This window comes from Mycobacterium seoulense (assembly GCF_010731595.1).
GTDB lineage: Bacteria > Actinomycetota > Actinomycetes > Mycobacteriales > Mycobacteriaceae > Mycobacterium > Mycobacterium seoulense.
The window spans coordinates 1,943,211-2,000,881 of record NZ_AP022582.1; the positions used below are offsets into that span (position 1 = coordinate 1,943,211).

Here is a 57,671-nt window from a genome sequence, read left to right on the forward strand (position 1 = left end):
CTCCGACCGGTTCGCGCAATCGCTTGCGGTGCTCGGTAAGCAGCTCGAGGGCCTGCCCGCGGTGGTACCCCAGGCCATTTCAAACATCAACACGCTCTCGTCGATCATCGCGATACGGCGAGACCAACTGGGCCAGCTGCTGCGCAGCACCGAACTGGTGACCAACATGCTGCGGCGCCAGCAGGCCGGCATCGGCACCCTCGTCGACCAGGGCCAAGACCTGCTAGGCCAATTCGTCGCGCGGCGCGCGGTTTTCCACGCGATGATGCAATCGCTGTCGAGCCTGGTCGACACCATGAGCCAGGTCGTGGTGAACGACCGCTCGGGCGTGGACGCGCTGATCAAGGACATCCGGGACTTCACCAACTTGATGTCTCAACACGACGACCTGCTGCACAGCATGCTGCAAACCAGCCCGATCTTCTTCCGCGAGGCGGCCAACCTCACGGGTGACGGCAACGCGATCAACTTCAACGCCCCCAACGTTCCGTTGATCGACTCGTGGATGTGCGCCATCAGCGGCCGCGCCAAGCAGTTCGGAATGATCCAGTATTTCAAGGACTGCAAGTGAAGGGCCGGGTGCTGACGATGGTGACCGCCGTCGCGGTCATCGCCGCGACGATCGGCATCGGCTGGTGGTACCTGGGTTCCGACGACGACACGATCACGTTGACTGCCCAATTCGACAGCGCCTCAGGTCTTTACGAGGGCAATGAGGTGGCGGTGCTGGGCATGCCGGTCGGCAAGATCACCAAAATCACCGCGAAGGGCGGCTATGTGGAAGTCGAATTCACCGTCGACCGCCACGTCAAAGTTCCCGCCACCGCCCAAGCCGTCACAGTGTCGACCTCCATCCTGACCGACCGGCAGATCGAACTCACGCCGCCCTATCACGGCGGACCGACCCTTCAGAACCACGACACCATCGGGTTGCCCCGGACCAAGACGCCAGTCGAATTCAGCAGCGTCCTCAACGTCCTGGACAAGGTGACCAAATCGCTCGCGGGCGACGGCCACGGCGGCGGCCCGATCGCCGATGTGCTGGGCGGGGGCACCGAAGTGGTCAAGGGCAACGGCGAACGGATCAAAGCGGCGCTGGGCGAGCTGTCCAAGGCGCTGCGGCTGTCCAGCGACGGCGGGGCGGCGACCCGCGAGCAGATCACCACGATCGTGAAAAACATCAGCACCCTGTTCGATGCCGTGTCGGCCAACGACGCCAAGTTGCGCGAATTCGCTTCCACCATCCACCAAGTCAGCCAGATCATGGCCGACGAGGACATCGGCAGCGGCAGCACGGGAAGGAAACTCGACCAGCTGATCCAGCGCGCCGGCGACCTGCTCGACGCCAACCGCGACAACATCAAGCAGGGCGTGCTGAACGGCAACGCCACCCTGAAGATGGTGACCGACCAGCGTCGCGACCTGGCCGAGCTCCTGGATCTGGCTCCGCTGGTGGCCGACAACGCCTACAACATGATCGACCGCGCGAACGGCAGCGTCCGCGCCCGCTTCCTCACCGATCGGTTGCTCTTCGACAGCCAGTACACCAAAGAGATCTGCAACCTGATGGGCCTGCGGCAACTGGGCTGCAGCACCGGAACCATCCAGGATTTCGGTCCCGATTTCGGGTTGACCTATGTGCTGGACGGAATGGCCGCCATGGGGCAGAAATGACGGCCGCGGGCACGCGGGGAATGCTGGCGGTGGCGGCCGCGGCGATGGTGACCGCGGGATGCGCCACGAACGGCCTTGCCAGCCTGCCCCTTCCGGCCCCGGGACTGGGTTCGGGAGGCTATTCGCTGAACGCGGTGTTCTCCAACGCGCTCAACCTGCCGATGAACGCCAAGGTGAAGCTGGCCGGCGCCGACGTCGGACAGCTCGAATCGATGGTCGCCCGCAACTACACCGCGGTCACCAGGCTGCGCATCAGGGACGGCGTACAACTGCCCCGCGGCAGCACCGCCGAATTGCGGACCGCGACACCATTGGGTGACGTGTTCGTCGCGCTGAAGCCGCCGGCCGCCGGGGAACCGGACGGACCGCTGTTGAAGGACGGCGACACCATCGGCCTGGAGTCGACGGCGGCGGCCGCGACAGTGGAGTCGGTGCTGAGCTCGGCGGCGATTTTGGTGAACGGTGGGGCGGTACGCAACTTCACCAACATCATCAACGGTTTCGGCAAGGCGACCGGTGACCAGGGCCAGGCCTTCGGTGACACGATCCGCAAGTCGAACCAGCTGCTCGGGACCCTGGATTCGCGGTCCGATCAGATCTCGACCGCGTTGACCCAATTGTCGCGGCTGGCCGATCAACTCGACGCCGAGGATCAGACGATCAGCGACCTGGTGGCGGCTGCCGGTCCCGCCACTTCGGCCCTGGCCGACAACACCACCCAGATTTCGGATCTGGCCGTCCAGGTGGGTGACACCTCCCGGTTGCTGGCCAGGTTCCCGTCGATCGGCGGGACCGACACCAGCGGCCGCAGCATCATCCGCGACCTGAACACCGTCGCCGGGGCCGCCAACGACGTTGCGGTGAGCCCGGATACCAGCTGGCTGGCGCTGAACCGGTTGATTCCCGCGTTGGTCAAATCGACGGCGGGCAACTCGATTTCGGTGCACGTGAGCGTGGATAAGATCATGCTCGGCTCGATCCCCGATATCGGATTCCCCGGTGACATCGGGCTGCACGGACCGCACCACTACAACGTGAACCTGCTCGTCGGGACCCTCAAGTACACCCTGTGGCGGCTGCAGGAACGCGTCGTCGGCCGGGGGCCCAACTCGCCTCAGGTTCCCGTCATACCGGACCCCAACATCCCGGGCCAGATCGACGTCGCACCGGGACCGCCGCCACCACCGCCACCACCGCCGGCGCCGGGACCGCAACCGTGAACCGCGCCGTCGGCGACTTCGCCAACCTCACCGTCCGGGCGGTGCGGGCCGGTCACCGGCGACAGGTCTGGCTGTCGGTGGCCGGATTGGTGCTCATCCTGGTCGTCGCGACCGCCTATCTGATGATCGGCGCACTGCGGGTGAAGCCGTTCGCCTCGTCCTATCGGGTCACCGTGCAGTTGCCGGAATCCGGTGGCCTGCTGCCCAATCAGGATGTCGCCCTGCGGGGCGTGCGCGTTGGCCGGGTCGAGTCGCTGCGGATCACCGACAACGGGGTGAACGCGATCGCCAGCATCACGTCGCAGGTGCGGATCCCGGCGAACAGCGTCGTGCACGTGTCGGCCCTCTCGCCGGCCGGCGAGCAGTACATCAACTTCGAGGCCGCATCCGACGCGGGGCCGTATCTGCACAACGGCAGCGTCATCACCTCCGACCACGCGGACGTCCCGGTCAGCCTGGCACAGTTGCTCGGCGACGCCGACGGGCTGCTGGCCCAGGTCGACCCCCACAAGATCGAGTCGATCAAAAAGGAATTGAGCCTGAGCAGGGAGGGACCGGCGAAGCTGACCGCCATCGTCGACGGCGGCACGTTCCTGCTTTCCACGCTCGATTCGGTGCTGCCCCAGACCACCAGCATCCTCAAGACCAGTCGCGTCGTACTCACCCTGGCAAGCGACAAGAACGCCGGGCTGGGCTCTGCCGCAACGGAACTCAACGGGACCCTGGCCGGCGTGGCCAGGATGCAGGCCGGCTATCGCCGTTTGACGGCGCAGACACCGCGCACGCTGTCGGCCGTCGACAATCTGTTCGCCGACAATTCCGACACGATGGTGCAACTGTTGGGCAGCATGGCCACCATGTCGCAGCTGCTCTACCTGCGGGTCCCGGCGCTCAACGCGCTGTTCCCCGACTACCGTGGGTCGGTGTTGGACGCCGTGACGAGCGCCTTTCACGACGGCGGTGTCTGGGCCACGGCCGACCTCTATCCCCGCTACGTGTGCGACTACGGGACGCCGTCGCACCCCTCTTCGGCCGCGGACTACTACGAGCCGTTCATGTACACCTACTGCCGCGACGACGACCCCGCGGTCTCGATCCGCGGCGCCAAGAACGCGCCGCGGCCGGGCGGCGACGACACCGCCGGCCCGCCGCCGGGGGCGAACCTGGGCCAACGTACGGATCCGACCCCGCGGGGTCGATACACCATTCCCACCCCCTACGGCGGCCCGCCGCTGCCGATCGAACCGCCGCATTAGAGCCGCAAACCAGCCGAGCCAATCGTTAGGAGCCGATCGTGATCGTGACCACCGTGAAGAACCCGAAAGCCAAGGCGCGCGCCGAAGCGCGACCGGATGCCGAAACACCGCACGGCGCAGCTGAAGACGCCGGTGACCCACGCGCCGACGAGCCCGTCGCCGTGGCCACCGGCGAGGCCGACGTAGCGGCCGACGGGGACCTAGCGGCCGGCGGGGACGACGAGGGCGAGGGTGCGCTGCTCAACCGCAAACGTCCCGAGGCCGAGCGCCGCAAGCGACCCTGGCGGCGGTATCTGCGTCGCAGCGCGCTGCCCGCCTTACTCGTTGCCGCACTTGCCATTTCGGGGTTTCTCGGCTGGCGGCAGTGGCAAGATCATCAGGTCAGGCTGGCCGGCGAACAGGCCCAACAGGCGGCCATCGGCTACGCGCAGGTGCTGACGAGCATCGATTCGAACAAGGTCGACGAGAACTTCAGGCAGGTTCTCGACGGCGCGACGGGCGAGTTCAAAGACATGTATACCCAGTCCAGCGTCAAGCTCCGGCAGCTGCTGATCGACAACAAGGCGACCGCGCACGGCGTGGTGGTGGACTCGGCGATCCAGTCCCAATCCACGAACAAGGTTGTCGTGCTCGTCTTCATCGACCAGACCGTCACCAACACCGCCGCGCCCGACCCGCGCATCGATCGCAGCCGGATCAAGATGACCATGGAAAAGGTCGACGGTCGCTGGCGGGCAAGCAAAGTCCAACTCCTCTGAGCCAGGCGGAGCCATCTCATGCTCAAGACATTGTTGGCGGCGGCCGTATTGGTCGCGGCCGCAACGATTCCCACCACCGCCCCGGCGCACGCGTCCGCCCCCTCGTTCTGTGGCGAGCTGGGCGGCGACTGGGATGGCCAGTACTGCCACACCTCGGTGACGTCGGAACGCAAGGCCGTACGCGACATCAAGGTCGCCGTGCCCGACGACCTGGTCGACAATCCGACCGCGGGGCCGGCGATCCGCGACTACCTGCGCACCCTGGTCAACAACTGGAAGACGGCCAACGGCAGCATGGCCGCCGACAGCTACGGCGAGGAGAACTTCGAGGTATTCCGGCACGGCAACCTGCTCAGCGCGGTCTTCCACGAGGACTACCATGCCGACGGCCCGAAGCCCAACAACGCCTACCGGACCTTCACGTTCGACCTGGCCGGCGGCCGGCGGGTGCAGCTCGCCGACTTGACGACGTCAAATCCGCTGACCGCCATTCCCCCACTGGCTCAGCCGTTCATCGAAACCGCGCTCAACCAAGCGCCGCCGCCACACGACCCGGGAACCTACCCCTTCACCGTCGACCGCTGGACGCCGGACAAGGTCTACTCGGGGGCGTACAAGGCGTGGGCGGTGACGCCCGACGAGCTGATCCTGTACATGCCCGACTATCCGGTGGCCCACGACGAGCCACTCAACTTCACGCCCGGAGTCATGCAGTGGTTCATGGACGGGGGCACCGTGCAGGCGCACATCCCGCTGTCGGCGTTGAGTTCGGTGCTGCGCCTCTAGCGCGCGCCTCTGGGGTTGTCTCAGTTGGCCCTTCGGCGCCGCAGGTCGATCGATATCACGTCGGCAACGTGCTCGCTGCGCATCACCTGAGCGTCGTCGCCCGCGGATGCGCTGCTGCTCCGGGTCGAGAAACGGACGCTTGTCGCCAGATCGCTGTAGTCCCAGGCTAAATCGCTGACTTCGCGTTTCGTGCGGTCGAGCGCGGTGCACAGCGCTGAAACGATGCGCCGGACATGCACGACCGTGACGTTGACGGCTTCCACGGCGATGTCGGCAACCCGGTTCAACTCTCGCTCCAGCATGAACGTCCCCTCCCCTGGTGCGAATTCAACCACGTTGGGCTCAGTCCTCGGGGTTGTAGCCGAGGTTCGGGGCGAGCCAGCGCTCGGCTTCCTGCAGCGTCCAGCCCTTGCGCTTCGCGTAGTCGGCGACCTGGTCCTGGGCCATCCGGCCGACCACGAAGTACTGCGACTGCGGGTGCGAGAAATACCAGCCGCTGACGGCAGCACCGGGCCACATCGCCATCGACTCGGTCAACTCGATGCCGGTCCGTTCCTTGACGTCCATCAACTTCCAGAGCGTCACCTTCTCGGTGTGCTCAGGGCACGCCGGGTAGCCGGGCGCAGGGCGGATTCCCACGTACTTCTCGTCGATGAGAGCCTCGTTGTCCAGCTGCTCGTCGGGCTGGAATCCCCAGAACTCCTTGCGGACCCGCTCGTGCAAACGTTCGGCGAACGCCTCCGCCAGCCGGTCGGCGAGCGACTCCAGCAGGATGGCGTTGTAGTCGTCGTGGTCCGCCTTGAACTCGGCGATCTTGTCCTGGCTGCCGAGTCCCGCGGTGACGGCGAATGCGCCGATGTAGTCGGCCAGACCGGTGTCCTTGGGCGCGATGTAGTCGCCCAGCGACCGGTTCGGGATGCCGTCCCGGTGCTCGCCCTGCTGGCGCAGGTTGTGCAACGTGGTCAGCACCTCGGTACGCGTGTCGTCGGTGTAGACCTCGATGTCTTCAATACCCGAGCCGACGGCGTTCGCCGGGAAGAACCCGATCACCCCGTTGGCGGTCAGCCACTTCTCCTTGATCAGGGTGTCGAGCATCTCCTGGGCGTCTTCGTACAGCTTGCGGGCCGCCTCGCCCGAGGCCGGGTTGTTGAGGATGTCGGGGAATCTGCCCTTCATCTCCCAGGCGTTGAAGAACGGCTGCCAGTCGATGTACTCGCGCAACTCGGCGAGGTCGTAGTCCTGAAATTCCCGTACTCCCGCACCGATAGCCGGCACCGGCGGCGTGTAGCCGTCCCACTCGATCGGCGTCCGGTTGGCGCGGGCCTTCTCCAGCGTCAGCATCGGCCGCTCGTTCTTCTGGGCGTGCCGTTCGCGCAGGGACGCGTAGTCGGCCTCGGTGGCCTCCAGCAGCGCCGGACGTTGCCGGTCGTCGAGAAGCGCCGCGGCGACCGGCACCGAGCGGGACGCGTCCTTGACCCAGACCACCGGACCGCTGCGGCGCGGCGCCACCTTCACGGCCGTGTGGGCGCGCGAGGTGGTCGCGCCGCCGATCAGCAGCGGGATCTGCAGCCCCTCGCGTTCCATCTCGGCGGCGAAGTTCACCATCTCGTCCAGGGACGGGGTGATCAGGCCGGACAGCCCGATGATGTCGGCGTCGTGCTCCTTCGCCGCGTCCAGGATCTTGCTCGCGGGCACCATCACGCCGAGGTCGATCACTTCAAAGTTGTTGCACTGCAGGACGACTCCGACGATGTTCTTGCCGATGTCGTGGACGTCGCCCTTGACCGTCGCCATGATGATCGTGCCGTTGGTGTCCTTCCCGGCGGCAGCGCCCGAGTCCTCCTTTTCCGCCTCGATGTAGGGCAGCAGGTACGCGACGGCCTTCTTCATCACGCGCGCCGACTTCACGACCTGGGGCAGGAACATCTTGCCCGAGCCGAAGAGGTCACCGACGACGTTCATGCCGTCCATCAGCGGGCCCTCGATCACCTCAATCGGGCGACCACCCGCTTCGGCGATCTCGGCCCGCAACTCCTCGGTGTCGGCATCGACGTGGGCGTCGATGCCCTTGACCAGGGCGTGCGTGATCCGCTCACGGACCGGCAGGCTGCGCCATTCGGCCGCCGCCTGGTCTTCGGACTTCTCCGAGCTGTTGAACCGTTCGGCGATCTCGAGGAGCCGTTCGGCCGCGTCCGCGCGACGGTTCAGGACGACGTCCTCGATGCGGTCCCGCAGCTCGGGGTCGATCGAGTCGTAGGGCACCAGCGCACCGGCGTTGACGATGCCCATGTCCAGGCCGGCCTTGATGGCGTGGAACAGGAACACCGCATGGATCGCCTCGCGGACGGGGTTGTTGCCCCGGAACGAGAACGACACGTTCGAGATGCCACCGGAGATGTGCACCCCGGGAAGGTTCTCCTTGATCCAGGCGCAGGCCTCGATGAAGTCGATCCCGTAGGTCGCGTGCTCCTCGATACCGGTCGCCAGCGCGAAGCAGTTCGGGTCGAAGATGATGTCTTCGGCCGGGAAGCCGACCTGTTCGGTCAGGATGCGGTAGGCGCGCCCGCAGATCTCCTTGCGGCGCTCGAGATTGTCGGCCTGCCCCTGTTCGTCGAAGGCCATCACGACGACGGCGGCGCCGTACTTGCGGCACAGCCGCGCCTCGCGGACGAACTTCTCCTCGCCCTCCTTCATGGAGATCGAGTTGACGATCGGCTTGCCCTGCACGTTCTTCAGGCCCGCCTCGATGACCTCCCACTTGGAGGAGTCGATCATCACCGGGACGCGGCTGATGTCCGGCTCGGCCGCGACCAGCTTGGTGAACCGGTCCATGGCGGCGACGCCGTCGATCATGCCCTCGTCCATGTTGATGTCGATGACCTGCGCACCGACCTCGACCTGCTGCAGGGCGACCGACAGCGCGGTGTCGTAGTCCTCGGCCTTGATCAGGTTGCGGAACCGGGCGGAGCCGGTGATGTTGGTGCGCTCACCGATGTTCACGAACAGTGAGTCGTCGGTGATGTTGAGCGGCTCCAGGCCGGCGAGCCGGGTCGCCACCGGGATCTGCGGCACCTCGCGCGGCGGCTTGCCCTCGACGACCTTGGCGATCTCGGCGATGTGCGGCGGCGCCGTCCCGCAGCACCCACCGACCAGGTTGACCAGACCGGCCTCGGCGAAGTCGGCGATGTAGCTCGCCTGGCGCTCGGGGGACTCGTCGTATTCACCGAATGCGTTGGGCAGTCCGGCGTTTGGGTAGCAGGAGACGAAAGTGTCCGCGATCCGCGACATCTCGGCGATGTAGGGCCTCATCTCCGGCGCGCCCAGCGCGCAGTTGAGGCCGACCGCGATCGGCTTCGCGTGCCTGATCGAGTTCCAGAACGCCTCGGTGACCTGACCGGACAACGTCCGTCCGGACGCATCGGTGATGGTGCCCGAGATGATCACCGGCCAGCGGCGTCCGCGCTCCTCGAACAACGTCTCGATGGCGAACACCGCCGCCTTGGCGTTCAGCGAGTCGAAGATCGTCTCGACGATGAGGAGGTCGACACCGCCGTCGACCAGGCCGTTGGCGGCTTCGAGGTAGGCGGCGACCAGCTGGTCGTAGGAGACGTTGCGGGCCCCGGGGTCGTTGACGTCGGGCGAGATCGACGCGGTCCGTGTCGTCGGCCCGATCGCGCCGGCGACGTAACGGGGCTTCTCCGGGGTGCTGTACTCGTCTGCGGCCGCCCGCGCCAGGGCGGCGCCGGCGTAGTTCAGCTCGTAGCTCAGGTCCGCCATGTCGTAGTCGGAGAGCGAGATCGCGTTCGCATTGAACGTGTTGGTCTCCAGGATGTCGGCGCCCGCGTCGAGATACTCGCGGTGGATCCCCTCGATGATCTGCGGCTGAGTCAAGTTGAGCAGGTCGTTGTTGCCCTGCAGAGCGGTCGGCCACTCCGTGAACCGATCGCCGCGGTAGCCGGCCTCGTCCGGCCGGTCGCGCTGGATCGCCGTACCCATCGCGCCGTCGATCACCATGATCCGCCGACGCAGAGCAGCCGTGAGCTCATCGGTGCAGTCTGGGCGGACGTTCGGCACGACGGTCTCTGAATCAGAGGAGTTCACGCGCGTTCCTTCCGTTACGGAAGGCGTCCTTGACTCTGCCGAGCGTGGCGGATACCGGCGGGGACCCGGTCCCCCCGATAACCGTTGCAACGCCTCTCGACCAGAAAAGTCTACGTCGTCACCCGACGTCTGGACGCCCAGCTCGACCCGACCCGCTCGGCGTTCGCGCTGCCCTTGCGCGCCGTCTCGCGGGATCTTGCCGGCAATGTTGTAGTTACCAAGGTTAACGGGTTTGCAGCCGAACGTACTCCGGGTCGTGGCGGTGTCCGTTTGGCGGCAGTCACCCATAAGGATAGTCGTCCTATGCAAAGCCCCCGGTCGAGCGGCGATCGCCCGGCGATCCATGGCCACCGCGCCCCGAACATCGGGCCGCGAGGCCGTACGCTGATTCTGTGACCCCGCCCGAGGGCCCCCCCAATAGTGGAGCCGCACTGCCCGAACTGCAGAACACCATCGTCGTGGCGGCGTTCGAGGGCTGGAACGACGCCGGCGACGCCGCCAGCGACGCGTTGGAGCACCTCGAGGCCATCTGGGAAGCCGACCCGATCCTGGAGATCGACGACGAGGCCTATTACGACTACCAGGTGAATCGCCCGGTCATCCGGCAGGTCGACGGTGTCACGCGGGAGCTGGTGTGGCCGGCGATGCGGATCTCGCACTGCCGGCCGCCGGGCAGCGACCGCGACGTCGTGTTGATGCATGGCGTGGAGCCCAACATGCGCTGGCGCACCTTCTGCGCCGAGCTGGTCGCCATCGCCGACAAACTGAACGTGGACACCGTGGTCATCCTGGGGGCTCTGCTGGCCGACACCCCCCACACCCGGCCGGTTCCCGTCTCGGGCGCGGCCTACAGCCCCGAGTCGGCGAAGCGCTTCGGGCTCGAGGAAAGCCGCTACGAGGGGCCGACCGGCATCGCCGGGGTGTTCCAGGACGCCTGTGTGGCCGCCGGGATCCCGGCGGTGACGTTCTGGGCGGCGGTGCCGCACTACGTGTCGCAGCCGCCCAACCCGAAGGCGACGGTGGCACTGCTGCGCCGCGTGGAGGACGTCCTCGACATCGAGGTTCCGCTGGCCGACCTGCCGACGGAAGCCGAGGAGTGGGAGCAGGCGATCACCGAGATGGCCGCCGAGGACGAGGACCTGGCGGAGTACGTGCTGTCGCTGGAACAGCGCGGCGACGCCGAGGTCGACATGAACGAGGCCCTGGGCAAGATCGACGGCGACGCGCTGGCGGCGGAATTTGAGCGGTATCTGCGCCGCCGCCGGCCCGGGTTCGGGCGCTAAGGCTGCTTTTTGCCCAGCCCCTGGTTGTAGGCGCTGGTGGAGCGCCCGAGGGCGGCGACTTGGGCATCCAGTTGGGGCAGCAGCTCCGCGGTGGGTTTATGCAGCGGCAGTTCCCCGACCGAGGTGGACAGCACCGGCTTGATCCAGCGGAACAGGGCGACCCAGCTCGGGCAGTAGATCCGGCTGCGGCGGCCCGCGATGCCTTTGACGAAGGCGTCCGCGCACTTGTCGACGGTGGTGGTCTTGTTCAACGGCCACGGGAAGCTGGCGAGCAGCTTGCCGAAGGCCGGCAGGTCGGCCTCGGTGTCGCGGACCAGCGCGGTGTCGATCCACGACATGTGCGACGAGCCGACGGCGACGCCGTGCTGGGCCACCTCCAGCCGCAGCGCGTTGGCCAGGATCTCGACGCCTGCCTTCGACGCGTTGTACGGGACCAGGCCCGGACACGCGGTGTACGCCGCCAGTGACGAGACGACCAGCACGTAGCCGCGCCGCTCGATCACCGCCGGCAACGTGGCCCGCACGGTGTTGAAGACGCCGAGCACGTTGATGTCGAGCACCCGCTTGAACGCCTCGGGGTCGACCTGCAGCACCGACCCGTAGCTGGCGATCCCCGCGTTGGCGATCACGACGTCGATGCCGCCGAAGCGTTCGACGGCCCCGGCGGCGACGGCCTGCATGGCCGGCAGGTCCCGCACGTCGGCGACCGCGGTCAGCACGTGCTCCTCGCCGAGTTCGGCGGCCAGCGCGCCCAGCTCGGCGTCGTTGAGATCGGTGAGCACGAGCTTGGCGCCCTTGTTGCGCAGCCGGCGGGCGACCGCGGCACCGATTCCCCGGGCACCGCCGGTGATGAAAACGACTTTGCCCTGCAGCGACGTCATGGCCGCCAAGGTACCCCGTTCACGGTTCCCTGTTCACAGTTCCACCCCGAGCAGCGCATCGATCGCGGTTGCCACCAACGACGGCGCCTCGGTGTCGTGGCCACCGTATTCGAGGGCGTCGGTCACCCAACCATCAAGTGCGGCAAGGGCTTTGGGTGTGTTCAGGTCGTCGGCCAGGTACTGGCGCACCCGCGCGATCACGTCGGCGGCGTCCGGGCCGGCGGGCAGCCCGGTGGCGGTGCGCCAGCGCCGCAGCCGGGCGTTGGCCTCGTCGAGCACCTGCTGGCTCCAGAACCGGTCGGCGCGGTAGTGCCCGGCCAGCAGCCCCAGCCGGATGGCCGCCGGTTCGACGCCCTGCGCCCGCAACGTCGACACGAGCACCAGGTTGCCGCGGCTCTTGGACATCTTGTGCCCGTCCCAGCCGATCATCCCCGCGTGCACGTAGTGCCGGGCGAACCGTCGCTCACCCCGGACACATTCGGCGTGGGCGGCCGTGAACTCGTGATGCGGGAAGATCAGGTCGCTCCCCCCGCCCTGGATGTCCAGTCCGCTGCCGGCGCGGCTGAGCGCGATCGCCGCGCACTCGACGTGCCAACCGGGCCGCCCGGGGCCGAACGGCGACGGCCAACTCGGCTCCCCCGGCCGCGCGGCACGCCACAGCAGCGCGTCGAGCTCGTCGGTCTTGCCGGGCCGCTGCGGGTCGCCGCCGCGCTGCCCGAAGAGTCGCAGCATGGTTTCGCGGTCGTAGCCGGACTCGTAGCCGAACTGCGGTGTGGCGTCCGCGCGGTAGTAGACGTCCGGGTGGTCGCCGTCGACGACGTACGCCGCACCCGACGCCAACATCTTCTCGACGAGCTCGACCACCTCGGGGATCGCCTGGGTGGCCGCGACGTAATCGCGCGGCGGCAGGACCCGCAGCGCCGCCATGTCGTCGCGAAAGCGGGCGACCTCCCGATCGCCGAGCTCGCGCCAGTCGACACCGTCGCGCTCGGCGCGCTCGAACAGCGGATCGTCGACGTCGGTCACGTTCTGCACGTAGTGCACCCGCTGGCCCAGATCCAGCCACAGCCGGTAGACGAGGTCGAACGTCAGATACGTCGCCGCATGACCGAGATGGGTGGAGTCATACGGAGTGATGCCGCAGACGTACATGGTCGCTGTCGATCCGGGTGCCACCGGGCGCACCTGCCGGTCGGAGGTGTCATAGAGCCGAAGCTCTGGACCACGCCCCGGCAACACCGGAACCGGCGCAAACACCCACGACTGCATGGCATCGACTCTAAACGCGCGCGGTCAGCGCCACGCGTCGCGGATGGCCGCAAGCAGGATGGGCGCGATCTCGGCGCGGCACATCACGAAGTCGGGCAGGTACGGATCGAATTGGTTGTAGCGCATGGGCGAGCCGTCCAGCCGTGAGGCGTGCATGCCCGCGGCCATCACCACCCCGGCGGGCGCGGCGGAGTCCCACTCCCACTGGCCGCCCGCGTGCAGATAGGCGTCGACCTCGCCGTCGATGATGGCCATGGCCTTGGCGCCGGCCGAACCGATCGCCACCGGCTGGATGGCCAGCGACTGGCGCATGCGGTGCAACACGAAGGGTGGCCGGGTGGCGCTGACGGCGATCCGGAACGTGTGGGGGACGCCGACGCGCGCGGCGTCTGCGGTCACGGTGTCGGTGCGGTAGACCGTGTTCCCGCGGGCCGGCAACGACACCGCCGCGTCGGTGATTTCCCGCCGGCCGTTGCTGGGGCGCTGCCACAGCGCGATGTGCACCGCCCAGTCGTCGCGGCCCGGCGTGGAGAATTCCCGGGTGCCGTCCAGCGGGTCGATGATCCACACCCGGTCGCGCTGGAGCCGGGCCCGGTCGTCGTACGCCTCCTCGCTGAGCACCGCATCGTTGGGGCGCTCGGTGCGCAGCCGCCGCAGGATCAGCTCGTTGGCCAGGGTGTCGCCGGCGTCACCCAATGCCCACGGGTGACCGAAGCCGATCTCGTCGCGCACTTTGAGCAGCAGCTCCCCCGCGTCCGCGGCGAGTTCGGCGGCCAGTGCGGCGTCGGTTAACTCATCCGGGCCCTGGCTCACCGGCTCAGTATTCCCGACGCCCGCGCGCGGCTCAGAAGCCGTGGGTCAGAAGGCCGGCCAGGGAATGGGACGATGCCGGTTGGGGCCGGGCATCACCGGATCGGTCAGCAGCGCATGGGCGCGCCTGCGCAGCGCCGCGACCTCCGCGCGCGTGATGTGCTCGGCCAGCTCATCGCCCAGCGACCCGCCCAGGGCCTCGGTGAGCCCGTCCACCGCCTCCAGCATCTTCTGGTCGACGGGCTTGTTGGCCCAGCCCCATAACACCGTGCGCAGCTTGTTCTCGACATGCAGGCACACCCCGTGATCGACGCCGTAGACGTGGCCCTCGATGTCACGCAGAACGTGGCCGCCCTTGCGGTCGGCGTTGTTGATCAGGACGTCGAAGACCGCCATCCGCCGCAACCGGATGTCGTCGGCGTGCATCAAGACGACCTCGTCGCCGGCGTAGTCGTAGGCCCGCAGCACCGGCAGATAGCCGGGCTCCGGCTTGTTGGCGGGAAACAGGTCGACCAGGTCGGGGCCGGGCCTCGGCTCGGAGTCGGCCGCGTCGCCGGGCTGCTCCACCCACAGCTGCAGCATGCCCGGACCGGCCGGCCCGTGACGAATCACCGTGTACGGCACGATGTTCCACCCCAACTGCGTCGACACCAGGTACGCGGCGAGTTCGCGACCCGCCAGCGTCCCGTCGGGAAAATCCCACAGCGGGGCTTCACCGGAGATCGGTTTGTAGACGCAGTGCACGATCGACTCGCCCAGCGTGGACTCGCACAAGAAGGTGGCGTTGCTGGCTGAGCGGATGCGTCCGAGGACCGTCAGCTCACCGTTGAGCAACACCTCACGGTCGTCAGGCCTCAAGTTCATCGTCAGGCCCGAGCAGCGCGCTGCGCCTATAGCCGTTGGCGCGCGCACAGATATGGCCCTCCGGGTCCAACGGCTCATCACACAGCGGGCACGGCGGCCGTCCCGCTGAGATAACGCGATTGGAGCGCGTGGCGAACTGCCGCGCCGACTCCGGCGTCAAGAACACGCGAACCGCGTCGGGGCCCTCTTCGGTGTCGTCGAGCACCACCGACGCGTCGAACTCGGCGTCGGTGACCGCCAGCAGCTCGACGACCACGGTCTGGGCCTCCGAATCCCAGCCCAGGCCCATGGTTCCGACCCGAAACTCGGCATCCACGGGCGTGATCAACGGGTTGAGATCCTCGACCTCGGCGGGCTCCGGCGGGACCGGCGTGCCGAACCTGCGATTCACCTCGAGCAGCAGCGCACCGATGCGTTCGGCCAGCACCGCCACCTGCTGCTTCTCCAACACCACCGACACCACCCGGGAATCGTGCACCGCTTGGATGTAGAAGGTGCGGTTTCCGGGTTGGCCGACGGTCCCGGCCACGAAGCGGTCGGGTGTGCGGAAGACGTGGATTGCGCGGGCCATGGCACCTCCAAAATACCGGCTGTTGCCTTCGCCGTGCGATTCGATTGCCCCGCTCCACCTGTTTTAAGCGGAATTAATCCGTCGAGCCGCCGACCACCGCGTCGCTGGACGGCACGACCGCGGCAGGCTGTTCCGTCGGCTGTTCCGTCGGCTGTTCGGTCGGCGCCGCATCTGCCGTCGGCTGTTCCGTTGGCCCCGCCGGGGACTCACCGTCGGTCTTCGCCTTCGCCTGGTCCTGGGGCGGTGGCCCGGCCCGCAGCGCCGCGGCCAACTTTGCACCGGTGTGGTTGACGTGCAACACAAACGGACGCAGTTCGGTGTATCGGATCACGCTCACCGACGCCGGGTCGGCGGTGACCCGCTGGAACGCGTCCAGGTGCATGCCGTACGCGTCGGCGATGACCGCCTTGATGACATCACCGTGAGTGCAGGCCACCCACAGGACGTCGCCGCCGCGTTCCCCGCCATGCTCCACGGCCAGCCGTCGATCGTGTTCCCGGATGGCGGCCACGGCGCGGGCCTGCACGTGCGCCAGCCCCTCGCCGCCGGGGAAGACCGCGGCGCTCGGGTGGGCCTGCACGACCCGCCACAGCGATTCGCCGGCCAGCTCGGCGATCTTGCGGCCGGTCCAGTCCCCGTAATCCACCTCGGCCAGCCGCTCGTCGATGATCGGCTCCAGGCACAGCGCGGCGGCGAGCGGCTCGACTGTGCGCCGGCAGCGCAGCAACGGCGAACTGACCAACGCGCGGATCGGCAGGTCACCGATCCGGTCGATCAGGCCCGCGGCCTGATCGCGGCCCTTGTCGTCGAGGTCGACGCCCTCCGAGCGACCGGCCAGGACGCCGGCGGTGTTCGAGGTGGAGCGACCGTGGCGCAACAGGATGACCGTCATGCCGCGGTGTCCAATGGGGACGTCCGAGACGCTGGGGCAACCACGAACACGACCGTACCCGGTGCGAACGCGGGCTATGGGTTAGCGCGTGACTAGTGCGGCACCGGCACGGCGTGCGCCACCGAGTCCCGCACGGCTGCGGTCAGGCTGCGCTCGTCGGTGAGGTCGATGTCGACCAAGCTGCGGACCGCGGTGGCGACCACCTCGTCGGCCTGCGGCACCGGCCCGGCGAGGCGCGGCCGGTAAATCTCGACGACGAGCGAGCCGTGCTCGATGTGGAACGAAAAACTGCGGCCATCACCGACTTGTCCATACCCGCTCGCGAAAATCCCTGTCGACATGTCCTCGACAGCAAACTCGTTTCCCGCAAGTTGACGGTCCACGATGACGGCCATACGCCGACCATACCTCCCCCGTGGGACTTGATGCGCGCGACATGGCCGGATTGGATGCGAAGGCGTTCCTTAGAGTGAGAAGTCCATAACCGTTACGCGAGGGAAAATAATTGCTGTCAAGGCACGGCCGAAATCAAACGGCAGCTCACCGCGGTGCGCTGGGTCTCGCCATTTTGCTGGCCGCGGTCACGGGGTGTTCGTCGAATACATTCAAGTCCGCGCCGCCCACCATCGAACCGGCGTCAGCCGCCGTTTCTCCGCCGGCCTCGCAGAACCCGGCCGGCGCGGTGCGGCCGCTACCCGCCCGCGCGTCCGCGGCGGCCTTCGACGGCGGCACGCACCGATTGGCGGTGCTGGCGCCCGGCCCGGCGGGGCCGGCCACCGTCACCGTCTTCGACGACCCCAAGGCCCCGCCGCGCGTCATCGCCTTGCCGGGACCGGCGAGCGCGTTGACCGACGACGGCCACGGCACGCTCTTCCTGGCAGCCCGGGGCGGCTATGTCGTGGTCGACCTCGCCACCGGCCACACGGGAGAGGTGAACGTGACCGGCGCCCAGCAGACCGATTTCACCGCGGTCGCCCAACGGGCCGACGGCAAGCTGGTGTTGGGCAGCGCCGACGGGGCCGTCTACACGCTCGCTTCCCCCACGCCCGCCACGCCGGGACCCGCCGCCACCGCGACCGTCGCCGGCAGGAGCAAGATCTTCGCACGCGTCGATTGCCTTGCCACGCAAGGGAATACCACGGTGGTCCTGGACCGTGGGCAGACCTCGGTCACCGCAATCGGCGCCGACGGCCAGGTCCAACAGGCGCTGCGGGCCGGCGAAGGCGCCACCACCATGGCCGCGGACCCGTGGGGCCGGATTCTGGTCGCCGACACCCGGGGTGGCCAGCTGCTCGCCTACGGCGTCGACCCGCTGATCTTGCGTCAGGCCTATCCGGTGCCGCAGGCGCCGTACGGCCTGGCCGGCTCGCGCGCGTTGGCCTGGGTTTCGCAGACCGCTTCTAATATGGTCATTGGTTACGATCTATCCACCGGAATTCCCGTCGAAAAGGTGCGTTACCCAACCGTGCAGCAACCGAACTCACTGGCCTTCGACGAAGCGTCAGACACCTTGTACGTGGTGTCGGGGTCCGGTGCGGGGGTGCAGGTCATCGAACACGCGGCGGGTACGCGTTGAGCGCGCCGCGCCGAAGTCAGTTGCCCGCGGGCTGGGACACCGAATTGTCCGACGAATACGAGTGGGTGCCGCTGCGCCTGCCACCGGAGGTGACCCGGCTCAGCGCGTCCATCCGCCTGTCCATCGAGGCCGAATACCGGGGCTGGGAACTGACCCGGGTGCGGCTCTACACCGACGGCAGCCGCCGGGTGTTGTTGCGCCGCAAGAAGTCTCGGCTGCACAACCGGCGACCTGACCAGCCGCAACTGTGACGGTGACCCAACCGCGCGAAGGCATGGTGTACGGCCTGGTGCGACGGCTGTTCTTCCTGGTTCCGCCCGAGCGCATCCACACGCTGGTCTTCGCGGTGTTGCGTGGGGCCACCGCCGCCGCCCTGACACGGCGGCTGTTGCACCGCCTGCTCGGCCCCACCGATCCCGCGCTGGCGAGCACGGTGTTCGGGGTGCGCTTCCCGGGGCCGCTCGGGCTGGCCGCCGGCTTCGACAAGGACGGCAAGGGCTTGCTGACCTGGGGGGCGTTGGGGTTCGGATACGCGGAGGTCGGAACCGTCACCGCGAACGCGCAGCCCGGCAACCCGCCGCCGCGGATGTTCCGGCTGCCCGCCGACCGCGCCCTGCTGAACCGGATGGGCTTCAACAACCTCGGCGCCGGCGCGCTGGCGATCCAGCTCGCGCGTCACCGTCCCGACATCCCGATCGGGGTCAACATCGGCAAGACGAAGTCCACGCCGGCCGCCGACGCCGTCGAGGACTACCGGGCCAGCGCCAGGCTGGTCGCACCGCTGGCGTCCTACCTGGTGGTCAACGTCAGCTCGCCGAACACGCCGGGCCTGCGCGACCTGCAGGCCGTCGAGTCGCTGCGGCCCATCCTGTCGGCGGTCCTGGCCGAGACGTCGAAACCCGTGCTGGTGAAGATCGCGCCCGACCTTTCCGACGCCGATCTCGACGACATCGCCGACCTGGCCGTCGAGTTGGGCCTGGCCGGAATCGTCGCCACCAACACCACCGTGTCGCGCGACGGCCTGAAGACGCCGGGCGTCGACGCGCTGGGCCCCGGCGGCGTCTCCGGGCCGCCGGTGGCGCGCCGCGCCGCCGAGGTGCTGCGCCGGCTCTACGCCCGGGTCGGCGACCGCCTGGTGCTGGTCAGCGTCGGCGGCATCGAAACGGCCGACGACGCGTGGGAGCGCATCACCGCGGGCGCGTCGCTGCTGCAGGCCTATACCGGCTTCATCTACGGGGGCGGGTTGTGGCCCAAGCGCATTCACGACGGCATCGCCCGCCGGCTGCGCGACGGCGGGTTCGCCTCGCTCAGCGACGCGGTCGGGTCGGCGGCGCCGAAGGTTGGCGGGGCGAGTTAAGCCGCGCCTTCTTCGTCGTCGTCTTCAGCGTCGTCTTCAGCCAGCACCTTCTCGGGGTGGTGGAAGGTGTTGACGCGCGGCTGTCCGCGGTCGAGATGCGGCGGCGGGATCCATTCGATGTCGCCGTTGGCGCGTCGTCGGGTGGTCCAGCCCTTCTCGAGAAGCCGGTGGTGGGGTCCGCAGGCCAGGGTGAGTTGATCGATATCGGTGCGGTAGGTGCTGGCCCAATCTTCGACGTGGTGGACTTCGCAGTAGTAGCCTGGCACATCACAACCCGGATGCGAACAGCCACGGTCCTTGGCGTACAACACAATTCGCTGTCCGGGTGAGGCCAATCGCTTGCCGTGATACAGCGCCACCGCCTCGCCCCTGTCGAAGACGGCCAGATAGTGGTGGGCATGGCGGGCCAGGCGGATCACGTCGGACATCGGCAAGATGGTGCCCCCGCCGGTCAAACCATTGCCTGCGGCGGCTTCCAGCTCGGTCAGCGTGGTCGTCACGACGATGGATGCCGGCAATCCGTTGTGCCGGCCAAGGTCGCCGCTGGCCAGCATCGCGCGCAGGGCCGCGTTGAGACCGTCGTGGTTACGCTGGGCGGGGCTGCGAGCGTCTCGCTGCACCGCCTCTTCGGGTGGTGCGCCGTCCACGACCGGCGCCTCGTCGTCCGGGTTGCACATCCCCGGGGCGGCCAGCTTGGCAAGCACCGCCTCCCAGCTGGCGCGCGCCTCGGGCGTCAACCATCCGCTCAGCTTCGACATGCCATCGGCCTGCTGGTTGCCGAGCACCAGCCCGCGGACCCGCGCCCGGTCCGCGTCGGTGTAGTTGCCGTCGGGATTGAGGCAGTCCATCAGGTGGCGGGCGAGCTTGGCGAGTTGATCCGGGCGATAGTGAGTGGCCTCGGAGGCCAGGTGTTTCTCGGCGTGCTCGCGCGTTTCTATGTCGACCGATTCGGGCAGCTGGCGAAAAAGCCGCCGGATCATCGCCACATGGTCCGACCCGATGGCCCCGTCGCGCTGGGCCGCCGCGGTGGCGGGCAAAACCGGTGCCAACGGCTCACCGGAAAGCGCCCGCCGCGGGCCCAGCTCGGCGGCCTCGGCGATCCGGCGGCTGGCCTCCCCCCGAGTGACGTGCAACCGGTCGGCCAGCGCCCAGCTCAGCTTGCCGCCCAGCTCGGCGGAATCAGCCTGCTCGGCAACCTGATTGATGAGTTGATGACTTGGCACTTGCAGCCGGCGCGTCTCGCACTCGAGCACCTCCAACAACCGCAACCGCTCCGGATTGGTCAGCGCGTCATACGAATGCCCCTGGAAGCGGGAGACCACCGCGCGCAACGCGTCGACGTCGTGCTGAATCGCCTCGCGGTTGGTCGAACGCATGTTCGAATGATATGCCCGACCACCGACAACAAGCGGCGGCAGCCGCCCGCGCCTACTTCTGCTCGTAGACGCCGTGAATGACGGCGCGCGCGATCGCGTGCTGGAACAGGTTGAAGCCGAGGTACGCGGGGCTGGCATCCTCGCTGAGGTCCAGCTTGTCCACGCCCACGGCGTGCACGGCGATGTAGTACCGGTGCGGCCCGTGGCCCGGCGGCGGCGCGGCCCCGATGTAGCGGCGCATGCCCGCGTCGTTGACCAGCGTCAGCGCGTCGCCGGGCAGGACGCTTCCATCCCCCGCGCCCGCGGGAAGTTCGGTCACGTCGGCCGGCAGGTTGGCCACTGCCCAGTGCCAGAACCCCGAGGCCGTCGGCGCATCGGGGTCGTAGACCGTGACGGCAAAGCTGCGGGTCTCCGCCGGAAACCCCGACCAGCTCAACTGCGGGCTGACGTCTTCCCCACCCGCGCCCATGATTCCGCTGACCTGCGGCGTGGCCAGCGGCTGGCCGTCGGCGATCGATTCCGACGTCAGGGTGAACGACGGCAGCTTCGGCAGGGCGGCGTACGGGTCGGGCACGGTGCTCATGGGCGATCCTCTCGTTGCGTGTCGTGTCTTCAGCAGTGTGTCAGGAAGTGTGCCAGCACATCGGTGCCGAACCTCAGCGCATCCACGGGTACCCGCTCGTCGACCCCGTGGAACAGCGCGGTGAAATCGAGGTCCGGCGGCAACCGCAGCGGGCTGAAACCAAAACAGCGAATCCCCAAGCGCGCGAACGCTTTCGCGTCGGTGCCACCGGAAAGCATGTAGGGCACCGTGCGGCCATCCGGGTCCAGCGCCAGCACGGCGGCGTTCATGGCGTCGACCAGGTCGCCGTCGAAGCTGGTTTCATACGACGAGAAGTCCTTGATCCACTCGCGGCTCACGTCCGGGCCCAGCAGCTCGTCGACCTCGGCCTCGAACGCCGCCTTGCGCCCCGGCAGGATCCGGCAGTCGATCACCGCTTCGGCAGTCGCCGGGACGACGTTGGCCTTGTACCCGGCCTTGAGCATCGTCGGATTCGCGGTGTCGTGCAGCACGGCCTTGAGCATGCGGGCCATCGGGCCGAGCTTCTCGATCACTCCCGCCAGGTCGCCCGAGTCGACGTCGAACGTCAGCCCGGTCTCGTCCCCGACGGCGGCCAGGAACTGGGCGACGGTGTCGGTCAGCACGAGCGGAAACTGGTGCCGGCCCAGCCGGGCGACCGCCTCGGCGACGGCGGTGACGGCATTCTGGTCATGCACCATCGACCCATGCCCGGCCGGACCGCGGGCGGTCAGCCGCATCCACGACAAACCCTTCTCCGCCGTCTCGATCAGATAGAGCCGGCGTTCACCCCCGTCTCGGCGCGGCACGGTCAGCGAGAACCCGCCGACTTCGCCGATCGCCTCGGTGATGCCCTCGAACAGCTCGGGCCGGTTGTCGACCAGCCACTGCGCCCCGAAGCTGCCGCCGTGTTCCTCGTCGGCGAGGAAGGCGAACACCAGATCGCGCGGCGGGACGATCCCGGCCCGCTTCAACCGCCGGGCCACCACGATCATCATGCCGACCATGTCCTTCATGTCGACCGCGCCGCGGCCCCAGACGAAGCCGTCCTTGATCGCGCCCGAAAACGGATGCACGCTCCACTCGGCCGGCTCGGCCGGCACCACGTCGAGATGCCCGTGGATCAGCAGCGCCCCGCGCGAGCTGTCGGCGCCCGCGAGGCGGGCGATCACGTTGCCCCGGCCCGGGGCGCCCGACTCGACATATTGCGGCGCGTAGCCGACCTCGGCGAGCTGCTCGGCCACCCACTGCGCGCACTCGGCCTCGCCCCGCGTCGTCTCCGGCTCCCCGGTGTTCGTGGTGTCGAACCGGATCAACCTGCTGACGACCTCGACCACATCGTCACTCGGGTCGGTCGGGAACTCGGACTGGGCGGTCACAACCACCTTTCCTACCATTGCGGAGGCCGCTCGGCTCGGCGCTGAGCGGCCCGGCTGGATTGGGTCCGCGTGAGACAATCCGATAGCCTTAGCTGCCAACTCTGGTTGGTCTTGTCCGAGTGGCGGAATGGCAGACGCGCTAGCTTGAGGTGCTAGTGCCCTACTAATGGGCGTGGGGGTTCAAGTCCCCCCTCGGACACGCGTGGTGCAGGCCCGCTTCCCGCCTCGAGAGGCGGCCCTGCCGAAGTCCATGCGACGGGGTCGAGAAGTGGCTCCTCCGCTGCCCTTTCGACGCGCGGCCACCGCGGCCGCGGCGCGAACGAACCTCTCCCCCAACCCACTCCGCGTACAGTCGGGGTAACGTCAGCCGAAACCGGATTCTCCGTTGACAGGTCAACCGCATGCATGATGGTGCCCGCGTAGGCGTCGAGAGCGACCTTGACGCCTTGTGGGCGGCAGTGCCGTGCCCCACGCTGCTCCTCGATCGCGAGGGGATCGTGCGGGCACTGAGCGGGTCGGCCGAATCGCTGTTGCCCGGCGCGCTGCAGGGTGCCCGGATCGACGAGTCGGTCGATTGGCTGTGGCGGGCACACGATCGTCTCGTCCACGTCGCGCCCGATGCGGTCGAGCGGGACGCGTCCGTCGCCTCGGGAAGCGTGGGCGGCCGCAAATTCGACGCCCACGCCGCGATGCTGCCCAGCGGCGAGGTGGCGTGGTCGCTGGTCGAGGACACCGGCCAGCTGCTGCGCGACGCGCAGGAAGCGCTGGCGCGGGAGCAGGAGCGCGCGGCGATCCTGCTGGAAACATCGTCGGTGTTGACGGCGTCGCTGAACGTGGACCGCTGCCGGGAGGCGACCGTCCAGATGGCCGCCCGGCACCTGGCCGACGCCGCGGCGCTGGTGGCGCCCACGGGCCGCGGGCGGCGGCTGCCGGTGTTCTACAGTGGCGCAGCCGGCGTGGTGGAGCAGTCCAGTGTCGACGCCGACCCCGCGGAGGTCGCGGGTTTGAGCGAGGCGCTACACGGATTCCCGCCGGTCTCCTCCGGCTGGATCGACCCGGTGACGGTACCGGACTGGCTTGTCCCACACCATTTCTCGGGTCCCGTCGGGTCCGTGATGATCTTGGCGCTGCCGGGTCACGGCGTCTCGGCGGGCGCGTTGGTGTTGCTGCGGCGCGCCGATCGCCCGGTCTACAGCGCGGACGATGAGCTTTTCGCCGGGTTGTTCGCCGCCCGGGCCGGCGCGGCGCTGTCCGCCGCACGGCTCTACGCCGAGCAGGCCGCCATCACCCGCACGCTGATGCGTGACCTGCTGCCTCCGCCGCTGCACGGGTTGCACGGCATCGAATTCGCCGGCGGATACCGGGCTTCGAAGGACTACGAGGTCGTCGGCGGCGACTTCTACGACTTTCATCCCGCCGCGCGCCCCGAGGACGAGACGCTGGTGGTGCTGGGCGACGTGTGCGGGAAGGGGTTAGAGGCCGCCGTGATGACCGGCAAGATCCGGAACACGCTGCAGGCCCTGACCCCGCTGGCGCAGGACCACGAGGGGGTGCTCACGCTGCTCAACCGCGCCATGTTGTCGTCGGACCACACCCGGTTCGCCACGTTGGTCCTGGCCTCGGTCGCGCACCGGGACGGGCAGGTGACGCTGCGGCTGACCTGCGCCGGGCATCCGCCCCCGCTGATCGTGCGCGACAACGGGCAGGTGGAAGAGGCCGACACCAAGGGCACGCTGGTCGGCGCCCTGGAGCGCATCACCGTGCAGTCTTTCGAGACCTCCCTCGCCCCCGGCGAAACCTGCCTGCTGTACACCGACGGGATCACCGAGGCGCGCGGCGGTCCGTTCGGCGACGACTTCTTCGGTGAGCAGCGGCTGGCGGCCTCGCTCACCGGATGCGCCGGGATGCCGGCCGAAGCGGTCGTCGAACGCGTCCTGATGCTGGCCACGCAATGGGTGGGGCAACGCGTGCACGACGACATCGCGGTCGTGGCCATCACCGCCCCGCAGCGGACCCACCTCAGCGCCGTTGACGGCCACACCCGGGGCAGGTACGTGGCATGAGGCCCCACGACACCGACATGACCGCGTCGAATGCCACCGGCGCCGCCGACGAACTCGTTGTCCGCGAACGGCTTTGGGGCGCCCTGGCCGACCGCGACGAATACGCGGCCGCGGCCACGGTGTTCGCCGCGATGGATGCGGGCATGACGCCGGAAGACGTGCTGCTGCAGGTGATCGCCCCCGTCCAGCACAAGGTGGGCACCGAGTGGGCCGCCAACCGCATCAGCGTCGCGCAGGAACACGCGGCGACGGCCATCAACGATCGCGTCATCGCCGCGCTGGCCCATCACCCTTCCGGCAAAGTCCGGGGCCGGGGCGGTCGAGTCACTTTGGCCTGCGTGGACGGCGAATGGCACGCTTTGCCCGCCCGGCTGCTGGCCGAGGTCCTGCGGTTGCGCGGCTGGCAGGTCGACTTCCTGGGGGCGCAGGTCCCGACCCCGCACCTGATCGCCCACCTGCACCAGCACGGCCCCGACGTCGTGGCGCTCTCCTGCTCGATCCCCACCCGGCTGCCCAACGCGCACGCCGCGATCGTCGCGTGCCAGTCCGCCGGGTTCCCGGTCCTGGCCGGCGGCGCGGCCTTCGGCCACGACGGCCGCTTCGCCCGCAGGCTCGGCGCCGACGCCTGGGCCCCCGACGCCCGCACCGCCCACGAACGCCTGACCCGCGGATTCCCCGCCGTCCGGCGCGTTCCCAACCGCCAGCCGGTCGATGACCTGCCGCATCTGGTCGACCAGGAATTCACCATGGTGAGCCGGAGTGCGGCGCAACTGGTCAAGACCACCGTCGCCGATTTGGAGGACCGCTTTCCCGCCATGCGCGCCTACTCCACGCAGCAGCACCAGCGCACCGTCGAGGACATCGCCCACATCGTGGACTTCCTCACCGTGAGCCTGTACACCGACGACGACGCGTTGTTCACCGACTTCATCACCTGGACCGCCGACATCCTCACTGCGCGCGGCGTTCCGGCCGCGTCGCTTCGCCCGGCGCTGGATTTGCTGGCGGTGCAACTCAAGGAGTTTCCCCGCAGCCTGCGTCTACTGGGAGCAGCAAACGATGGCCTGACCACCGTCGCCGAGGCGGGAGCGTCGGCGTGAACCTCTCCGTGCACGTCGCCACGACAGGGCCGTCGGCCTGCGTGCAGGTCTCCGGTGACCTGGTGTACGAGACCGTGGACGCCATGGTCGCCGCCGTCGGTCGGCTGCTCGGCCAACAGCCCGCCCCGGCGCACCTTCATCTCGACCTCTCCCGGCTGGCCTTCTGCGACTCCGCTGGCCTCTCCGGCCTGCTCCTGGTCCATCGCCGGAGCTCTCAGGCGGGCGTGCGCCTGCACCTGGACCACCGGCCGCGATTCCTCGATCGCATCCTGGACGTCACCGGCACGTTCGACCACCTCGTCGCCGCGTCCGACCCCGAGTCGGGCGCGGCGAGCCCGGACCGGCGCGGCGAGAACGCTCCGGGACAGACGCGGGTCCGCTGACCGGCGCGGGGCCGTTACGAAGCCCGTAGGCTGGATTGCGACCGATGACACCCAACGGATTCCTGCGGCACGCCGCGACGCGCACATTCCGCGACCGTCGCGCGGCGGGTCGCGCGCTGGCCGAACAGCTGATGTCCTACCGCGACCGGGACGACGTGCTGGTCTTCGGGTTGGCCCGCGGCGGCGTGCCGGTGGCCTGGGAGGTCGCCGCGGCCCTGCACGCGCCGCTGGATGTGTTCCTGGTCCGCAAGCTCGGGGTGCCGCGCTGGTCGGAGCTCGCGATGGGCGCGCTCGCCAGCGGCGGCGGGGTCGTGATGAACGACGACGTGGTGTCCAGCCTGCGGATCACCGATGAGCAGGTGCGCGAGGTGATCGAGAGCGAGACGGCCGAACTCGCCCGCCGCGAGCACGCGTACCGCGGCGGGCGCCCGCCGGCCGACCCGCGCGGCAAGGTGGTGATCGTGGTCGACGACGGGATTGCCACCGGCGCCAGCATGCTGGCCGCCGTCCGGGCGGTGCGGGCCTCCGCTCCGAAATCCGTCGTCGTCGCGGTCCCGGTGGGACCCGCGTCGACCTGCCGTGAGCTCGCGCTCGAGGCCGACGAGGTAGTTTGCGTGACGATGCCGCCGGGATTCGAAGCCGTCGGCCAGGTATACGCCGATTTTCACCAGGTCAGCGACGACGAGGTGCGTCAAGCGCTCGCCACTCCGACCGGCTGAGTGCTACTTGGCGGCCTCGTCGCGGCCCTCCGCCGACACCGCCGACTGTTCGGTCGCGCCGGATTGTGGCGGCGTGCCGGGTTCCCCGGACGATTCGTCGCCGCCCTCCTGCGAGGCGTCCTCGGGGTAGTCGATGGCCTCTTCGCCGTCGGCGTCCTGGACCTCGGCCTCGTGCTGTTCTGCGCCGCCCGCGTCCCGCCGCTGCCGCTCCTGCAACGCGTCGATGATCAACAGCACGACGCCGAGCACGCTGGCACCGATGCACACCCAGGCCACCAACTCGTTGCTCGTGACCACGGCGAACACCAGCGCGACGAGCCCGACCAGGGCCAGTACCAGCGCAATGATCAGCATCGGTCATCCTCCAAGCGACGAGCGGGACAGCCAGTTCGTGTGCAGGTCCAGTGTGCCAAACCGCTCAGCTCGGCGAGTCTCCCGGCACGCCCGTGAGGCTAGTTGTTGCCCCGGTTGAATTGCTCGAACCCGCCGGCCTCGGCGCTGGAGTCGACTGGAGCCGCCGATCCGCGCTGGCCGAGCTCCTCCAGCTGCGATTCCAGGTAGGTCTTGAGCCGGGTCCGGTACTCACGTTCGAAGGTACGCAGCTGCTCGAGGCGGCCTTCCAGGACCGTGCGCTGCTGGTTGATCGTTCCCATGATCTCGGAGTGCTTGCGCTCGGCGTCGGCCTGCAGGGCGTCGGCCTTTTCCTGGGCCTGGCGCAGCTGGGTCTCGGAACGGGTTTGCGCGTCGGCGAGCATGGCGTCGGCGCGCTGCCGGGCCTCGGTGACCGTGGTCTCGGCGGTCTGGCGGGCCTCGGTGAGGATCTGGTCGGCGTTGGCGCGAGCGTCGGCCAGCATCTTGTCGGACTCGGCCTTGGCGGTGCTGGTCAGCCGGTCGGCGGTGTCCTGGGCCAGGCTCAGCACCCGGGCGGCCTTCATGGCCTGTTCCTCGTTGCTGGCCGCGGGGGCGGCGGGGGCGGCCACCGGTGCCGCCTTGGGCGCCGGCTCGGGCTCGGGGACGGGAATCGCCTGGGTGGGCGCGGCGGCGGGCGCGGCGCTGGCGCCACCGCCGGCGGCGAGTTCTCGGTCCAGCTCCTCGATGCGTTGGCGCAGATCGCTGTTCTCTTCGATGAGCCGGGTCAGCTCGGCCTCCACCAGATCGAGGAAGGCGTCGACCTCGTCTTCGTTGTAGCCCCGCTTGCCGATCGGTGGCTTACTGAACGCCACATTGTGGACGTCGGCTGGTGTAAGCGGCATTGTTTCGTCCCCTCAAGTTCCTGTCTAACGTTCTGGAAAGTGTAGAACGCAGTGGTAGCCGTCGTGCAACTGCCGTCCATCCTGTCACACCAGGCGCGACCGTTGCTGTTTAGGCCAATAAATAAGAACCAATTTCAAACACTGAGGGCAATAAAATCCGAAACCTTAGAATTTTTAAATCGCGGGCACCAAACCGAAGCTAAAACGTGGCCGAACCGTCGCCGGGGCGGAAGGTTGCTGCACGCCAGCGGCTCAGGCCGCGGCCCCGAATGCCAGTTGCATGCCGATGAACGCGACCAGCAAGAGCACCATGATGGACAGGTCGAAGCGGACGGCCCCGATGGTGAGTTGCGGGATCAGCCGGCGCAGCAGCTTCACCGGCGGGTCGGTGATCGACATGATGATCTCGAGGATCACCACCGTGATGCCGGTGGGATGCCAGTCACGGCTGAACGAGCGGATGAACTCGACGACGACCCGGGCGATGAGCAGCAGCCAGAAGATGAACAGCGCAAACCCAAGGATCTGAAAGAACAGCACCAACTGAAGAGCCCCGACCTTACCGATGAGATGTCAAGTGCCGCGGGCTTGCGCGGCGCCTGCCAGCGTACCGACTCCGGGCCCCGGCCCACATCTCAGCCGGCCCAGCCACCGGCGGCGACCGAAACGGCCGCTGGCGACCCGGGGCTACCGGTAGCCGTTATTGGTAAGCGTAGAAGCCGGTTTCGGCGATCCGCCGACGCTCCTCCGGGGACACGTCGACGTCGGCGGGCGAGAGCAGGAACACCTTGGTCGCCACCTTGTCGAAGGAGCCGCGCAGCGCGAAGGCGAGGCCGGCGGCGAAGTCGACGAGGCGCTTCGCGTCGGCGTTGTCCATCGACACCAGGTCCATGATGACCGGGGTGCCGTCGCGGAACCGCTCGCCGATGGTGCGGGCCTCGCTGTAGTCCTTCGGTCGCAGCGTGGTGATCTTCGAGAGCGGGTGGCCCTCCTCGAACATCATCGCCATCCGGCGCGGGTCCATCGCCAGCGCGCCGCGGGTGGAGTTGCGCAGCCAGGACCCGAAGCGGGGCCTGCCCATCTCGGGCCGCTCGAACTCGCGGGGGTGGACGGCGCCGTAGCGCGGCTCGTCCCCGTAACCGCCGCGGTAGCCGCCGGGCGGCGGGTAGTCGGCGGGCTCGCGGGGGTCGTCGTAGTCACGCCCCTCGTAACGCCCCTCGAGGCGTCCATAGCCGTCGTCGAAACGCGGCCGCGGGAAACCGCGGGAGGGAGCGGCGTGGTCGTCGTAATACTCGTCGTCGTAGTCGTCCATCGGGGCCATACCGAAATAGGCCTTGACTTTGTGCAGTGTGCTCATTGCGTTGACCCCTTCTAGCCCCTGACGCTGGTGTCAGTGATGAAGATGTGACTACAGTGACTTAATACGGTGACGGTAGCGGCCGCGGACCCAATAGCGCGGTACCGACACGCACACATGTGGAACCGTGTTTGACGGCGACTTCGAAATCGTCGGACATGCCGGCGGACAGGCCGACGGCGTTCGGATGCGACTCGAGGACGCGCAGGTGCTCCGTGCGCAGGCGCTCGAAGGCCGCGTCCGGGTCCGATCCCAGCGGCGGGATCGCCATCAGCCCCGCCAGTTCCAGGTGCTTGGACTCCTCGACCTGGGCGCACAACTCGTCGACCGCCCCCGGCGCCGAGATGTCGACGCCGCCACGCGAATGGTCGCCGTCGAGGCTGACCTGGACGTAGATCCGCATCGACTCGGCGCGGCGGCCCTCGGCCAGGGCCGCCGACACCCCCCGTTCCAGCGCGCCGATCAGCTGTGCGCTGTCGACCGAGTGGGCGGTGTGCGCCCACCGGGCGACCGAGCGGGCCTTGTTTCGCTGAATGTGGCCGACCATGTGCCAGCGCAGGCCCGGTGCGTCCGCCCGCGAAGCGGCCGCCAAGAGTTTGGTGACTTCGCTCACTTTTGCCGACGCCTCCTGATCCCGCGATTCGCCGACGGCGCGACAACCCAATCGGGACAAAGTCACGACATCGGTTGCTGGAAAGAATTTGGTAATCGGCAGAAGTTCGATTTCCCCGACATTGCGGCCCGCCGCTTCCGCGGCCGCCGCAAGGCGCGAGCGCACGGCCGCCAATGCGTGCATCAATTCCGTTTCACGGTCGCCCCCAGCTGGCATGTCTACCGCCATCGCGGTCACTCCATCCACACCAACGAGGCCAGCCGCCCGGTCGGCGCGTCCCGGCGGTGGCTGAACAGGCTCGGATCGGCCACCGTGCACCGCGGGTCGACGTCGATGGCCGTGACGCCCAAACCCTTTAACTGACAAGCGATTCCGGCCCGAAGGTCGAGTCCGGGGGTGCCCGCCGCGGTCGTGGTGCGGCTGCCGGGCAGCGCGGCCTCCACCTCGTCGGCCATGGCCGCGGGCACCTCGTAGTTGCGCCCGCTGACCGCCGGACCCAGCAGGGCCGAGATGTCCTCGACGTGCGCACCCTGGGCGAGCATCGCCTCCACGGTGCGGGCCACCACCCCCAGCTGTGCCCCGACGCGACCCGCGTGAACCGCCGCGGCCACACCCGCGCGCGCGTCGGCCAGCAGCACCGGCACGCAGTCGGCGGTCACCACCGCCAGCGCCAGCCGCGGGGTGCTGGTCACCAGCGCATCGGTGTCGTCGACCGCGCCGCTGCGGGGCCCGTCGACCACCTCGACCCGGTCGCCGTGGACCTGGTTCATCCACACCACGCGGTCGGGCCCGAGGCCGACCGCGGTGGCGAGCCGGTTTCGGTTGGCGGACACCGCCGCCGGGTCGTCACCGACGTGGTCGCCCAGGTTGAAGGACTCGAACGGTGGGCCCGAGACACCGCCCGCGCGGGTGGTGGTCACCCGCCGGATGCGCACGCTCACATGTTCAGTATCCGGACCGTGCTCACTGCCTGAGGGCAACGCCATCCGGTCCCTATTTTTCGTGGCCGGTTTGTCGCGCACTGGCAAGTAAATCGAGACCCTCAGCGGCGCATGAACGGCGGCACGTCGACGTCGTCGTCGTCGCCGCCGATGTTCAGCGTGGCGCCGTTGGTTGGCACCGGCACGCTGACGGCGTCCACGGGTTCGAACAAGGTCGAGGTGAGCTTGCCGGCCTTCGCCGACTCGATCCGGTGCGCCCCGGGCTTCTCGGCCGTGCCGCCGACGACGGGCCTGCGGCCGGAACCGACCGCGTCGAAGCCGGCTGCGATCACGGTGACGCGCACCTCGTCGCCCAGCGAGTCGTCGATGACCGTGCCGAAGATGATGTTGGCGTCCTGATGGGCCGCGTCCTGCACCAGCGATGCCGCCTCGTTGATCTCGAACAGGCCCAGGTCGCTGCCGCCGGCGATCGACATCAGCACGCCCTGGGCGCCCTCCATCGACGCCTCCAGCAGGGGCGAGTTGATCGCGATCTCGGCGGCCTTGAGCGAGCGGCCCTCGCCGCGGGCCGACCCGATGCCCATCAGGGCGGTGCCGGCCCCGGACATGATGCCCTTGACGTCGGCGAAGTCGACGTTGATCAGACCGGGCGTCGTGATCAGGTCGGTGATGCCCTGCACGCCGTTGAGCAGCACCTCGTCGGCGCTGCGGAACGCGTCCATCAGGGACACTGCGGCATCGCCCATCTGCAGCAGCCGGTCGTTGGGGATGACGATCAGGGTGTCGCAGCTCTCGCGCAGCGAGGCGATGCCGGCTTCGGCCTGATTGCCCCGCCGCTTGCCCTCGAACGAGAACGGCCGGGTGACCACGCCGACGGTCAGCGCGCCCAGCTTGCGGGCGATGCTGGCCACCACGGGTGCGCCGCCGGTGCCCGTCCCGCCGCCCTCGCCGGCGGTGACGAACACCATGTCCGCACCGCGCAGCAGCTCCTCGATCTCGTCCTTGGCGTCCTCGGCGGCCTTGCGGCCGACCTCCGGGTCGGCGCCGGCGCCCAGCCCGCGCGTGGAGTCGCGGCCGACGTCGAGTTTGACGTCGGCATCGCTCATCAACAGCGCCTGCGCGTCTGTGTTGATCGCGATGAACTCCACGCCCTTGAGGCCCTGCTCGATCATCCGGTTCACGGCGTTGACACCGCCGCCACCGATACCCACGACCTTGATGACGGCCAGGTAGTTATGCGGGGGGGTCATCATTCGGTTTCCTCCCTGATGGGCTCAAGTTCTTCGCGACGGGGTTTCTCCCGAACGTTCGCGGTCCTCCCTGGCAAACCCTCAACCTCAACCATAGAGTTAGAGTTATGTCAAGTAGTTCCGCGCAACCAGAACGGTATGGGCACGGCGCGCGCGAACCCCGCAGGCGCGCCGACGCGCGGCTCGCAAATTTTTTCTGTTGCCGACGTCACACGCAGGGCGCGGGCGTCGCTACTTCACCGTGGGCAGATCGGGGCTGGAGACGTCGTAGGTCCGCCCGGGCTGGGTCAGCAGGGCCGCCAGCTTCTCGGCCTTCTCGTCGGTGCGATCGGTCGTCCCCCAGATGACCACGCGGCCATCGCCCAGCGTGAGCGTGATCGAGGCCACCGAGGGGGCCGCGACCCGGCCCACCTGGCCCGCCACCTCGGGCCGCAGCGCCGTGAGCACCTGGAGCGCGGCCTTGGTCGCCGGATCGTTGGGGCCGGGATTGGCGACGTCGAGGTACGGCAGCGCCGGCGGCGGCGGCCCGGTCGCGAAATCGACGCCGTCGTGGTCGAACAGGTGCGGGCCGTCCGGAAAGTCCTTCACCGCCACCGCAACCCGCTCGACGATGGTGATGCGCAGCGCCGACGGATACTGGCGCTGCACCCGCGCGCTGGCCACTCGCCGGATCGCCGCCACCCGGTCGGCGACCTGGTTGGTGTTGATCTGCAGCAGCGGCGTCCCCGGCCGCACCCGCGCCGCGTCGAGCACCTCTTCGCGGGTCACCTCCCCCGTGCCGACCACGACGATGTTGCGGGCCGACATCGCGGGGGTGAAATACAGGATCAACGCGAGCCCGATTCCGACGATGACCAGCAGCACCGTCACCAACAGCATCTTCAAGCCACGAACCACGCCGCGCGCGACGGGTTTGGGCTCGTCGGCCGCGCGCCCGCTGACCCGGCGTTTGGCCTCCCGCCGGGCTTCCTCGATGGCGGTGGCGCGCGCCTGCGCGGCGCGGCGCTCCGCCCGTTCGCGGCGCGCCCGCCGGCGCGGCCCCTCGAATTCGTCCGCGGGCGCCGCCGTTTCGGCCTCGGGCCCTCCGACGAACAGCGGCTCGGTGACGGCCTCCCCGGCGTCGGCCGGCTGGCCCACCACGCCCAGATTGCCCGGCTCCGGGCCGTCCGTCGGCGTCGCGTCGTTGGGCCGGGTCATTGCCGCACTCCCGGCCGGCCTGGTGCGCTGCGGTTGTCCCGGGTCCGCAGCGCGGTCACGATCTCCGGCCCCAGCAGGGTGACGTCGCCCGCGCCCATCGTGACGATGACATCGCCGGGGCCGGCGGCGGCGGCCACCTGGTCGGCGACCGCGGAGAAGTTGGGCAGGTAGCGCACCGGCGCGGTGACGTGCTCGGCGACGCTGGCGCCGCTGACACCGGCCAGCGGTTGCTCGCGCGCGCCGTAGACGTCGAGAACGAACACCTCGTCGGCGGCATCGAGCGCGCGGCCGAACTGTGCGGCGAATTCCTTTGTGCGCGAATACAAATGGGGTTGAAAGACCACCAGGCTACGCCCGCCGCCGCTCTGCTCGAGGACCGTGCGGACCGCGGCCAGCGTGGCGCTGATCTCGGTGGGATGGTGGGCGTAGTCGTCGAAGACGCGCACCGACCCGGCGTTGCCGACCAGTTCGAACCGGCGGCGCACCCCCTCGAACCCGGCCAGCCCGTCGAGCACCGCGTCGATCGAGGCGCCGATCTCGATCGCCGCCAGCAGCGCGCCCAGCGCGTTGAGCGCCATGTGCCGCCCGGGCACCGACAGCCGCATCACGCGCGGATACGGTTCCGGGTCCAGGTCCGGGGCGAGCTGGATGTGCGCGACCGCTTCCGTGCCCTGCTGCTCCCAGGACAGCAGGGTCGCGGCGTTGCCCTCGTCCGGCGTGGACCCGTAGCGCAGCACCCGGATCCCCAGCTCCGCGGTGCGCTCGGCCAGCGCGGCCGCGCCCGGGTCGTCGACGCACACCACCAGCGCTCCCCCGGGGGCGAGCCGCTCCACGAAGGCGTCGAACACCCCGACGTAGGCGTCGGCGCTGCCGTAGAAGTCCAGGTGATCGGTCTCGATGTTGGTGACCACCGCGACGTTGGGCGTGTATTCCAGCAGCGAGCCGTCGCTTTCGTCGGCCTCGGCGACGAAGCAGTCGCCGCTGCCGTGGTGCGCGTTCGTGCCGGCCTCCCCCATCTCGCCGCCGACCGCGAAGGACGGATCGAGCCCACAGTGCTGCAACGCCACGATCAACATCGACGTCGTCGTGGTCTTGCCGTGGGTCCCGGTGACCATGAGCGTGGTGCGCCCGTCCATCAGCCTGGCCAGGACCGCGGGCCGCAGGATCACCGGGATGCCGCGCCTCCGGGCTTCGACGAGCTCGGGGTTGGTCTTGGGGATGGCGGCGTGGGTGGTGATCACCGCGGTCGGGCCGCCGGGCAACAGGTCGAGCGACGACGGGTCGTGGCCGATGCGGATCGAGGCGCCCCGGGCCCGCAACGCGTGCACGCCGCGCGACTCCTTGGCTTCGGACCCGGACACCAGCGCGCCGCGGTCCAGCAGGATGCGGGCGATGCCCGACATGCCGGCCCCCCCGATGCCCACCATGTGCACCCGCTGCAGCTCGGGCGGCAGCTGTCCGGCGGTCACCGCCGCCCTCCCGCCGCTGCCTTCCTGGCGATGTCCAGTGCCGCCTGTGCCACGTGGCGCGCCGCGTCGGGATGCCCCACCCGCGCGGCCGCCGCCGTCATCGCCGCCAACCGCGGCGGGTCGTTGAGCAGCCCGGCCACCTCGCGCGCGACCAACTCCGGCGTCAGGGCGGCGTCGGCGACCACCATGCCGCCCCCGGCGTTGACCACCGGCAGCGCGTTGAGCCGCTGCTCGCCGTTGCCGATCGGCAGCGGCACGTAGATGGCCGGCAGGCCGACCGCCGAGACCTCGGCGACGGTCATGGCGCCGGACCGGCAGATCGCCAGGTCGGCGGCGGCGTAGGCCAGGTCCATCCGGTCCAGGTAGGGCACCGCCACGTAGGGCGGCTCCCCGGGTTGGGGTTCGCGCAGCTCGAGGGTGTTTTTCGGCCCGTGCGCGTGCAGCACCGAGACGCCCGCGGCGGCCAGGTCGGCGGCCGCCCCGGACACCGCCCGGTTCAACGACACGGCGCCCTGCGACCCGCCGAACACCAGCAACACCCGCGCGTCGTCGGCGAAGCCGAAGTGCCTGCGCGCCTCGGCGCGCAGGGCCGCGCGGTCCAGCGAGGTGATGGCCGCCCGCACCGGCACCCCCACCACCTCGGCGCGCGGCAACCCGCAATCGGGCACCGCGGAGAGCACCCGGTCGGCGCGGCGGGCACCGATCCGGTTGGCCAGCCCGGCGCTGGCGTTGGCCTCGTGAATCAGCACCGGGACGCGGCGCCTGCGGCCGAGACCGCGGGGGATCCCGCGCGCGGCCAGGTACGCCGGCAGCGCCACATATCCGCCGAAACCGATGATGACGTCGGCGTCGACCGCGTCGAGCACGGCGCGCGTCTCCCGGACCGCGCGCCACACCCGCGGGGGCAGCCGCGCCAGGTCGCCGCTGGGCTTGCGCGGCAGCGGCACCGGCGTGATCAGCTCGAGGTGGTAGCCCCGCTGGGGCACCAGCCGGGTCTCCAGGCCGCGGTGGGTGCCCAGCGCCGTGATCCGCACCTGCGGGTCGAGCGCGCTGAGCGCGTCGGCCACGGCCATCGCGGGCTCGACGTGGCCGGCGGTGCCGCCGCCGGCCAGCACGACCGACAGCGGTTTAAAAGCCGACAACGCGGCACCGGCGGGCTGGGGACTTGTCCCCCGCCCGCCGGTCGCCTTGCTGACCGTGTCGTTCACCCGTAACGCTGACCTTCCAGTGCGCGAGCGCGCCGTGGCTGACGCTGGCCGGCTCCCCGACTGGCGGAGCGCTGGCCAGATCCATGATGCACCGCCCCGCGGGCCGGCCGTGCGGCTGTGCGGGAGAACGCCGGTCGCAGCGGTTCCTCGGCCTTGCGGGCGACCTTGCGGGCCGACGCCGGGGCGGCCTTCCACGCGCCGCTGCGCGAAGGGGCGCCCTGGGCCGGCGGCTTGCCCGCGCGCTTGCGGTCGCGGAACGACTCCAGCCGGGTCGGCACGTACGGCTGGGGCAGCGGCAGCCGCAGGAACCGGTTCACCTTGTCGTCGCGGCCGGCGCGCAGGGCGGCCACCGCCTCGGGTTCGTGACGGGCCGCGTTGGCCATGATCCCGATCATGAAAAGCGTTGCCGCCGTCGAGGTTCCGCCCGCGGAGATGAGGGGTAGCTGAATGCCGGTGACGGGCAGGATCCCGATCACGTAACCGATGTTGATGAACGCCTGACCCAACACCCACATCGTCGTGGTGGCGGTGAGCAGCCGCAGGAATGGGTCGGCCGACCGGCGGGCGATGCGCATCCCGGTGTAGGCGAACAGCCCGAAGAGGACGAGCAGCCCGAAGGCGCCGACGAAGCCCAGCTCCTCGCCGATGATCGCGAAGATGAAGTCGTTGTGGGCGTTGGGCAGGTAGTTCCATTTGGCCACGCCCTGGCCCAGGCCGTCGCCGAAGATGCCGCCGTGGGCCAGGGCGAACTTCGCCTGGCGGGCCTGGTAACCCGTGTCCATGGGGTCGTTCTCGGGGTTCATCCACGACTTCACCCGGTCGGAGCGGTAACCGGCGGACATGGCCAGGACGGCCCCGGCCAGGAAGACCGCCAGCAGCGAGGTCGCGAAGACGCGCAGCGGCAGGCCGGCGTACCACAACAGCGCCAGCAGGATGATGCCCAGCGACACGGTCTGTCCGAGGTCGGGCTGCGCCACGATCAGCGCCAGCGCGATGACCGCGGCGGGCACCAGGGGGATCAGCATCTCGCGCAGCGAGGCCCGCTCCAGCCGGCGGGCGGCCAGCAGGTGCGCGCCCCAGATGGCGAAGGCGATCTTGGCCAGCTCGGAGGGCTGCATGGAAAAGCCGGCGATGACGAACCACTTCCGCGACCCGTTGGCCAGGTTTCCGATGCCGGGAACGAGCACGAGCACCAACAGGATGACGGTGACGACGTAGCCGGTGAAGGCGACGCGGCGGATGAACCGCACCGACATGCGCAGCGAGGCATAGCAGGCGATCAGGCCGATCACCGTCCACAACACCTGCTTGCCGAAGATGATCCAGGCCGACCCGTCGGCGTCATAGGACCGCACGCCCGACGCCGAGAGCACCATGATCAAGCCGAGAATCGTCAACAGCCCGGCCACCGCGATGATCAGGTGAAACGAGGTCATGGGCCGGCTCAGCCAGGCCCCGAACCGGTTGCGCTCGTCGGTCTTGACCGGGGTTTTCGCGGCCGGCTTGGCCTCCGATGCGCCGGCCGGGCTGACCGGGCCGGTCGCCTCGTCGGCGTCGGCCTCCCCCGGCTCGGCCGCGGCGGTGCCGGCGGTCGCCCCGGTTGCTTTACCCCGGCGTCTCAGCCGGGCCAGCGGATTACCCACGCCCGCCTACCGAGTGGCCGCGCGGACGGCCGCGGCGAAGGCGTCGCCGCGGTCGGCGTACCCGGTGAACTGGTCGAACGACGCGCCGGCCGGTGCCAGCAGCACCGTGTCGCCGGGCCGGGCCAGGTCGCGGGCCGCGGCCACCGCCGCGGTCATGACGGAAGTGCCGAGATCCCCGCCCGAATCTTTCACTTCTGTCACATCTGCACCAACAACCACAGGCGTCGCTTTCATATCAGCATCCTCGCCTGTCACAACCTGGACGACGGGGACATCCGGCGCGTGTCGCGATAACGCCTCTGCAACCTCTTGGCGATCCCGGCCGATGAGCACCGCGCCGACCAGCCGCGGGGCGATCCTGGCGACGACGGGGTCCACGGATGCGCCCTTGAGCAGACCGCCGGCCACCCACACCACGCGCGGGTAGGCCAGCACGGACGCCTCGGCGGCGTGCGGGTTGGTGGCCTTGGAGTCGTCGACGTAGGTGACTCCGTCGACGATGGCGACCACCTCCGCCCGGTGCCGGCCCACCCGGAAGGCCGCGACCGCGTCGGCGATCGCGTCGGCCGGCACACCGACGCTGCGCGCCAGCGCCGCCGCGGCCAGGGTGTCGAGGATGCCGACGGGTCCCGGCACGGGGATCGAGTCGACGGGCAGCAGCGCGAGGTCGTCGGCGAAGGCGCGGTCGATCAGTTGGCCGTCGCGCACACCCAGTTCGCCCGCCGCAGGCTCGCCGAGCCGGAAGCCGACGCGCACCGGCGCCGCGGCGGTGCCCAGCAACGCCGCCGCCCGGGCGTCGTCGAGCCCGACCACCGCCACTCGGCCGCGCAGCACCCGTGCCTTCGCGGCCGTGTAATCGGCCATGGTGGAGTGCCAATCCAGGTGGTCTTCGGCGATGTTGAGGACGGCACCCGCCTCGGGCCGCACCGAGGGCGCCCAGTGCAGTTGGAAGCTGGACAGCTCGACTGCCAGCAGGTCCGCCGGCTTGTCGAGCACATCGAGGACCGGATCGCCGATGTTGCCGCACAACAGGCTGCGCCGGCCTGCGGCGGTCAGCATGGCGTGCAGCATCGACGTCGTGGTGGTCTTGCCGTTGGTGCCGGTCACCGCCAGCCAGCGGCGCGGCGGTCCGTACCGGCCCGCGGCGTCGAGCCGCCAGGCCAGCTCCACGTCGCCCCAGACCGGCACGCCCGCCGCCCCCGCGCCGACCAGCAGCGGGGTGTCCGGCGCAAACCCCGGGCTGGTGACCACCAGGGCGTAGTCCGCGGGGCGCTGGGCGGCCGTCGACGTGGTCACGGTCGCCACGCCGGTTTCGGCGTAGCGGCGCAGCGTGGCCGGGTCGTCGTCGCAGAGGGTCGGCACCGCGCCGAACCGGGTCAGGGCCGCCAGCACCGCCCTGCCGGTGACGCCGCCGCCGGCCACCAGCACGGGCGCGCCAGGCACCAAGGGGTCGAGACCGGGCACGTCAGGCACCGATCGCGGCCAGCCACTCGCCGTAGAACAGGGCCACGCCCAGACCGCAGGTGATGGCCGTCAGCAGCCAGAAGCGGATGATGACCGTCGTCTCGGCCCAGCCGGCCAGCTCGAAATGGTGATGGAAGGGCGCCATCCGGAACACCCGGCGCCCGGTGGTCCGGAACGCCAGGATCTGCAGCACCACGGAGGTGACCTCGGCGACGAACAGCGACCCCAGGACGACGGCGAGGATCTCAGTGCGGCTGGTGACCGACAGGCCCGCGATGATGCCGCCCAGCGCCAACGACCCGGTGTCCCCCATGAAAATCTTTGCGGGAGCGGCATTCCACCACAAGAAGCCGATGCAGGCGCCCGCGGTGGCGGCCGCGACGAGCGCCAGGTCCAGCGGGTCGCGCACGTTGTAGCAACCCAGGCCCGGCGCGGTGACGCAGGCGTTGCGGTACTGCCAGAAGGTGATCAGCACGTAGGCGGCGGTGACCATCGCCATGCACCCGGCCGCCAGCCCGTCGAGCCCGTCGGTGAAGTTGACCGCGTTGGACCAGGCGCTGACCACCACCACGCAGAACAACACGAACAGCCCGGGAGCCAAAGTGACGGTGGCGATCTCGCGCACGTAGGACAGGTCCGAGCTGGCCGGCGTCAACCCGCTGCCATTGCGGAACTGCAACACCAGCACGCCGAACAGCACCGCGGCCGCGACCTGCCCCAAGGCCTTGGCCGTCTTGTTCAGCCCGAGGTTGCGCGACCGGCGGATCTTGATCAGGTCATCGAGGAAACCGACGCCGCCGAGCACGGTGGCCAGGCCCAGCACCAGCAGACCCGAGGCGGAAACGCCCTCCCCGTCGAACGCCAGCCCGGCCAGGTGCGTGCCCAGGTAGCCCGCCCAGATGCCGGCCAGGATGGCCACGCCGCCCATCGACGGCGTGCCGCGCTTGGTGTGATGGCTGGGCGGGCCGTCCTCGCGCGTGTGGTGTCCGAACCCCTGCCGGGTGAACAGCCGGATCAGCGCCGGGGTCAACAGGATTGACACGGCGAGCGCGACGGCCACCGCGATGAGGATCTGCCTCACGAGGCCGTCCCCCCGTTCGCGGTCGCGGAACCCTCTGCGGCGAGCGCGTCGGCCAGCGCACCCAGACCGGCCGCGTTGGAGGCCTTCACCAGGACCACGTCGCCGGGCCGGACCTCGGCCCGCAGCAACGCCAGGGCGGCGTCGGCGTCGGCCACGATGACGGCCCCCCGATCGGCCCCGGCCCCCCACGAGCCCTCCATGACCGCTCCGTGGTGCATGGCGCTCATCGACCTCCCACTTCCCACGACGACAAGTCGAGACACATCTAAGCGCACCGCCAGCCGGCCGATGCGATCGTGCTCGGCCACCGCGTCCTCGCCGAGCTCGGCCATTTCGCCCAGCACCGCCCAACTCCTGCGCTTTTCGCCGGCGTCGGCGCTGTGGCCCGGTTGCGGCGCGTGGGCGATCCAGGCCAGCGCCTGCAGCCCGGCCCGCATCGAGTCGGGGTTGGCGTTGTAGGCGTCGTCGATCACCGTGACCCCGTCCGCGCGGGTGGTCACGTGCATGCGGTGCCGCGACACGGGCCCGGCGTGCGCCAGCGCGGCGGCGACCTGCTCGGCGGTGGCGCCGCACTGCAGCGCGACGGCGCTCGCGCACAACGCGTTGGTGACCTGGTGGTCGCCGTAGACGCCCAGCTGCACGTCGACCTCCACAGGACCTCGGCTGTCCATCGCGTGCAGGGTAAAGCGGGGCCTGGCCAGTTCGTCCAGCGACACTCCGTCGGCCCAGACGTCGCTGGGCCCCGAATCGGTGTGGCTGAACCGGCTGACGCGCACCACGCGCGCATCGGTGACGCGGGCCATCGCCGCCACGGCCGGGTCGTCGAAGTTGAGGATCACCACACCGGACGATGGAACGGATTGGGGCAGTTCGGATTTGGTGCGCGCGATGGCTTCCCGCGAGCCGAACTCGCCCAGGTGGGCGGTGCCGACGTTGAGGACGACGCCGATCGCCGGCCGGGCGATCTCGGCCAGCGCGGCGATGTTGCCGGGGTGGCGGGCCGACATCTCGAGAACGAGGTACTCGGTGCGGCGCGTCGCGCGCAACACCGTCCACGGGTGCCCCAGCTCGTTGTTGAACGACCCGGGCGGGGCCACCACCTCGCCCAGTGGCCCGAGCACGGCGGCCACCAGGTCTTTCGTCGATGTCTTCCCCGACGAGCCGGTGATCCCGATGATGGTCAGCCCGCCCGCCACCAGCTCCGCGGCCACCGCCTTGGCCAGCTTGGCCAGCGCCGCCAGCACCGCCGCGCCCGAGCCGTCGGAGTCGTGTTCGAGAACCCCGGCCAGGCCACCGTCGGGGCGGCCGTCGGTCCGCGGTTGCGGGGACACCACGATGGCGGGCACCCCCACCGGCCGGGCGGCCAGCACCGCGACCGCGCCCGCCGCCACCGCCGCGCCCGCGTAGTCGTGCCCGTCGGCCCGCGCTCCCGGCAGCGCGAGGAACAGCCCGCCGGGGCCGACCGCGCGCGAGTCGAATTCGACTGTGCCCGTGACGCGGAGCTCTGCCGCGGCCTGTGGCGAGATGTCGGCCAGCGTGCCGCCCACGATGTCGGCGATCTCGGCGACGGTCAGGTCGATCACGGCCGCGCCCCCAAAGCTTTGAGGGCCGCGCCGAGCTCCACCCGGTCGTCGAAGGGACGGGTCTCGCCCCCGGCGCGCTGGCCGGTCTCGTGACCCTTGCCCGCGACCACCACGACGTCGCCGGGGCGCGCCCAGGCCACCGCGCGATCGATCGCGGCGCGGCGGTCACCGATCTCGACGACCTCGGCGTTGCCGCCGCGCGCCCCGGCCAAGATTTCCCGCCGAATGGCGGCGGGGTCCTCGCTGCGCGGGTTGTCGTCGGTGACGACGACGAAATCGGCCAGCTCCGCGGCGATCTCACCCATCGGTCGCCGCTTGCCCGCATCGCGGTCACCGCCCGCCCCCAACACGACCGCGAGCCGGCGACCGGGGCGGCGCAGGTTGGCCAGCACCGAACGGAGCGCCTCGGGCTTGTGGGCGTAGTCGACCAGCGCGAGGAAATCCTGGCCGCAGTCGATCTCCTCCATGCGGCCGGGCACCCGGGTTTCCAGCAGCCCGGGCGCCGCCTGCTCCGGCGACACTCCCACCGAATCCAGAATCGCCAGTGCAACAAGGCAATTGGCGACGTTGTAACGCCCCGGCAGCCGGATGCCGACCCGGTGGCGCACGCCGGCGGGATCGATCGCGGTGAACTGCTGCCCGCCGGCGCCCATCGGGATCACGTCCATGGCGCGCCAGTGCGCGGGCTGGCCGGCGACGCTGACGGTGATCGCGTCACCGGCCCGGGCGGCCATGGCCCGCCCGGCGTCGTCGTCGATGCAGACCACCACCGTGCGGGCCCGCAGCGGCGACGCGGGGTCGAACAGCTTCGCCTTGGCCTCGAAGTAGTCGGCCATGGTCGGGTGGAAGTCGAGGTGGTCGCGGGACAGGTTGGTGAAGCCGGCCACCGCGAACCCGGTGCCGTCCACCCTGCCGAGCGCCAGCGCGTGGCTGGACACCTCCATGACGACGGTGTCCACCCCGCGTTCGGCCATCGCGGCGAACATGGCCTGCAGGGCGGGCGCCTCGGGAGTGGTCAGCGCGCTGGGAACGTCGGCGCCGTCGATGCGGATGCCGATCGTGCCGATCAAGCCGGCCGTCCGGCCGGCGGCGCGCAGCCCCGATTCGACCAGATACGTCGTCGTGGTCTTGCCGGCGGTACCGGTGATCCCGACGACCGTCACCCGCTCCGACGGGTTGCCGTACACCGTGGCGGCCAGCGAGCCCAGCACCGTGCGGGGCGCCGGGTGCACCAGCGTCGGCACGGCCGCCGCCGAGCCACCCATCTCCGCGACCCCGGCGGCGTCGGTGAGCACGGCGACGGCGCCGCGTTCGATAGCCTCGGCCGCGTAGCGGGCCCCATGTGTCGAGGCGCCCGTCAGCGCCGCGAACAGGTCGCCGGGCCGCACGTCCTGGGCGCGTAGCGTCACGCCGGTGACGGCCACGTCGGGAACGGCGGTGTCCTCGTCCGCGGGTACCGCCCCGACCTGGGCCGCCAGCGCGGGCAGGCGCGTCCCCGCGCCGGCGCCTGGGCGCAAATCAGTGGGCACCGACACCACCTGTTCACACCTCCCTGCAGACGCCGCGTGATCCTCATGATCGGCCATGACACCCTACCGAGAGGCACCCGCCACCCAGGTGGCCTCGTCAATCGAGTGTGCGTCGAGGGCCTTCAGTGTGCGCGCAGGGCGGGATTCGGGCCCCGAATCCCGCCCTGCGCGCACACCCGACGCCGTCACCGCACGAGCGATGGTCTCCGGCCAGCTAGGTGGCCTGCAACGTCAGCGGCGGGCCGGGATCCGGCGAGAGGGGCACGTTCTCGCGCTGCATGAGCCAGCCGGCGATGTTGTGGAACAGCGGGGCCGCCGAGTGGCCCGGCGTACCGTCCGCGTTGCGCTCCGGGTTGTCCATCATGATGCCGATGACGTAGCGCGGGTTGTCCACGGTGGCCATGCCGGCGAAGGTGATCCAGTAGACGTTGTCGAAGTAGCAGCCGCACGCGGGGTTGATCTGCTGCGCGGTCCCCGTCTTGCCGGCCATCTGGTAACCCGTCACCGCGGCGGCGGGCCCGGTGCCCTGCTGGTAACCCATCGGATCGCGTTGCACGACGGCGCGCAGCATGTTGCGCACGGTCTGGGCCGTCTGCGGTGAAACCACCCGCACCCCTTCGGGACGCGGCTCCTCGGTACGGGTCCCGTCCGGCGCGATGGTGGCCTTCACGATCCGCGGCGGTATGCGCACCCCGTCGTTGGCGATGGTCTGGTACATGCCGGCCATCTGCAACAGTGTCATCGAAAGGCCTTGCCCGATAGGCAGGTTCGAGAAGGTGCTGCCCGACCACTGGTCGATGGGCGGCACCAGCCCCGCGCTCTCACCGGGCAGGCCCACGTTCGTGCGCTGGCCGAGACCGAATTTGCGGACCATGTCGTAGAAGCGTTCCGGGCCGACGCGCTGGGCGAGCATCAACGTGCCGACGTTGGAAGACTTTCCGAACACACCCGTGGTGGTGTAGGGCATCACGCCGTGGTCCCACGCGTCGTGGATGGACACCCCGCCCATCTGGATCGACCCGGGCACCTGCAGCACCTCGTCCGGATTGGACAGGCCGTACTCGATCACCGAAGAGGCGGTGATGACCTTGTTCACCGACCCGGGCTCGAAGGGTGAGGACACCGCCAGGTTGCCCAGCTGTTTGTCACCCTGACGCCCGATGTCCTGGGACGGGTCGAACGTGTTGTCGTTGGCCATGGCCAGCACTTCGCCGGTCTTCGAGTCCAGCACGACGGCCGAGACATTGTGTGCCCCAGAGAGATTCTTGGCCTGCTGGACCTGCTGCTGCACGTAGAACTGGATGTCGTCGTCGAGGGTGAGCTGGACCGTCGAACCGTTGACCGCCCGATGCCGGTTGCGGTAGCTGCCCGGGATGACGACACCGTCGGACCCACGGTCGTAGGTGACCGAGCCGTCGGTTCCGGACAGCACCGAATCCAGGGACTCCTCCAGCCCCAGCAGCCCATGACCGTCCCAGTCGATGCCGCCGACGATGTTGGCCGCCAACGATCCGCCGGGGTACTGCCGCAGGTCTTGTCGCTCCGAACCGACTTCGGGAAACTTGTCGGAGATGGCGCTGGCGACGGCGGGGTCGACGGCGCGCGCCAGATACACGAAGTTCTCGTCGCTTTGCAGCTTCTTCAACACGGTCGTCGAGTCCGGCTTGTTGCCCAGCCGGGTGGCGACCTCCTGGGCGATGTCCCGCAGCCGCTGCTGGGGATCGGGGGCCACCGAGTTCTTGTTCTTGGCCTCTTCCAGCTGCTTGCGAATCCTCTTGGGCTGGAACGTCAGCGCCCGCGACTCGGTGGTGAACGCCAGCTGATCCTTGTTCCGGTCGACGATGCTGCCGCGGACGGCCTTCTCGACGTCGGTGACCTTGAGCTGGCCCGCGGCCTGGGCGCGCAGCGATGGCGCGTTGGTGACCTGCAGGACGAACAACTGGACCGCCGCCACCACGATCAAGACCCCGATGGCCGCGTTGCCGGCCCGATGCCGGAAGACGAACGACGCGCCGCGGCCGCCCGCCTGCACGAGTTGCCGGGTGCGCCGCTCCCGCGCCGAGTGCCCGGTCGCCACCGCGTCCGGCCGGTCGGCCGGGCGGGCTTTCCCGGCGTCCTTGGCTGGCTTGGATTTCCGGAACCTCTTCGGCTCCCGGACGTCCTGGCCTTTCGGTTGCTTCGCGCGCCGCTTCGGCTGGCGAAGCCCCTTGGGGTCCTGCGCCTTACCGGGACCGCGCGTCGGCTGCGACCGGCGGGTGCGCTTCGAGTCGCCGCGGCTCACCGGGGCACACCCGGTGTCACAACGGGGCCCGGCGCCGCGGGCTGCGGCACGAGCACCGGAGCGACGGGAGCGACGGGAGCGGCGGGGACGATCCCTTGGGGAACCGCGGGCGCGCGTTGCACCGGAACCGGCACCTCCGCGGGTAACGGTGCGGGCACCTGCCCGGGCGGCGGAATGGGCAAGCCGCCCAGCGGGATCGGCACCTCGGCGGGCACCGGGGCGAGCGCGGGTCCCGGCGAGGGCGCGGGCAGCCCCGGTACCGGCGCACCCGGCGCGGGCAGGGCACCCGGCGCCTGCCCGAGGGCCGGCGCGCCCGGCAGGCCCGGCAGCTGGGGTCCGGCCGGTGCCAGGTGCTGGCCGCCCAGCGTCGACGATCCGTCCGGAGCGCGCAACAGCGCCTCGGGTCCCGAGCGCGCCGGCGGCGCCGCCACCGGGTCGGGTTGCACCCGGACCGGAACCTCCGCGGGAGGCGCCGGCGGCGCCACGGGCTGCGGCGGACCCTGCTCGGGGAGCTTGCTGTTCAGCGGCGGGGGCGGCACCCCGTCGGCCGGCTTGGGTGTGCCGACCACCACCCAGTTCCCGGACGGGTCCTGGACCAGATGCGCGGTGTCGCGCGTCGGGATCATGCCCTGCTTGCGGGCCGCCTCGGCCAGCGCCGGCGCCGATTCCGCCTCGCGCACATCGCGTTCCAGCGCCTCCTTCTGCTGTTGCAGCAGCCGGGTCTTCTCCCGCGCGTGGCTCAACTTATACGAGCGCTCGGCGGAGTCCGTGGACAACCACAGCGTCAGGCCCAGCCCGACGCCGAGCGCGCCGATGACGAGCACGACAAAGGGGACCTTGCTCGCCAGAGTGCGGGGCCGCAGATCGATCGCGGCCAGCCGGGCCGCCAAACGCTCACTCAGGCGAGGGCGAATAACTTTGGGCGCCTTGGCTTTCCGCGCCTTGGCGCGGGCCTTGGCCTGGCTGGTACTCTTGGGCCGCGCCGGCCGCTCGACCGGCCGGGCGATGGGACTGGTCTGCGGTCCGGACTTGGGCGCGCGGCTCTCGCGGGTGGGCGCCGAGGTCCGCCCGGGCCGGGGCCGTCGCACGGGGCCGGGATCGGCGGCCGAGCGCCTGCTCCGCCGGGCGGAACCGTCGCGTCCGCCGCGACGATTCGGCGTCTCCCGCTTTGCTTTCATGCGTCGCCCTTTCCGGTTGCCTGCTGGACCCGTTGCACAGCTCGTAGCCGCACCGCCGCGCTGCGGGGATTGCGTTCCACCTCGGCGGCGTCCGCACGCTCGGCGCCGTGGGTCAGCGACCGGAATAGCGGCTCGTGGCCGGGGAGTTCGACGGGCAGGTCCACCGGGGTACGCGAGGCGACCGCATCGGCGAACAACCGTTTGACGATCCGGTCTTCCAGCGATTGATAGGCCAGCACCACCATGCGTCCACCGACGGCGAGCGCGTCCAGACCGGCCGGGATCGCGCCGCGCAACGAATCCAGTTCGTCGTTGACGGCGATCCGCAGGGCCTGGAAGGTCCGCTTGGCCGGATGCCCCCCGGTGCGCCGGGCGGGGGCCGGAATCGCCTGGTAGAGCAGCGCTACCAACTCCGCGGTCGACGTGAAGGGGGTGCGGGCGCGCTGGCGCACGATCTGTGTCGCGATGCGGCGCGCGAACCGTTCTTCGCCGTAGCGGTGCAGGATGTCGGCCAGCGCCGCCTCGTCGTAGGTGTTGAGGATGTCGGCCGCCGTCAAGGGCGACTCGGGATCCATCCGCATGTCCAGCGGCGCGTCCTGGGCGTAGGCGAAGCCCCGCTCGGCGCGGTCGAGCTGCATCGAAGACACCCCGAGGTCGAACAGCATCCCGTCAACCGATCCGGCTGTACCGTAACCGGATTCGGCCAGTGCCGCGGCGATGCCGTCGTAGCGGGTGTGCACCAGCGTGACCCGGTCGGCGAAAGGCGCCAGCCGGGCCCGGGCAATTTCCAGCGCGCTGGGATCGCGGTCGAGTCCGATCAGCCGCAGCCCCGGCAGGTCGGTCAGGAACCGTTCGGCATGCCCGCCGGCGCCGAGGGTGGCGTCGAGGAGGACCGCACCCGCGCCGTCGGCGTGGTTGCGGGTCAGCGCCGGGGTGAGCAGTTCGACGCAGCGGTCCAGCAGGACGGGCACATGCCCGAAGTCCGGTGAATCGTCAACCACCGCAACACCTCCCCGGGTCGGGCCGAATGCCCCTGACCCCTCGGCGGCCCGGAGGGCCGGCGCCCTTGCATCGAGGTCCCTGTCCGAAGGCACGAACCTGGCGTTGGGGAAGTACGCCAGGGTCGGTTCGGGCAGAGGCCACGTTGCACGGGCATGCGCCTCAGATGATGTCGCCGAGTGCTTCATCGCTTGCCGCGGAGAAGTTCTCTTCGTGGGTCTGCTGGTAGTCCTGCCATGCCTGCGCATCCCAGATCTCCAGGTAGTCGACCGCTCCGATCACCACGCAATCCTTGGAGAGGTTGGCGTAGCGGCGGTGGTCGGCCGACAACGTGATACGTCCCTGCGCGTCGGGATGCTGCTCGTCGGTGCCGGCGGCGAGGTTGCGCAGAAACGCACGGGCGTCGGGGTTGCTGCGGGAGGCCTTGCTCGCCCGGCGCGCGAGCTGCTCGAATTCCCCCCGCGGGTAGACGGCGAGGCTGTGGTCTTGGCTCTTGGTGACCATCAACCCCCCTGCCAGTGCGTCGCGGAACTTGGCGGGCAATGTCAGCCGCCCCTTGTCGTCGAGTTTGGGCGTGTAGGTGCCGAGAAACACCAGCTCACCTCCCACTCGGGGTCACCCAAACACTGCAGCCACCATACCCCACAATCCCCCACTTCGCCCCATTCCTGGAGTGTCGCGGCGTCGTTTTCCAAGTTACCTGCCACGTCCGGCCGCCCACACCCCCGGACGAAGCGTCCGGTGCTCACGCGGGACGCCCCGACAATCAGGTGAAAACTGCACTTCACAGCGCCTCGGAGCGGTGCGTGGGGCGAAGTGGGGGGCCTCAGTGGGGCCCGGTGGGGCTCAAGTCCTGCCTCGCAGCTCGGTTGGGGCTCGATTCGGCGTCAAAACGGCATCGACGGCCCGGCGATCGCCGAGCTGCCGGGGTGTGTCTGTGATGATCGCGCCGGTCGCCGGGCGCGGCCGGCCAGGGACCGGGCATGAAAACGGGATAGCCGATATGGCTATCCCGTCGGGTTGGCGATGCCGCTAGTCGTCGAAGCGGCGACGAAACCGGTCTTCCATACGGCTGGTGAACGATCCCCCGCCACCCTTGGCGCGGCGCTGGCGCACCGACCCGGGCGCCGATCCTGGGTGGTCGGGCCGGCCGGACAACCGGGGACCCGTGATGGCGAACACCACGCCGCCGAACATCACGATGAATCCGAAGACGCTGAGAATCGGGAAGTTTCCGATCATGGTCGCTTTGAAGGCCACGCCGGAAACCAACATTGCCAGTCCGATGACGAACAGCGCCGCGCCCTGCAGGCGGCGGCGCGCGGTGGGTGCACGGAACCCTCCGCCGCGGACGCTCGACGCGAATTTGGGATCTTCGGCGTAGAGAGCGCTCTCGATCTGATCGAGCATCCGCTGCTCATGATCGGAGAGTGGCATTCGTCCCTCCTTGCCGACAGTCTGGCGCGTAACCATCGATAGCACGCGGATGTCCCGTTGCGGGGCAACTAATTGAATGATACGAGGTCATTCTGCGCCATACCACTGGTTCGGTGGCGATTCTATCCCGGCCGCGGCCCCGCCCCCAGCCGAGCCGGAACGGCCGTGCGCTACAACCGGCTTCCGCCCGTGGTGGCTCGTGGGTTCGTTGCCGCGACCGCCCGTCAACCATCCTCACCCGGGTCCGATAATGGCGGTGAGGGCTGGGGGCGCGCGAAACCCCGGCGCACAGCAACACCCGGGCACGGACGAGGAGGACACCGCGAGTTGGCGATCTTCCTCATCGATCTGCCGCCCACCGACATGGAGCGCCGTCTCGGCGACGCCCTCAAGGTGTACGTCGACGCGATGCGCTACCCGCGGGGCACCGAAAATCAGCGTGCCGGGATGTGGCTCGAGCACATCCGCCGGAGCGGCTGGCGAGGGGTGGGCGTCGTGGATGCCGAGCTGGGCGAGGGCGCGGACGCGGCGAACCCGCCGGCCGCCGAACTGAGCAACGCGCCCTTGCTCGGGGTGGCCTACGGCTACCCGGGGGCGCCCGGGCAGTGGTGGCAACAGCAGGTCATCCTCGGCCTGCAACGCGGCGGTCTACCGCCCCAGGAGATCGCGGGCCTGATGAACAGTTATTTCGAGTTGACCGAGCTGCACATTCATCCGCGGGCGCAGGGTCGCGGCCTCGGTGAGGCGCTGGCCCGGCGGCTTCTCGCGGGCCGGTCCGAAGAGAATGTCCTGCTGTCCACGCCGGAGACCACCGGTGAGCCCAACCGCGCCTGGCGGTTGTACCGGCGCCTGGGGTTCACCGACGTCATCCGCCAGTACCACTTCGCAGGCGACCCACGGGCATTCGCGATCCTGGGGCGCAAGCTGCCGCTGTGAGCGCCGGCATCTGGCACGATGACCTGGTGCGCGCCAGCCTTGCCCCGTCCCGAAGCCGAGGATTCACCGCGCGGCGGCGCCGGGTGGTGGCCATCGCGATGCTGCTCATGCTGGTGCCGCTGGCCACCGGGTGCCTGCGGGTCAGGGCGTCGTTGACCATTTCGCCCGACGACCTGGTGTCCGGCGAGATCGTCGCCGCCGCTAAACCCAAGACCCCCAAGGACACCGGCCCCCAGCTCGACAGCAACAACCTGCCGTTCAGCCAGAAGGTGGCGGTGTCGAATTACGACAGCGACGGCTACGTCGGATCCCAAGCGGTGTTCTCCGATCTGACCTTCGCCGAGTTGCCGCAGCTAGCCAACATGAACTCCGACGCGCAGGGCGTGAATTTGTCGCTGCGCCGTAACGGCAACATGGTGATCCTGGAGGGTCGCGCGGACCTGACCTCGTTGACCGACTCCGAAGCCGACGTCGAGCTGACCGTCGCCTTCCCGGGCGTGGTGACCTCCACCAACGGCGACCGGGTCGAGTCCACGGTGGTCTCCTGGAAGCTCAAGCCGGGCGTGGTGAGCACCATGACCGCCCAGGCCCGCTACACCGACCCGAACACCCGCTCGTTCACCGGGGCGGGCGTATGGCTGGGCATCGCGTCGTTTGCGGCCGCCGGCGTGGTCGCGCTGCTGGCCTGGATGAACCGCGACCGCTCGCCGCGGGTCACCACACCCCGCGACCACCCACCTGGTTAGCCCTGCCCGGCGGGTGACCAGTACGCCAGCATCTCCCCGAACGTCTGGAAGGCAGGCGCCGACACCCCGTAGGTCGCCTCGAGGTGGATGCTCAGCGGGAAACCCAGCTCGGCCACCCCGTCGATCACGCGTTTGTAGAGGTCGACCATGAGCTGGCGCTTCCGGGGCGGTTCGCTGCCGGCCAGCCGCTTGACGAACTCCTGCTCGTCGGCCACCGCCGCGTTGCCCGGGTCCTGAATCAGCCAGTTGATCAGGCCGACCCGGCTCTCCAACTTGGGGACGAAACCGAACGACAGCAGTATCTCCGGCCGGTGATCGGTGTTTTTGGCGAATTCGCGCAGGAATCCCACGATCGCGTCGGAGTACAACAGCTGGGTCATGCCGTAGGTCGCGCCCTGGTCGCACTTGAAGTTGAACCGGCCCTGCTCTCCGTCGCGGGTGGGGATCAGGATCACGCCGCGGTTGGGCACCAAGTCGCGATAGATCGACAGGGCGTCGGTCGGCGCGACGCCGGATCCCTCGCCGTCGTTCATGGTGCGCGGGACGCCGACGAAGACCACGCCCTCCATCCCGGCGCCGAGCAGATCGGTGAGCCGCTTGCGCAGCGTCGGCTCGTCGGAGAAGGCGGTGACCTGGGTGCACAGGCCGTGCAGTCCCGTCAGCTCGGGCTTGACGATCGACCAGAAGTCGAGCACGTCCAGCTTGGGTTTCATCGCGATGGGACGGTCGTCGTCCTCGGCGATGATCCCGGGGATCATCACGTGCCGAAGCCGGCCGGCCAGACCGGATTCCGCCGAGTACTGCACCACCTTTCGCGCGTCCTCGAGCGCCCGCTCCCGGCCTTCATCGGCGTTGGGCGGCACCAGCTCAAGCGCAATGGTGTTGAGTGTCACGCGGCCTCTCTCCATCCGACGACTAGTGGCTTTGGGGCGTTCCCCGGCCGCATAGCGGCGGACGGCCCCGACACCCCCGCCAGCATAGGCGTGGGGGTACCGCCCACTTACGGGGGAATAGTGAGGCAGTCGAAGCAAACGCGGCGTCCCGCCCGCGCGATGTGGGCAAGATCTCCGGTGCCGCGCCGAATACACTGGTCGGGCCCGCCACACATCGAGCCACGTCGAGGGAGAAAGGGGCGCCGCGCTGAGCCCAAAAGCCCCAGCGGCAGCGGCAACCGTCGAGTTGACCGGCGCGATCACCGATCGACTTCGGCGGTACCTGCACGAGCGGCGTTCCGACACCGCCTACATCGGCGACGACTACGAGGTCCTGGTCGCAGCCCTCGAGGATTTCGTGCTCAACGGCGGCAAGCGGCTGCGGCCCGCCTTCGCCTACTGGGGCTGGCGCGCCGTTGCCACCGGGGAGCCCACTTCGGAAGCGCTGCTGCTGTTTTCCGCACTCGAGCTCCTGCACGCCTGCGCGCTGGTGCACGACGATGTGATCGACGACTCCTCCACCCGCCGCGGCCGGCCGACCGCTCATGTCCAGTTCGCCCAGCTGCACCGCAACCGGCAGTGGCGCGGCTCGCCCGAACGGTTCGGCATGTCGGCCGCCATCCTGCTCGGTGACCTCGCGCTGTCCTGGGCCGACGACATCGTCTTCCGCGCCGACCTGTCCCCCGAGGCCGCGCGGCGCGTCCGGCGCGTGTGGGCCGAAATCCGCACCGAGGTGCTGGGCGGTCAATACCTGGACATCGTCAACGAAGCCAGCGCCGCCGAGTCGATCGCGTCGGCGATGAACGTCGACACCTACAAGACCGCCTGTTACACCGTGTCGCGACCGCTGCAGTTGGGGGCGGCCGCCGCCGGCGACCGACCCGACGTGCACGACGTCTTCGGCCGGTTCGGGGCGGACCTCGGCGTGGCGTTTCAGCTCCGTGACGACGTGCTGGGGGTGTTCGGGGACCCGGCGGTGACCGGCAAGCCGTCGGGCGACGATCTGCGCTCGGGCAAGCGCACCGTGCTGCTGGCCGAGGCGGTGGAACTTGCGGATAAGTCAGACCCGTTGGCCGCCAAGCTGTTACGCGATTCGATCGGGGCGCAGCTGACCGACGCCGAGGTGGACCGGCTGCGCGGGGTCATCGAGTCGGTGGGCGCACTGGCCGCAGCGGAGCGACGCATCGCCGAGCTGACCCGGCGGGCGCTGGCCGCGCTGGCGGCCGCGCCCATCGACGCGGCCGCCAAGGAGGGGCTGTCCGAGCTGGCCAGGATGGCCACCGACCGGTCCGCCTGAGCCGATGACGACTCCGACGCACATCCCACCGTCCGACACCCCGGCAACGGAATCGCCTGGCGGCGGGCGGCTTTCGCGGCTGCGCGAGTTCGCCACCGCAGAGCAGTCCCGGCCGGCGAAGCTCGGCATGCTCGGTTCGGTACTGATCGCCGTGGGCGGCCTGGGCGCGGGCAGCATCCGGCAGCACGACCCGCTGCTGGAGTCGATCCACATGTCGTGGCTGCGTTTTGGCCACGGCCTGGTGTTGTCGTCCATCGTGTTGTGGGCGGGCGTGGGCCTCATGCTGATCGCCTGGGTGGGTTTGGGCCGGCGTGTGCTGGCCGGCGAGATGACCGAGTTCATGATGAAGGCCACCACCGGCTTCTGGCTGGCGCCGTTGCTGCTGTCGGTGCCCGTGTTCAGCCGGGACACCTATTCGTATCTGGCCCAGGGCGCGCTGCTGCGCGACGGCCTCGACCCCTACGCGGTCGGGCCGGTCGCCAACCCGAACATCCTGCTGGACAACGTGAGTCCCATCTGGACGATCACCACCGCCCCCTACGGCCCGGCGTTCATCTTGGTGGCCAAGTTCGTCACCATGGCCGTCGGCAACAATGTGGTGGCGGGGACGGCGCTGCTGCGGCTGTGCATGCTGCCGGGGCTCGCGCTGCTGATCTGGGCCACCCCACGCCTGACCCGCCACCTGGGCACCGACGGCCCGACGGCGCTGTGGATCTGTGTGCTCAACCCGCTGGTGCTCATCCATCTGATGGGTGGGGTGCACAACGAGATGCTCATGGTGGGTCTGATGGCCGCCGGCATCGCGCTGAGTTTCGCCGGCCGCCACGTGTGGGGTACCTCGCTGATCACCGTGGCGATCGCGGTCAAGGCCACCGCCGGAATCGCCCTGCCGTTCATGGTGTGGGTGTGGACGCGGCATTTGCGCGACCGCCGCGGATACCGGCCGGTTTGCGCGTTCGCGGCGGCCACGGCGATGTCGCTGCTGACCTTCGCCGTGGTGTTCGGCATCCTGTCGGCCGTGGCCCACGTGGGCCTGGGGTGGCTGACGGCGCTGGCCGGGTCGGTGAAGATCATCAACTGGCTGACGGTGCCAACCGCGGCCGCCAACCTCATCCACGCGGTCTTCAGCGGGGTCTTCGCGGTGCACTTCTACCCCCTGCTGCGGATCACCCGGTTCGTCGGGATCGCGATCATCGCGGTGTCGCTGCCGCTGCTGTGGTGGCGATTCCGGCGCGACGACCGGGCCGCGCTGACCGGCATCGCGTTCTCGATGCTGGTCGTGGTGCTGTTCGTGCCCGCGGCCCTGCCGTGGTACTACTCCTGGCCGCTGGCGGTGGCGGCCCCGCTGGCGCAGTCACGACGGGCGATCGCCGTCATCGCGGGCCTGTCGACGTGGGTGATGGTCATCTTCAAACCCGATGGCTCGCACGGGATGTACTCGTGGCTGCACTTCTCGCTGGCCACCGCCTGCGCGCTGATCGCCTGGTACGGCCTCTACCGTGCCCCCGACCGGCGGGCCGACACCCCCGGGAAAGTCACCGCTCAGTAAGCCATGGCCTGCGCCCGGCGCACGACCTCCCGGGCCTGGTGCGCGTGCAGGGCGTCGACGGGACGGGCGTTGCTGATGACATCCCGGCTGCCGTCGTGGGTGATCGTCAGCGACGGGTCGGGGGTGAACAGCCACCGCACGATCTCGGTGTCGTGATAGCCGCCGTCGTGCAGGATCGTCAACAGTCCCGGCAGGCTCTTGACCACCTCACCGGACTTGGTGAAGAAGACCTGCGGCACCACCACGCCGCCGTTGCGTTTCACCGCGACCAGGTGACCCTCGCGGAGTTGCTGCTGTACCTTGCTGACCGAAATCCTGAGCAATTCGGCGACCCGCGGCAGGTCGTAGGTTGGCTCGTCGGGATCCAAAACATCGTCGCCGGCAGGAATACTGCTCACGGCGCAAGTGTAGGCCTTGGCACGCGGATTGAACCCGCGTTTTCCGCCCAATCACAGGTCGCACCTACGATGGCCCCGTGGCCGAAGCTGAATCGCCCGGGTCTCTCCCGGGCCGTCCCGGCCCGCATCGTCGGCCGGGCGAAATCGCGACGGCTGACCCCTTGGACGGCGCGTTGCTGGATGGCCGCTACCTGGTGCAGTCCAAGATCGCCAGCGGCGGCACCTCGACGGTGTACCGCGGCCTCGACACCCGGCTCGACCGCCCCGTCGCGGTGAAGGTGATGGACACCCGGTATGCCGGCGACGACCAGTTCCTGACCCGGTTCCAGCGGGAGGCCCGCACGGTCGCCCGGCTCAAGGACCCGGGCCTGGTCGCGGTCTACGACCAGGGCTTGGACGCCCGGCACCCCTTCCTGGTCATGGAACTCATCGAGGGCGGCACGCTGCGCGAGCTGTTGGCCGAGCGTGGGCCGATGCCGCCCTATGCCGTGGCCGCGGTGCTGCGCCCGGTGCTGGGCGGGCTGGCCGCGGCGCACCGGGCCGGTCTGGTCCATCGCGACGTCAAGCCCGAGAACGTGCTGATCTCCGACGACGGTGACGTCAAGATCGCCGATTTCGGGTTGGTCCGCGCCGTCGCCGCCGCCGGAATCACCTCCACCAGCGTCATTTTGGGCACCGCGGCCTACCTGTCGCCCGAGCAGGTGCGCCACGGCGACGCCAGTCCCCGCGGCGACGTGTATTCCGCCGGCATCCTCACCTACGAGTTGCTCACCGGGCGCACCCCGTTCACCGGTGACTCGCCGTTGTCGATCGCCTACCAACGGCTGGACACCGACGTGCCGGCGCCCAGCGCCGCGATCGACGGTGTCCCCCCGCAGTTCGACGAGTTCGTGCAGCGCGCGACCGCGCGCGACCCCGCGAACCGGTACGCCGACGCGATCGAGATGGGCGCCGAGCTCGACGCGATCGCCGAAGAACTTGCGCTGCCGGACTTCTCCGTCCCCGCGCCGCGCAACTCCGCGCTACACCGCTCGGCGGCCCTGCAGCACGGCCGCGCGAGCCAACGCCCCCTCGGCGCGCAACAGCCACCACCGCCCGCGACCGCACCGGTCCGCCAGCCCACCCGGCAGTTGACCCGCGGCCCCGGGGACTGGTCCGGGCCATCGCACCTCCCGCCGTCCGACGACGAACCCGAAGAATACGAATACCAGCCTGTCACAGGGGAATTCGCGGGCATCCCGATCGGCGAATTCGCGTTCGCCCGGCAGCACGGCCGGCGCATGGTGCTGGTCTGGGTGGCGCTGGTGCTGGCGCTCACCGGGCTGGTCGCCACCGCGGCGTGGACGATCGGGAGCAACCTGAACGGACTGCTCTAGCCCTTCGCCCGCGAGCGCGCCATCGGCTCAGTCGCGCAGCATCTCGGCGACCAAGAACGCCAACTCCAGCGACTGCTGGGTGTTCAGCCGCGGGTCGCACGCCGTCTCGTAGCGGCCGGCCAGGTCCAGATCCGAAATGTCTTGCGCCCCACCGAGGCATTCCGTGACGTTCTCGCCGGTGATCTCGACGTGGATGCCGCCCGGGTGGGTGCCCAGCGCGCGGTGCACCTCGAAGAACCCTTGCACCTCGTCGACCACGCGGTCGAAGTGCCGGGTCTTGTACCCGTTGGACGACTCATGGGTGTTGCCGTGCATGGGGTCGCACTGCCAGATCACCTGGTGACCGGTGGCCTGGACCTTCTCGACGATGGGCGGCAGCAGATCGCGCACCTTGTGGTTGCCCATCCGGCTCACCAACGTCAACCGGCCGGGCTTGTTGTGCGGGTCAAGCCGTTCCACGTATTCGACGGCCAGTTCCGGGGTCATCGTCGGGCCGATCTTCACGCCGATCGGGTTGGCGATCACCTCCGCGAACGCGATGTGCGCGCCGTCGAGCTGACGGGTCCGCTCGCCGATCCAGACGGTGTGCGCCGACAGGTCGAACAGCTGCGGCTCGCCGTCGTCGCTCTCCGAGAGCCGCAGCATGGCCCGCTCGTAATCGAGCACCAAAGCCTCATGGCTGGCGTAGATCTCGGCGGTCTGCAGGTTGCGGTCGGCCACGCCGCAGGCGCTCATGAAGCGCAGGCCGCGGTCGATTTCGGTGGCCAGCGCCTCGTAGCGCGCACCGGCCGGCGACGTCCGGACGAATTCCCGGTTCCAGTCGTGGACCAGGTGCAGCGACGCCAGGCCCGAGGATGTCAGCGCCCGCACCAGGTTCATCGCCGCGCTGGCGTTGGCGTAGGCGCGGACCAGGCGCGACGGGTCGTGCTCACGCGCGGCCGCGTCGGGGGCGAAGCCGTTGATCATGTCTCCCCGGTAGGACCGCAATCCCAGGGCGTCGATGTCGGCCGAACGCGGCTTGGCGTACTGCCCCGCGATGCGGGCCACCTTCACCAC

53 protein-coding genes, 1 tRNA gene and 1 pseudogene (2 of these 55 cut by a window edge) are annotated in these 57,671 nt (G+C 69.7%); 20 read left to right on the plus strand and 35 right to left on the minus strand.

Going from position 1 to position 57,671, the window contains the following annotated elements:
• The 6 genes in view from G6N37_RS08910 to G6N37_RS08935 are tightly spaced (at most 38 nt apart) and all read left to right on the plus strand, a layout consistent with a single transcriptional unit that may run on beyond the window.
• A protein-coding gene (locus G6N37_RS08910; RefSeq protein WP_163678821.1) for an MCE family protein crosses the window boundary here: on the plus strand, positions 1–571 show its 3' portion. Its footprint begins 476 nt before the window's first position; only the last 571 of its 1,047 coding nucleotides appear in the window; the start codon falls outside the window, past its left edge; its stop codon occupies positions 569–571.
• 17 nt (positions 572–588) lie between these two features.
• Complete coding sequence (locus G6N37_RS08915) at positions 589–1,674, plus strand: MlaD family protein (protein WP_163684788.1); 1,086 nt, start codon at positions 589–591, stop codon at positions 1,672–1,674.
• On the plus strand, positions 1,671–2,894 hold the full coding sequence (locus G6N37_RS08920; RefSeq protein WP_163678824.1) for an MlaD family protein: 1,224 nt from the start codon (positions 1,671–1,673) through the stop codon (positions 2,892–2,894). Before G6N37_RS08915 ends, G6N37_RS08920 begins: the two co-directional genes overlap by 4 nt.
• Positions 2,891–4,150 (plus strand): MlaD family protein, encoded by a 1,260-nt coding sequence (locus tag G6N37_RS08925; protein WP_163678827.1) that lies wholly within the window; start codon positions 2,891–2,893, stop codon positions 4,148–4,150. Before G6N37_RS08920 ends, G6N37_RS08925 begins: the two co-directional genes overlap by 4 nt.
• A 38-nt stretch (positions 4,151–4,188) precedes the next feature.
• Entirely contained in the window at positions 4,189–4,908 is a 720-nt protein-coding gene (locus G6N37_RS08930) for a tetratricopeptide repeat protein (protein WP_163678830.1), read from the plus strand.
• Between the two features lie 18 nt (positions 4,909–4,926).
• Positions 4,927–5,694 (plus strand): mannan-binding family protein, encoded by a 768-nt coding sequence (locus G6N37_RS08935; RefSeq protein ID WP_163678833.1) that lies wholly within the window; start codon positions 4,927–4,929, stop codon positions 5,692–5,694.
• A 20-nt stretch (positions 5,695–5,714) separates the two neighbouring features.
• Here the strand turns inward: G6N37_RS08935 and G6N37_RS08940 are convergent, their stop codons facing one another.
• On the minus strand, positions 5,715–6,029 hold the full coding sequence (locus G6N37_RS08940; RefSeq protein ID WP_163678836.1) for a hypothetical protein: 315 nt from the start codon (positions 6,027–6,029) through the stop codon (positions 5,715–5,717).
• 7 nt (positions 6,030–6,036) lie between these two features.
• Positions 6,037–9,795 (minus strand): methionine synthase, encoded by a 3,759-nt coding sequence (gene metH, locus G6N37_RS08945; RefSeq protein ID WP_163678839.1) that lies wholly within the window; start codon positions 9,793–9,795, stop codon positions 6,037–6,039.
• Positions 9,796–10,187: 392 nt separating this feature from the next.
• On the opposite strand from metH, the gene G6N37_RS08950 reads away from it, so the two are divergent.
• Positions 10,188–11,078: a PAC2 family protein gene (locus G6N37_RS08950; protein WP_174813807.1), complete on the plus strand. Its 891-nt coding sequence runs from the start codon at positions 10,188–10,190 to the stop codon at positions 11,076–11,078.
• Here G6N37_RS08950 and G6N37_RS08955 read toward each other — a convergent pair.
• The 7 genes from G6N37_RS08955 to G6N37_RS08985 all read right to left on the minus strand — a co-directional run bounded on the left by G6N37_RS08955 (position 11,075) and on the right by G6N37_RS08985 (position 16,760).
• Positions 11,075–11,959: an SDR family oxidoreductase gene (locus tag G6N37_RS08955; protein ID WP_163678843.1), complete on the minus strand. Its 885-nt coding sequence runs from the start codon at positions 11,957–11,959 to the stop codon at positions 11,075–11,077. The two genes, G6N37_RS08950 and G6N37_RS08955, sit on opposite strands and share 4 nt — an antisense overlap.
• 33 nt (positions 11,960–11,992) lie before the next feature.
• Positions 11,993–13,228: a cysteine--1-D-myo-inosityl 2-amino-2-deoxy-alpha-D-glucopyranoside ligase gene (mshC, locus tag G6N37_RS08960; protein ID WP_163678846.1), complete on the minus strand. Its 1,236-nt coding sequence runs from the start codon at positions 13,226–13,228 to the stop codon at positions 11,993–11,995.
• Between the two features lie 24 nt (positions 13,229–13,252).
• On the minus strand, positions 13,253–14,041 hold the full coding sequence (locus G6N37_RS08965; protein WP_163678849.1) for a 3'(2'),5'-bisphosphate nucleotidase CysQ: 789 nt from the start codon (positions 14,039–14,041) through the stop codon (positions 13,253–13,255).
• Between the two features lie 45 nt (positions 14,042–14,086).
• The gene (locus G6N37_RS08970) at positions 14,087–14,902 is read right to left on the minus strand and encodes an SCO1664 family protein (protein ID WP_276066122.1); all 816 of its coding nucleotides are present in this window, start codon (positions 14,900–14,902) and stop codon (positions 14,087–14,089) included.
• Positions 14,886–15,473 (minus strand): DUF3090 domain-containing protein, encoded by a 588-nt coding sequence (locus G6N37_RS08975; RefSeq protein WP_046186213.1) that lies wholly within the window; start codon positions 15,471–15,473, stop codon positions 14,886–14,888. The genes G6N37_RS08970 and G6N37_RS08975 overlap by 17 nt, the downstream gene beginning before the upstream one ends.
• Before the next feature lie 73 nt (positions 15,474–15,546).
• Positions 15,547–16,365, minus strand: a complete 819-nt coding sequence (locus G6N37_RS08980) for an MSMEG_4193 family putative phosphomutase (RefSeq protein WP_163678851.1) — start codon at positions 16,363–16,365, stop codon at positions 15,547–15,549.
• Positions 16,366–16,457: 92 nt separating this feature from the next.
• A complete protein-coding gene (locus G6N37_RS08985; RefSeq protein ID WP_163678854.1) occupies positions 16,458–16,760 on the minus strand; it encodes a hypothetical protein in 303 nt (100 codons plus the stop codon).
• A 158-nt stretch (positions 16,761–16,918) separates the two neighbouring features.
• On the opposite strand from G6N37_RS08985, the gene G6N37_RS08990 reads away from it, so the two are divergent.
• From G6N37_RS08990 to G6N37_RS09000, 3 genes are read left to right on the plus strand one after another with little or no spacing between them, the layout of a single operon-like run.
• Positions 16,919–17,941 (plus strand): YncE family protein, encoded by a 1,023-nt coding sequence (locus G6N37_RS08990; RefSeq protein ID WP_174813925.1) that lies wholly within the window; start codon positions 16,919–16,921, stop codon positions 17,939–17,941.
• Positions 17,938–18,192 (plus strand): DUF5703 family protein, encoded by a 255-nt coding sequence (locus G6N37_RS08995; protein WP_163678860.1) that lies wholly within the window; start codon positions 17,938–17,940, stop codon positions 18,190–18,192. The genes G6N37_RS08990 and G6N37_RS08995 overlap by 4 nt, the downstream gene beginning before the upstream one ends.
• A 26-nt stretch (positions 18,193–18,218) precedes the next feature.
• Positions 18,219–19,298, plus strand: coding sequence for a quinone-dependent dihydroorotate dehydrogenase (locus tag G6N37_RS09000; protein WP_163684792.1), 1,080 nt, complete (start codon positions 18,219–18,221; stop codon positions 19,296–19,298).
• On the opposite strand, the gene G6N37_RS09005 is transcribed toward G6N37_RS09000, so the two are convergent.
• From G6N37_RS09005 to G6N37_RS09015, 3 genes are read right to left on the minus strand one after another with little or no spacing between them, the layout of a single operon-like run.
• A complete protein-coding gene (locus G6N37_RS09005) occupies positions 19,295–20,674 on the minus strand; it encodes an HNH endonuclease signature motif containing protein (protein WP_163678863.1) in 1,380 nt (459 codons plus the stop codon). The two genes, G6N37_RS09000 and G6N37_RS09005, sit on opposite strands and share 4 nt — an antisense overlap.
• Positions 20,675–20,726: 52 nt before the next feature.
• Positions 20,727–21,257, minus strand: a complete 531-nt coding sequence (locus G6N37_RS09010) for a YbhB/YbcL family Raf kinase inhibitor-like protein (protein ID WP_163678866.1) — start codon at positions 21,255–21,257, stop codon at positions 20,727–20,729.
• A 29-nt stretch (positions 21,258–21,286) separates the two neighbouring features.
• Positions 21,287–22,651: a M20/M25/M40 family metallo-hydrolase gene (locus G6N37_RS09015; protein ID WP_276066123.1), complete on the minus strand. Its 1,365-nt coding sequence runs from the start codon at positions 22,649–22,651 to the stop codon at positions 21,287–21,289.
• Positions 22,652–22,746: 95 nt separating this feature from the next.
• Here G6N37_RS09015 and G6N37_RS09020 point away from each other — a divergent pair.
• The 5 genes and pseudogenes from G6N37_RS09020 to G6N37_RS09040 form a co-directional block, all read left to right on the plus strand.
• Positions 22,747–22,832: transfer RNA gene (locus tag G6N37_RS09020), tRNA-Leu, on the plus strand.
• 202 nt (positions 22,833–23,034) lie between these two features.
• Positions 23,035–24,696 carry a PP2C family protein-serine/threonine phosphatase gene (locus G6N37_RS09025; protein WP_163678872.1) on the plus strand — a complete coding sequence of 554 codons (1,662 nt, stop codon included), beginning with the start codon at positions 23,035–23,037 and terminating at the stop codon, positions 24,694–24,696.
• Positions 24,693–25,796 carry a cobalamin B12-binding domain-containing protein gene (locus G6N37_RS09030; protein ID WP_163678875.1) on the plus strand — a complete coding sequence of 368 codons (1,104 nt, stop codon included), beginning with the start codon at positions 24,693–24,695 and terminating at the stop codon, positions 25,794–25,796. Before G6N37_RS09025 ends, G6N37_RS09030 begins: the two co-directional genes overlap by 4 nt.
• The gene (locus G6N37_RS09035; protein ID WP_163678878.1) at positions 25,793–26,179 is read left to right on the plus strand and encodes an STAS domain-containing protein; all 387 of its coding nucleotides are present in this window, start codon (positions 25,793–25,795) and stop codon (positions 26,177–26,179) included. The genes G6N37_RS09030 and G6N37_RS09035 overlap by 4 nt, the downstream gene beginning before the upstream one ends.
• Positions 26,180–26,214: 35 nt before the next feature.
• Positions 26,215–26,898 (plus strand): annotated as a pseudogene (locus tag G6N37_RS09040) (phosphoribosyltransferase); the annotation flags it as partial.
• 3 nt (positions 26,899–26,901) lie between these two features.
• On the opposite strand, the gene G6N37_RS09045 reads toward G6N37_RS09040, so the two are convergent.
• The 20 genes from G6N37_RS09045 to G6N37_RS09140 all read right to left on the minus strand — a co-directional run bounded on the left by G6N37_RS09045 (position 26,902) and on the right by G6N37_RS09140 (position 49,381).
• Entirely contained in the window at positions 26,902–27,252 is a 351-nt protein-coding gene (locus G6N37_RS09045; RefSeq protein WP_163678884.1) for a hypothetical protein, read from the minus strand.
• 98 nt (positions 27,253–27,350) lie between these two features.
• Entirely contained in the window at positions 27,351–28,151 is an 801-nt protein-coding gene (wag31, locus tag G6N37_RS09050) for a DivIVA-like cell division protein Wag31 (RefSeq protein ID WP_163678887.1), read from the minus strand.
• 252 nt (positions 28,152–28,403) lie between these two features.
• Positions 28,404–28,694: a YggT family protein gene (locus tag G6N37_RS09055; protein ID WP_007170773.1), complete on the minus strand. Its 291-nt coding sequence runs from the start codon at positions 28,692–28,694 to the stop codon at positions 28,404–28,406.
• Between the two features lie 157 nt (positions 28,695–28,851).
• Positions 28,852–29,508, minus strand: coding sequence for a cell division protein SepF (locus G6N37_RS09060; protein WP_163678890.1), 657 nt, complete (start codon positions 29,506–29,508; stop codon positions 28,852–28,854).
• Between the two features lie 61 nt (positions 29,509–29,569).
• A complete protein-coding gene (locus G6N37_RS09065; RefSeq protein ID WP_163678893.1) occupies positions 29,570–30,349 on the minus strand; it encodes a YggS family pyridoxal phosphate-dependent enzyme in 780 nt (259 codons plus the stop codon).
• 5 nt (positions 30,350–30,354) lie between these two features.
• Positions 30,355–31,062, minus strand: coding sequence for a peptidoglycan editing factor PgeF (pgeF, locus tag G6N37_RS09070; protein ID WP_179961888.1), 708 nt, complete (start codon positions 31,060–31,062; stop codon positions 30,355–30,357).
• Positions 31,063–31,163: 101 nt separating this feature from the next.
• Positions 31,164–32,312: a cell division protein FtsZ gene (gene ftsZ, locus G6N37_RS09075; protein ID WP_163678899.1), complete on the minus strand. Its 1,149-nt coding sequence runs from the start codon at positions 32,310–32,312 to the stop codon at positions 31,164–31,166.
• 231 nt (positions 32,313–32,543) lie between these two features.
• Positions 32,544–33,509: a cell division protein FtsQ/DivIB gene (locus tag G6N37_RS09080; protein ID WP_232075365.1), complete on the minus strand. Its 966-nt coding sequence runs from the start codon at positions 33,507–33,509 to the stop codon at positions 32,544–32,546.
• Complete coding sequence (gene murC, locus G6N37_RS09085) at positions 33,506–34,978, minus strand: UDP-N-acetylmuramate--L-alanine ligase (RefSeq protein WP_163678902.1); 1,473 nt, start codon at positions 34,976–34,978, stop codon at positions 33,506–33,508. The genes G6N37_RS09080 and murC overlap by 4 nt, the downstream gene beginning before the upstream one ends.
• A complete protein-coding gene (gene murG / locus G6N37_RS09090; protein ID WP_163678905.1) occupies positions 34,975–36,186 on the minus strand; it encodes an undecaprenyldiphospho-muramoylpentapeptide beta-N-acetylglucosaminyltransferase in 1,212 nt (403 codons plus the stop codon). The genes murC and murG overlap by 4 nt, the downstream gene beginning before the upstream one ends.
• The gene (gene ftsW / locus G6N37_RS09095) at positions 36,183–37,829 is read right to left on the minus strand and encodes a putative lipid II flippase FtsW (RefSeq protein WP_163678908.1); all 1,647 of its coding nucleotides are present in this window, start codon (positions 37,827–37,829) and stop codon (positions 36,183–36,185) included. Before ftsW ends, murG begins: the two co-directional genes overlap by 4 nt.
• 6 nt (positions 37,830–37,835) lie before the next feature.
• Complete coding sequence (gene murD / locus G6N37_RS09100; protein WP_372514660.1) at positions 37,836–39,293, minus strand: UDP-N-acetylmuramoyl-L-alanine--D-glutamate ligase; 1,458 nt, start codon at positions 39,291–39,293, stop codon at positions 37,836–37,838.
• Position 39,294: 1 nt separating this feature from the next.
• Entirely contained in the window at positions 39,295–40,374 is a 1,080-nt protein-coding gene (mraY, locus tag G6N37_RS09105) for a phospho-N-acetylmuramoyl-pentapeptide-transferase (protein WP_163678914.1), read from the minus strand.
• The gene (locus G6N37_RS09110) at positions 40,371–41,957 is read right to left on the minus strand and encodes a UDP-N-acetylmuramoyl-tripeptide--D-alanyl-D-alanine ligase (protein WP_163678916.1); all 1,587 of its coding nucleotides are present in this window, start codon (positions 41,955–41,957) and stop codon (positions 40,371–40,373) included. Before G6N37_RS09110 ends, mraY begins: the two co-directional genes overlap by 4 nt.
• Positions 41,954–43,543, minus strand: coding sequence for a UDP-N-acetylmuramoyl-L-alanyl-D-glutamate--2,6-diaminopimelate ligase (locus G6N37_RS09115; RefSeq protein ID WP_163678919.1), 1,590 nt, complete (start codon positions 43,541–43,543; stop codon positions 41,954–41,956). The genes G6N37_RS09110 and G6N37_RS09115 overlap by 4 nt, the downstream gene beginning before the upstream one ends.
• 157 nt (positions 43,544–43,700) lie before the next feature.
• On the minus strand, positions 43,701–45,767 hold the full coding sequence (locus G6N37_RS09120; RefSeq protein WP_163678922.1) for a peptidoglycan D,D-transpeptidase FtsI family protein: 2,067 nt from the start codon (positions 45,765–45,767) through the stop codon (positions 43,701–43,703).
• Entirely contained in the window at positions 45,764–46,945 is a 1,182-nt protein-coding gene (locus G6N37_RS09125; protein WP_163678925.1) for a hypothetical protein, read from the minus strand. Before G6N37_RS09125 ends, G6N37_RS09120 begins: the two co-directional genes overlap by 4 nt.
• A complete protein-coding gene (rsmH, locus tag G6N37_RS09130; protein ID WP_163678928.1) occupies positions 46,942–48,132 on the minus strand; it encodes a 16S rRNA (cytosine(1402)-N(4))-methyltransferase RsmH in 1,191 nt (396 codons plus the stop codon). Before rsmH ends, G6N37_RS09125 begins: the two co-directional genes overlap by 4 nt.
• Positions 48,107–48,538: a division/cell wall cluster transcriptional repressor MraZ gene (gene mraZ / locus G6N37_RS09135; protein WP_007170790.1), complete on the minus strand. Its 432-nt coding sequence runs from the start codon at positions 48,536–48,538 to the stop codon at positions 48,107–48,109. The genes rsmH and mraZ overlap by 26 nt, the downstream gene beginning before the upstream one ends.
• A 438-nt stretch (positions 48,539–48,976) precedes the next feature.
• Positions 48,977–49,381: a DUF3040 domain-containing protein gene (locus G6N37_RS09140; protein WP_163678930.1), complete on the minus strand. Its 405-nt coding sequence runs from the start codon at positions 49,379–49,381 to the stop codon at positions 48,977–48,979.
• Between the two features lie 327 nt (positions 49,382–49,708).
• On the opposite strand from G6N37_RS09140, the gene G6N37_RS09145 reads away from it, so the two are divergent.
• The gene (locus tag G6N37_RS09145) at positions 49,709–50,317 is read left to right on the plus strand and encodes a GNAT family N-acetyltransferase (RefSeq protein WP_163678934.1); all 609 of its coding nucleotides are present in this window, start codon (positions 49,709–49,711) and stop codon (positions 50,315–50,317) included.
• Between the two features lie 98 nt (positions 50,318–50,415).
• The gene (lppM, locus tag G6N37_RS09150; protein ID WP_163684796.1) at positions 50,416–51,063 is read left to right on the plus strand and encodes a lipoprotein LppM; all 648 of its coding nucleotides are present in this window, start codon (positions 50,416–50,418) and stop codon (positions 51,061–51,063) included.
• Here the strand turns inward: lppM and G6N37_RS09155 are convergent.
• The gene (locus G6N37_RS09155) at positions 51,060–51,956 is read right to left on the minus strand and encodes a mycobacterial-type methylenetetrahydrofolate reductase (protein WP_163678937.1); all 897 of its coding nucleotides are present in this window, start codon (positions 51,954–51,956) and stop codon (positions 51,060–51,062) included. The two genes, lppM and G6N37_RS09155, sit on opposite strands and share 4 nt — an antisense overlap.
• A 286-nt stretch (positions 51,957–52,242) precedes the next feature.
• Between G6N37_RS09155 and idsA2 the strand changes: the two genes are divergently transcribed.
• Together idsA2 and G6N37_RS09165 are read left to right on the plus strand one after the other, a co-directional pair.
• Complete coding sequence (gene idsA2 / locus G6N37_RS09160; RefSeq protein WP_163678939.1) at positions 52,243–53,292, plus strand: bifunctional (2E,6E)-farnesyl/geranyl diphosphate synthase; 1,050 nt, start codon at positions 52,243–52,245, stop codon at positions 53,290–53,292.
• A gap of 4 nt (positions 53,293–53,296) precedes the next feature.
• Positions 53,297–54,841: an alpha-(1->6)-mannopyranosyltransferase A gene (locus G6N37_RS09165; RefSeq protein WP_163678943.1), complete on the plus strand. Its 1,545-nt coding sequence runs from the start codon at positions 53,297–53,299 to the stop codon at positions 54,839–54,841.
• Here G6N37_RS09165 and G6N37_RS09170 read toward each other — a convergent pair.
• Entirely contained in the window at positions 54,835–55,239 is a 405-nt protein-coding gene (locus G6N37_RS09170) for an Rv2175c family DNA-binding protein (RefSeq protein ID WP_163678944.1), read from the minus strand. The genes G6N37_RS09165 and G6N37_RS09170 overlap by 7 nt on opposite strands.
• 143 nt (positions 55,240–55,382) lie before the next feature.
• Here G6N37_RS09170 and G6N37_RS09175 point away from each other — a divergent pair, with 143 nt between their 5' ends.
• Positions 55,383–56,615 (plus strand): protein kinase domain-containing protein, encoded by a 1,233-nt coding sequence (locus tag G6N37_RS09175; RefSeq protein WP_174813926.1) that lies wholly within the window; start codon positions 55,383–55,385, stop codon positions 56,613–56,615.
• Between the two features lie 27 nt (positions 56,616–56,642).
• Here the strand turns inward: G6N37_RS09175 and G6N37_RS09180 are convergent, their stop codons facing one another.
• Positions 56,643–57,671, minus strand: partial view of a class II 3-deoxy-7-phosphoheptulonate synthase gene (locus G6N37_RS09180; protein ID WP_163678947.1) — the 3' portion only. It continues 360 nt past the right edge of the window; 1,029 of the gene's 1,389 nt are visible here — the last part of the coding sequence; the start codon falls outside the window, past its right edge; it ends in the stop codon at positions 56,643–56,645.

Bases quoted from the DNA above. Each gene is read 5' to 3' on its own strand.
- G6N37_RS08915 (WP_163684788.1), top strand. From the start codon at position 589: ATGGTGACCGCCGTCGCGGTCATCGCCGCGACGATCGGCATCGGCTGG.
- G6N37_RS08920 (WP_163678824.1), top strand. From the start codon at position 1,671: ATGACGGCCGCGGGCACGCGGGGAATGCTGGCGGTGGCGGCCGCGGCG.
- G6N37_RS08935 (WP_163678833.1), top strand. From the start codon at position 4,927: ATGCTCAAGACATTGTTGGCGGCGGCCGTATTGGTCGCGGCCGCAACG.
- G6N37_RS08955 (WP_163678843.1), bottom strand. From the start codon at position 11,959: ATGACGTCGCTGCAGGGCAAAGTCGTTTTCATCACCGGCGGTGCCCGG.
- mshC (WP_163678846.1), bottom strand. From the start codon at position 13,228: ATGCAGTCGTGGGTGTTTGCGCCGGTTCCGGTGTTGCCGGGGCGTGGT.
- G6N37_RS08970 (WP_276066122.1), bottom strand. From the start codon at position 14,902: ATGAACTTGAGGCCTGACGACCGTGAGGTGTTGCTCAACGGTGAGCTG.
- G6N37_RS08975 (WP_046186213.1), bottom strand. From the start codon at position 15,473: ATGGCCCGCGCAATCCACGTCTTCCGCACACCCGACCGCTTCGTGGCC.
- G6N37_RS08980 (WP_163678851.1), bottom strand. From the start codon at position 16,365: ATGACGGTCATCCTGTTGCGCCACGGTCGCTCCACCTCGAACACCGCC.
- G6N37_RS08985 (WP_163678854.1), bottom strand. From the start codon at position 16,760: ATGGCCGTCATCGTGGACCGTCAACTTGCGGGAAACGAGTTTGCTGTC.
- G6N37_RS09005 (WP_163678863.1), bottom strand. From the start codon at position 20,674: ATGCGTTCGACCAACCGCGAGGCGATTCAGCACGACGTCGACGCGTTG.
- G6N37_RS09010 (WP_163678866.1), bottom strand. From the start codon at position 21,257: ATGAGCACCGTGCCCGACCCGTACGCCGCCCTGCCGAAGCTGCCGTCG.
- G6N37_RS09015 (WP_276066123.1), bottom strand. From the start codon at position 22,651: ATGGTAGGAAAGGTGGTTGTGACCGCCCAGTCCGAGTTCCCGACCGAC.
- G6N37_RS09025 (WP_163678872.1), top strand. From the start codon at position 23,035: ATGCATGATGGTGCCCGCGTAGGCGTCGAGAGCGACCTTGACGCCTTG.
- G6N37_RS09030 (WP_163678875.1), top strand. From the start codon at position 24,693: ATGAGGCCCCACGACACCGACATGACCGCGTCGAATGCCACCGGCGCC.
- G6N37_RS09045 (WP_163678884.1), bottom strand. From the start codon at position 27,252: ATGCTGATCATTGCGCTGGTACTGGCCCTGGTCGGGCTCGTCGCGCTG.
- wag31 (WP_163678887.1), bottom strand. From the start codon at position 28,151: ATGCCGCTTACACCAGCCGACGTCCACAATGTGGCGTTCAGTAAGCCA.
- G6N37_RS09060 (WP_163678890.1), bottom strand. From the start codon at position 29,508: ATGAGCACACTGCACAAAGTCAAGGCCTATTTCGGTATGGCCCCGATG.
- G6N37_RS09065 (WP_163678893.1), bottom strand. From the start codon at position 30,349: ATGGCGGTAGACATGCCAGCTGGGGGCGACCGTGAAACGGAATTGATG.
- ftsZ (WP_163678899.1), bottom strand. From the start codon at position 32,312: ATGACCCCCCCGCATAACTACCTGGCCGTCATCAAGGTCGTGGGTATC.
- G6N37_RS09080 (WP_232075365.1), bottom strand. From the start codon at position 33,509: ATGACCCGGCCCAACGACGCGACGCCGACGGACGGCCCGGAGCCGGGC.
- G6N37_RS09115 (WP_163678919.1), bottom strand. From the start codon at position 43,543: ATGGCCGATCATGAGGATCACGCGGCGTCTGCAGGGAGGTGTGAACAG.
- G6N37_RS09125 (WP_163678925.1), bottom strand. From the start codon at position 46,945: ATGAAAGCAAAGCGGGAGACGCCGAATCGTCGCGGCGGACGCGACGGT.
- rsmH (WP_163678928.1), bottom strand. From the start codon at position 48,132: ATGAAGCACTCGGCGACATCATCTGAGGCGCATGCCCGTGCAACGTGG.
- G6N37_RS09140 (WP_163678930.1), bottom strand. From the start codon at position 49,381: ATGCCACTCTCCGATCATGAGCAGCGGATGCTCGATCAGATCGAGAGC.
- lppM (WP_163684796.1), top strand. From the start codon at position 50,416: ATGCTGCTCATGCTGGTGCCGCTGGCCACCGGGTGCCTGCGGGTCAGG.
- G6N37_RS09165 (WP_163678943.1), top strand. From the start codon at position 53,297: ATGACGACTCCGACGCACATCCCACCGTCCGACACCCCGGCAACGGAA.